Annotated in this window: 36 protein-coding genes and 1 pseudogene (1 of these 37 running past the window's edge); 25 read left to right on the forward strand and 12 right to left on the reverse strand. The window is 70.8% G+C overall.

Going from position 1 to position 57671, the window contains the following annotated elements:
* Positions 1–507 (reverse strand): annotated as a pseudogene (locus tag ABZT47_RS33115) (hypothetical protein); the annotation flags it as partial.
* A gap of 597 nt (positions 508–1104) precedes the next feature.
* Here ABZT47_RS33115 and ABZT47_RS33120 point away from each other — a divergent pair.
* The 4 genes from ABZT47_RS33120 to ABZT47_RS33135 all read left to right on the forward strand — a co-directional run bounded on the left by ABZT47_RS33120 (position 1105) and on the right by ABZT47_RS33135 (position 13147).
* Positions 1105–2214 carry a helix-turn-helix domain-containing protein gene (locus ABZT47_RS33120; protein WP_354851085.1) on the forward strand — a complete coding sequence of 370 codons (1110 nt, stop codon included), beginning with the start codon at positions 1105–1107 and terminating at the stop codon, positions 2212–2214.
* A 464-nt stretch (positions 2215–2678) separates the two neighbouring features.
* Complete coding sequence (locus ABZT47_RS33125) at positions 2679–3578, forward strand: hypothetical protein (protein WP_354851088.1); 900 nt, start codon at positions 2679–2681, stop codon at positions 3576–3578.
* Positions 3579–3596: 18 nt separating this feature from the next.
* Positions 3597–12650 (forward strand): DNRLRE domain-containing protein, encoded by a 9054-nt coding sequence (locus ABZT47_RS33130; protein ID WP_354851091.1) that lies wholly within the window; start codon positions 3597–3599, stop codon positions 12648–12650.
* Positions 12638–13147, forward strand: coding sequence for a hypothetical protein (locus ABZT47_RS33135; protein ID WP_354851094.1), 510 nt, complete (start codon positions 12638–12640; stop codon positions 13145–13147). Before ABZT47_RS33130 ends, ABZT47_RS33135 begins: the two co-directional genes overlap by 13 nt.
* 101 nt (positions 13148–13248) lie before the next feature.
* Here the strand turns inward: ABZT47_RS33135 and ABZT47_RS33140 are convergent, their stop codons facing one another.
* The 3 genes from ABZT47_RS33140 to ABZT47_RS33150 form a co-directional block, all read right to left on the reverse strand.
* On the reverse strand, positions 13249–15570 hold the full coding sequence (locus ABZT47_RS33140; protein ID WP_354851097.1) for an excinuclease ABC subunit UvrA: 2322 nt from the start codon (positions 15568–15570) through the stop codon (positions 13249–13251).
* Between the two features lie 165 nt (positions 15571–15735).
* Positions 15736–16782 carry an ABC transporter permease gene (locus ABZT47_RS33145; protein ID WP_354851099.1) on the reverse strand — a complete coding sequence of 349 codons (1047 nt, stop codon included), beginning with the start codon at positions 16780–16782 and terminating at the stop codon, positions 15736–15738.
* Positions 16779–17729 carry an ABC transporter ATP-binding protein gene (locus ABZT47_RS33150; protein WP_354851102.1) on the reverse strand — a complete coding sequence of 317 codons (951 nt, stop codon included), beginning with the start codon at positions 17727–17729 and terminating at the stop codon, positions 16779–16781. The genes ABZT47_RS33145 and ABZT47_RS33150 overlap by 4 nt, the downstream gene beginning before the upstream one ends.
* 122 nt (positions 17730–17851) lie before the next feature.
* Here ABZT47_RS33150 and ABZT47_RS33155 point away from each other — a divergent pair, with 122 nt between their 5' ends.
* Positions 17852–18592, forward strand: coding sequence for a MerR family transcriptional regulator (locus tag ABZT47_RS33155; protein WP_354851104.1), 741 nt, complete (start codon positions 17852–17854; stop codon positions 18590–18592).
* A 3-nt stretch (positions 18593–18595) separates the two neighbouring features.
* Here the strand turns inward: ABZT47_RS33155 and ABZT47_RS33160 are convergent, their stop codons facing one another.
* Together ABZT47_RS33160 and ABZT47_RS33165 are read right to left on the reverse strand one after the other, a co-directional pair.
* On the reverse strand, positions 18596–20290 hold the full coding sequence (locus ABZT47_RS33160) for an AMP-binding protein (RefSeq protein WP_354851107.1): 1695 nt from the start codon (positions 20288–20290) through the stop codon (positions 18596–18598).
* 94 nt (positions 20291–20384) lie between these two features.
* The gene (locus tag ABZT47_RS33165) at positions 20385–21536 is read right to left on the reverse strand and encodes an acyltransferase (RefSeq protein ID WP_354851109.1); all 1152 of its coding nucleotides are present in this window, start codon (positions 21534–21536) and stop codon (positions 20385–20387) included.
* A 426-nt stretch (positions 21537–21962) separates the two neighbouring features.
* On the opposite strand from ABZT47_RS33165, the gene ABZT47_RS33170 reads away from it, so the two are divergent.
* The gene (locus ABZT47_RS33170; protein WP_354851112.1) at positions 21963–23216 is read left to right on the forward strand and encodes an acyl-CoA dehydrogenase family protein; all 1254 of its coding nucleotides are present in this window, start codon (positions 21963–21965) and stop codon (positions 23214–23216) included.
* A 252-nt stretch (positions 23217–23468) separates the two neighbouring features.
* Here ABZT47_RS33170 and ABZT47_RS33175 read toward each other — a convergent pair whose 3' ends face one another.
* On the reverse strand, positions 23469–24299 hold the full coding sequence (locus ABZT47_RS33175; protein ID WP_354851115.1) for a methyltransferase domain-containing protein: 831 nt from the start codon (positions 24297–24299) through the stop codon (positions 23469–23471).
* Between the two features lie 418 nt (positions 24300–24717).
* Here ABZT47_RS33175 and ABZT47_RS33180 point away from each other — a divergent pair, with 418 nt between their 5' ends.
* The 4 genes from ABZT47_RS33180 to ABZT47_RS33195 all read left to right on the forward strand — a co-directional run bounded on the left by ABZT47_RS33180 (position 24718) and on the right by ABZT47_RS33195 (position 30541).
* Complete coding sequence (locus ABZT47_RS33180) at positions 24718–26268, forward strand: class I SAM-dependent methyltransferase (protein WP_354851117.1); 1551 nt, start codon at positions 24718–24720, stop codon at positions 26266–26268.
* 60 nt (positions 26269–26328) lie between these two features.
* Positions 26329–27714: an FAD-binding oxidoreductase gene (locus tag ABZT47_RS33185; protein WP_354851120.1), complete on the forward strand. Its 1386-nt coding sequence runs from the start codon at positions 26329–26331 to the stop codon at positions 27712–27714.
* Between the two features lie 315 nt (positions 27715–28029).
* A complete protein-coding gene (locus ABZT47_RS33190; protein WP_354851123.1) occupies positions 28030–28239 on the forward strand; it encodes a heavy-metal-associated domain-containing protein in 210 nt (69 codons plus the stop codon).
* Between the two features lie 40 nt (positions 28240–28279).
* Entirely contained in the window at positions 28280–30541 is a 2262-nt protein-coding gene (locus tag ABZT47_RS33195) for a heavy metal translocating P-type ATPase (RefSeq protein ID WP_354851126.1), read from the forward strand.
* A gap of 170 nt (positions 30542–30711) precedes the next feature.
* Here the strand turns inward: ABZT47_RS33195 and ABZT47_RS33200 are convergent, their stop codons facing one another.
* Positions 30712–31866, reverse strand: a complete 1155-nt coding sequence (locus ABZT47_RS33200) for an acyl-CoA dehydrogenase family protein (RefSeq protein WP_354851130.1) — start codon at positions 31864–31866, stop codon at positions 30712–30714.
* 96 nt (positions 31867–31962) lie between these two features.
* Positions 31963–32715: a glucose 1-dehydrogenase gene (locus ABZT47_RS33205; protein WP_354851133.1), complete on the reverse strand. Its 753-nt coding sequence runs from the start codon at positions 32713–32715 to the stop codon at positions 31963–31965.
* A gap of 764 nt (positions 32716–33479) precedes the next feature.
* Here ABZT47_RS33205 and ABZT47_RS33210 point away from each other — a divergent pair.
* The 6 genes from ABZT47_RS33210 to ABZT47_RS33235 all read left to right on the forward strand — a co-directional run bounded on the left by ABZT47_RS33210 (position 33480) and on the right by ABZT47_RS33235 (position 42938).
* The gene (locus ABZT47_RS33210) at positions 33480–34904 is read left to right on the forward strand and encodes an FAD-dependent monooxygenase (RefSeq protein ID WP_354851136.1); all 1425 of its coding nucleotides are present in this window, start codon (positions 33480–33482) and stop codon (positions 34902–34904) included.
* Positions 34905–34991: 87 nt separating this feature from the next.
* On the forward strand, positions 34992–38420 hold the full coding sequence (locus ABZT47_RS33215) for an AMP-binding protein (RefSeq protein ID WP_354851139.1): 3429 nt from the start codon (positions 34992–34994) through the stop codon (positions 38418–38420).
* The gene (gene cmdF / locus ABZT47_RS33220; protein ID WP_354851142.1) at positions 38417–40033 is read left to right on the forward strand and encodes a tyrosine 2,3-aminomutase; all 1617 of its coding nucleotides are present in this window, start codon (positions 38417–38419) and stop codon (positions 40031–40033) included. The genes ABZT47_RS33215 and cmdF overlap by 4 nt, the downstream gene beginning before the upstream one ends.
* Positions 40034–40228: 195 nt before the next feature.
* Positions 40229–41629: a condensation domain-containing protein gene (locus ABZT47_RS33225; protein WP_354851145.1), complete on the forward strand. Its 1401-nt coding sequence runs from the start codon at positions 40229–40231 to the stop codon at positions 41627–41629.
* 75 nt (positions 41630–41704) lie between these two features.
* Positions 41705–41980, forward strand: coding sequence for a phosphopantetheine-binding protein (locus ABZT47_RS33230; protein WP_354851148.1), 276 nt, complete (start codon positions 41705–41707; stop codon positions 41978–41980).
* Positions 41981–42065: 85 nt separating this feature from the next.
* Complete coding sequence (locus ABZT47_RS33235) at positions 42066–42938, forward strand: phytanoyl-CoA dioxygenase family protein (protein WP_354851151.1); 873 nt, start codon at positions 42066–42068, stop codon at positions 42936–42938.
* 99 nt (positions 42939–43037) lie between these two features.
* Here ABZT47_RS33235 and ABZT47_RS33240 read toward each other — a convergent pair whose 3' ends face one another.
* The gene (locus ABZT47_RS33240; protein WP_354851154.1) at positions 43038–43634 is read right to left on the reverse strand and encodes a dihydrofolate reductase family protein; all 597 of its coding nucleotides are present in this window, start codon (positions 43632–43634) and stop codon (positions 43038–43040) included.
* 74 nt (positions 43635–43708) lie between these two features.
* Here ABZT47_RS33240 and ABZT47_RS33245 point away from each other — a divergent pair, with 74 nt between their 5' ends.
* The 3 genes from ABZT47_RS33245 to ABZT47_RS33255 all read left to right on the forward strand — a co-directional run bounded on the left by ABZT47_RS33245 (position 43709) and on the right by ABZT47_RS33255 (position 49004).
* A complete protein-coding gene (locus ABZT47_RS33245; protein ID WP_354851157.1) occupies positions 43709–44200 on the forward strand; it encodes a helix-turn-helix domain-containing protein in 492 nt (163 codons plus the stop codon).
* A 159-nt stretch (positions 44201–44359) separates the two neighbouring features.
* The gene (locus ABZT47_RS33250; protein ID WP_354851160.1) at positions 44360–47227 is read left to right on the forward strand and encodes an AAA family ATPase; all 2868 of its coding nucleotides are present in this window, start codon (positions 44360–44362) and stop codon (positions 47225–47227) included.
* A gap of 91 nt (positions 47228–47318) precedes the next feature.
* The gene (locus ABZT47_RS33255) at positions 47319–49004 is read left to right on the forward strand and encodes a hypothetical protein (RefSeq protein ID WP_354851163.1); all 1686 of its coding nucleotides are present in this window, start codon (positions 47319–47321) and stop codon (positions 49002–49004) included.
* Positions 49005–49076: 72 nt separating this feature from the next.
* Here ABZT47_RS33255 and ABZT47_RS33260 read toward each other — a convergent pair whose 3' ends face one another.
* The gene (locus ABZT47_RS33260) at positions 49077–50690 is read right to left on the reverse strand and encodes a 4-hydroxyphenylacetate 3-hydroxylase N-terminal domain-containing protein (protein ID WP_354851166.1); all 1614 of its coding nucleotides are present in this window, start codon (positions 50688–50690) and stop codon (positions 49077–49079) included.
* 420 nt (positions 50691–51110) lie between these two features.
* Between ABZT47_RS33260 and ABZT47_RS33265 the strand changes: the two genes are divergently transcribed.
* From ABZT47_RS33265 to ABZT47_RS33275, 3 genes are all read left to right on the forward strand, one after another.
* A complete protein-coding gene (locus ABZT47_RS33265; protein WP_354851169.1) occupies positions 51111–52295 on the forward strand; it encodes an acyl-CoA dehydrogenase family protein in 1185 nt (394 codons plus the stop codon).
* Between the two features lie 27 nt (positions 52296–52322).
* The gene (locus tag ABZT47_RS33270) at positions 52323–52754 is read left to right on the forward strand and encodes an SgcJ/EcaC family oxidoreductase (RefSeq protein ID WP_354851172.1); all 432 of its coding nucleotides are present in this window, start codon (positions 52323–52325) and stop codon (positions 52752–52754) included.
* A gap of 412 nt (positions 52755–53166) precedes the next feature.
* Positions 53167–54198, forward strand: a complete 1032-nt coding sequence (locus tag ABZT47_RS33275) for a hypothetical protein (RefSeq protein WP_354851175.1) — start codon at positions 53167–53169, stop codon at positions 54196–54198.
* Here the strand turns inward: ABZT47_RS33275 and ABZT47_RS33280 are convergent.
* Complete coding sequence (locus ABZT47_RS33280) at positions 54195–54764, reverse strand: MarR family winged helix-turn-helix transcriptional regulator (protein WP_354851178.1); 570 nt, start codon at positions 54762–54764, stop codon at positions 54195–54197. The genes ABZT47_RS33275 and ABZT47_RS33280 overlap by 4 nt on opposite strands.
* A 328-nt stretch (positions 54765–55092) precedes the next feature.
* Between ABZT47_RS33280 and ABZT47_RS33285 the strand changes: the two genes are divergently transcribed.
* The 3 genes from ABZT47_RS33285 to ABZT47_RS33295 all read left to right on the forward strand — a co-directional run.
* Positions 55093–55635: a MarR family transcriptional regulator gene (locus ABZT47_RS33285; RefSeq protein ID WP_354851181.1), complete on the forward strand. Its 543-nt coding sequence runs from the start codon at positions 55093–55095 to the stop codon at positions 55633–55635.
* A gap of 109 nt (positions 55636–55744) precedes the next feature.
* Positions 55745–56731, forward strand: a complete 987-nt coding sequence (locus tag ABZT47_RS33290; RefSeq protein ID WP_354851184.1) for a hypothetical protein — start codon at positions 55745–55747, stop codon at positions 56729–56731.
* Between the two features lie 83 nt (positions 56732–56814).
* Positions 56815–57671, forward strand: partial view of an SDR family NAD(P)-dependent oxidoreductase gene (locus tag ABZT47_RS33295; protein ID WP_354851187.1) — the 5' portion only. It continues 193 nt past the right edge of the window; only the first 857 of its 1050 coding nucleotides appear in the window; the start codon lies at positions 56815–56817; the stop codon falls past the right edge of the window.

Consider the following 57671-nt stretch of genomic DNA (forward strand, 5'->3'; position numbering starts at 1 on the left):
CAGCGGCCCGGCCAGCACGAGCAGCACCCCGGCCACCGCCTGCACCGGGCCCTGCGCCACCAGCGCCACCCCGGACGCCACCAGGAGCGGCGGCAGCAGGACCGCCACGCCGCCGATCAGCGGGTCGCCGAGCAGCCAGGCGAGATCACGCCAGGTGGCCGGGTCCTTGAACACCCAGTCGAAGGTTCGCATGAAGTCGGGCACCAAGGACGTCCGGTAAAGTCTGCGGCCCTCGCGGTACCAGCCGTCGCGCTGCGGCATGAGCGGTGGCGGAGCGGCGCGGTAAGGCGGAGCGATCTGCACGTCGGCGAAGGCCAGCGCGAGCCGGCGCGCGTGGGTGGCGCGGCGGCGGACCAGGCGGACGGTGGCCGGGAAGAGGAAGACCAAACCGAGCCCGAAGCACGAGAAGATCAGTAGCACGGCCAGCGCGCCGATCGCCGCGTTCACCACGGTCAGGGCGAGCAGCGTCAGTACGCGCTTGAAACCGATCACCGTCCGGATGGCCACGGGAACAAGTCTGCGATATCCGGGCGCCCGCCTGGTAGTGGCCCTGGCGCCCGATCCAAGGTGGAGATAAGTGCACCCTCGCCAGGGCCGCAGATGCATTCCGCCGCCTCGCCGCGCTTCCTACCGTCGGCTACATGGACATCATCGACAACACCGGCCGTGCAAGGTGTACGGCGAACAGGTGGCGGTCGACGAGCTGTCGTTCTCCCTCCACAAGGGCGGCGTCAGCTCCGCCTCACCCATCCCACTCCCCGCACACAGCCATCACTCTTCGGACCGAACCGGTCCGAAGAATCCGCTGCAAAGCCCTCACCAGCGAAAACGCCAGACCACCATTCGGCCGAGCTGCACCGACACCGCGCCTATGCATCAATCAGCGCGACATCCGCACCAAGTGGCCATCGCCGAGCGTCGCCGGCGATACGGCTCACTGACGAGACGACGAAGGAAACGCACGCGAGCAACGGATGAGTGTCCGCGGGCCGACGCTGGGACGGTGCCCTAAGGCGCGCCCTCCGCTGCGCCCGTCTGGATTCAGGTGTGGAGTCGACGGCGTCCTTGGAGAGCAATGACGACTGGTTCACGGAGGGAGGCCTGATGAACATCACGGAAATGCGTACAGAGCATCTTGCTCCTGAGGACCGATTTCCCTGCTGGAACGAGATGTACTCCCGCATGTACGTGTCTTCACTGCTCAGTTGTGAAAATCCAGCCGAGTTTCGCGCACGGGCACGCGTCGTGGATATCGGGGAGATCCAGATATCCGACCTTGCTATTTCAACCGTCGAGGCTCGGCGCACCACGAAGATGATCCGGCAGTTCGATCCAGAGGTGTATCTCCTTCAGCTGATCACCAGCGGTGACGGACATCTGGCTCATGGCAGCCGGGACGCCATGTTTCAGGCACGCCAGTTCCTGCTCATGGATTCCTCACAGCCCTACCATGGCAGGCGCTCATCGACGACCGGTAGCAGCCGGGCCGTGCTGGTGCAGGTGCCTCGGGCGTCCCTGGGTCTGCGCCCGGTCAGGGGTGACCGGTTGGTCGCGGCGCCGTTCGGCGCCGACGAAGGCATCAGCGCCGTGCTGGCGAACCATCTGCTCGCGGTGATGGAGCACGCCGAGCACTACACCGCCGCCGACTCGGTGGCGCTGGCCGACGTCACGGTGAATCTCATCGCCGCCACCCTCGCCCATCACCTCGACGGCACCGATCCTCTTTCTCCACAAGCGCGGAAACACGCCTTACTGGCGCAGATTCACCGCTTCATCCGCCAGCGGCTCGCCGACCCCGATCTGACCGCCGATCTCATCGCGGCCGCTCACAACATCTCCACCCGCCAGCTCTACAAACTGTTCCAGAGTCAGGGGGAAGGCATGGGGATCGCGGCCTTCATACGTCGTAGCCGGCTGGAGCGCTGCCATCGCGATCTGGCCGACCCCGCACTCCGCCACCACTCCGTGCACACTATCGCCGCCCGTTGGGGCTTGGCCGACAGCGCCCATTTCAGCAAGATCTTTCGCGCCGCCTACGGCCTGTCGCCCCGTGACCACCGCCACCATGCCCAGCACGGCGACGCCATGCACGAAACGACAAGGCCGGATCCAGGGTGGCCCCGAGCACAGCCGCCACCCTTCGAACCGAACCGGTCCGACAAGCCCATACGGCAGCCCTCACCAGCGAAAACGTCTCGACCGTCACTCGGCTGAGCTGCATCGGCACCACATCTACGCCTTGACCGGTGCGGCATCAACGCCAAGCGGTCCTCGCAGAGCGTAGTAGGCGATACGGCTCACTGACGAGACGACGATGGACGCTTGCTCGACCTGTGCACGAATCGACAAGAAGTGTGCAGAAACGTCCAACAATCTCCTGCCGAGAGTCGTTGATGATTGGCGCAGCAGTCATCCACTTGCGGAGACGACGACAGCCGACGCTCGGGCTCATTTGTACTTATTGGACTTTGTGTGCGGCCCGACATGTGCCGCATGCTTCGTGGCTGGAGGGTGCGGCGGTGCCGGTTTCGCATGCACGAACGGAGCGTCAGAGCTCAATTCGCCGCAGGGCATCGCGCCATTTCGGTGCGGCGACCATCGCCTTCCGACGGCGTAGGGTTCTCCTGCGGCTGGCGGGGGCCGTGGTGTGTCTCAGCGTGTTCGTCGCTGGAGTGGGCGTGCCGGACGGGCTGGTGAAGAAGGCCGCCGCGGAGGCGTCGTCATCTACCGCCGAACGGAGCGTGGACGGGCGTCCGATAGCGCCGAAGCCGGTACCCAAGGGCGTCGAAGATCTGCACAAGCCCACTGTGCGTGCCGCTCCCCGATGGCCGAGAGCGGGCAGCGGACGGGTTGGCCTTTCCAAGGGGACGGCCGCGGTCACGGTTGCCGGGTTGCCGGTGTCTGTGGCTCCGGTGGTGTCCGCGGCCACGAAGCCGGCGGACAAGGTCGAAGGCGAAGCCGCTTCGCCCTCTCCGCGGGCCTCCGCATCCTCGCAGAGATCTCCCTCCTCGGTTCAGGTGGAGACGTTCGACAACGCGGTCGCCCGGCGGTTGGGCGGCGTCGGGGTCGCGGTACGGCTGACCCGTGGTGACGGGGGTGCGGCGACGGCGCCCGCGAAGGTCACCGTGGACTATTCGTCGTTCGGGAACGCCTATTCGGGAGGATTCGCGTCGCGGCTCACCGTGCTGAAGGTGCCGGCGTGCCTGCTGGATGCCAAGCCGTCGCAGGAGTGCGTGGAACAGGCTAGAGCGAAGACGCGAACGCTGCCGGTGGTCAATGACGTGGCGCATGGAAAGCTGACCGCGGTCATGGACGCGGCGGCGGCGTCCGCGGGCGGCGCGGCTTCGCCGGACGCGTCGGTGTACACGCTGGCCGGCTCGGCCGCGTCGACAGGCCCGGACGCGGGCGGATCATTCGCGGCCACCGACCTCAAGCCGTCCGGCACCTGGCAGGTGGGGATTTCCGGTGGTGATTTCTCCTACACCTATCCGATCCCGGCCGTTCCGGCGCCAGGAGGGGCGGCGCCGGAACTGGGATTGCAGTACTCGTCGTCGTCGGTGGACTCGTTGACGTCGTAAACCAACAACCAGGCTCCGTTGACGGGCCTGGGCTGGGATCTCGGTGCGGGGTTCATCGAGCGGCAGTTCGAGCCGTGTGGTCTTCCAGGGAGCCGGCTGGAGGGGCACCTGTGCTGGCACTCACCGGATTCCGACCCGGCGGGTTCCGTGCTGACGCTGTCCGTCGGGGGCCGTTCCTCCCAGATCGTGAGGGACGCGTCGTCGGGGACGTACAAGACAGTGGAGGACTTCGGCTGGAAGATCGAGTACGCCGCGTCGGGGAGCGAGAGCGGTCAGCCGTACTGGAAGGTGACCAGCCAGGACGGGACGGTCTACCGTTTCGGCTTCCACCGGGAATCCTCCTGGCAGGTGCCCGTGCTGGGAGACGACACGGGCGAGCCGTGCCATGCGGCGTTCGTGGCGGCGGGGAGCTCGTACCCGAAGACTCCGGCGTTCTGCTCGGCGCCGTGGCGGTGGCAGCTGGACCGGCAGGTCGATCCCAAGGGCAATGTGATCGACTACACCTGGGCCCGGGAGACCAACACCTACTGCCGGGCGGGCGGGACGGTGTGCACCTGGGTACCCGACTACACGTTGGGTTACGACCGGGGCGGATACCTGTCTGAGGTGACGTACGGCTCCAACGCCAACGTGGCGGGGTCGACACCGACCGGGAAGATCGCTTTCACCACGGCGGATCGAGGAACGCCACCGGCAGGGGTCACCGATTGGCAGGACGACACGCCGACCGACCTCTGGTGTGCCAGCAGCTCCAGTTGCGGGCACAACGGCACTCCCACCTTCTTCACCGCCAAGCGGCTGGACGCGATCACCTCACAGTCGTGGAACACCTCGTCCGCGCAGTGGGAGAACGTGACCAGACTCGATCTGGTCTACAAGTGGATCGACACCGACTGCCCGGAGGACGCTCCCTTCGGCTGTTTGGGCAAGCCGGTGTTGTGGCTGGACCGGATCCAGCCGGTGGGTATGGCGGGGAACGGGCCGGACATCGCGGCCCCGCCGGTCGACTTCACGGCCACCTTGCTGGACAACCGGGCCGACTATGTGGAGTTCAGTGACGACCACCCGCGTTTCAGCCTGCCGCGGGTCTCGGCGGTCACCACGGGTCTCGGCGGCGTCACCGAGGTCACCTATGGGCAGGCGAGCCCCTGTGAGGACCAGGGGATGACGGGCTGGGACGTCAGCGCCCAGGACTGCTACGGCTACGAGCTGTACAACTACACGTTCGGTGAGTCGTCGATCTACCGCAACGGCGCCATCTACAACAAGTGGCTGGTCATGAAGACCGTGGAACGGGACCTGGTGACAGGGTCCCCGGACCAGGTGACCCAGTACGAGTATGTGGGGACCCCAGCATGGGCCAAACCGGTGCCGCTGATCCCGGTCCCCAGGCAGTGCACCGGCGATTCCTACCTGTTGGAGGAGTACTACTCCTGGCTGCAGACGTGCAATGAGTGGCCGGGCAACTGGACGGAGTTCCGCGGCTACCAGACCGTCCGGGCCATCAAGGGGACCATCGGTGGAGACCAGTCCCAGGCAAGCGTCACGGCCACCTCTTTCTACCGCGGGTTGTACGAGGACACCGTCGCCGACGGGAGTCCCAAGCACACGACGGTGACCGACTTCGACGGCGCCTCCCACGACGACCTGCGTGTGTTATCCGGTAGAACGCTGCAGGAACAGACGATGCGTATCACCGGCATGTCGACCCCGGTGTACGCCTGCACCTATTCCACGTGGCAGACGGGGGTGACCTACGACTACGGCGACCGCGTCACCTACCAGAACCATCACTGGGAGGCGATCGTCGCCAACGTCTCATACTCCAGCGGTCTGAACTCCAGATACTGGACCGACCTCGGGCCCTGCCCGATGACCGCGTCGGTGCCGAACGCCTTCGGCGAGGAGACCTCGACCCGGTACGAGTACGAGAACGTGGCCACCGGCAGCGGGCCGAGCATCTACGACCCGCACCTGGTCAACCAGACCCGCCAGGTCGCCCGTGAGAAGGCCACCACCGGCTGGCGATACACCGAGACCAAGACGACCTACAACGCCGACGGGCTGCCGACGGCCGTCAACGACTACGGCGAGCGCGGCGACGCCGCCGACAACACCTGCACCGCCACCACCTACGCTCGCAACACCGGCACATGGCTGATCAGCTACAAGGCGTCGGAGGAAAGACACGCCGGCGACGACTGCTCGGCCGGTGCGCTCCTCGGCCGGACGATCTCTCTGTACGACGGGGCGACGAGCCCCGGGGCCAACACGCCCACGCGGGGGAACGTCACCGAGACCCGCACCTACTCCACCGCCGCGGATTACTCGGCCAACAAGTCCACCTATGACGGTTACGGCCGGCCGCTCACCTCGACCGACCCTCTGAGCAAGACGACCACCACCACCTACACGCCGGCGGTGGGCTGGCCCTCGGGCGGAGTGACGGTCACCAACCCGTTGGGCCACACGGTGACCACCTGGTCCTCGCCGTACAACGGACAGCCGGTCGGCATGCGCGACGCCAACGGCAACGACGTCAACATCGACTACGACGCCCTTGGCCGGACCCTGCAGCTGTGGACGCCCGACGCCCCCAAACCCGACGCCGCCCATCCCGATCGAGTCCCCGCCGCCAAGGTCGCCTACACGATCCCCATGAACGGGGAAGGGGTTGTCACCGGCCCTCCGCTTACGGCCACGTCCCGGCTTCAGTCAGGCTCGGGCGCCTCGGCGAAGTGGGTCACCGCCTACTCCTACGAGGACGGGCTGGGCCGCCCCCGGGAAAGCCAGACCGCTTCTCCTGCCGGCGGGCGGATCGTTCAGGTGTCGACCTACGACGCGCGAGGTCTGACCGCCGCGGCGTCCGCACCGGTGTACAACTCCGGCCAGCCCGGTTCGGGCCTGCTGAACCCGGCGCTGGACTCGGTGCTCCAGTGGTCGAGACCGGAGTACGACGCGCTCGGCCGGACCACCGCCCAAGTCGACATGTCCGGACCGAGTGAGCAGCGGCGTACGACGACGAACTACCCGGGGGCCGACAAGTACGAGGTGACGCCGCCGGTCGGCGGCAAGACGGTCTACTACACCGACGCCGCCGACCAGGTCACGAAGATCGAGGAATGGCTCGCCGGTAGCGGAACAGGCCAGCAGGCGGTCGCCGCGGCGGGACCGTCACCGGCTCCCGCGGCTGCTGCCGGCAACCCGGCGCAGCCGCCATCCTCGCTCGCCGCGACCGGATCCTCGGCGGCCGGAGCCGACTCGCCGCTCGTGAAGGCGGCGACCGATGGTGCGCAGGCGTCTCGCGAGGCGGTCGCGTCCGGTAAAGCGGTCGAGGTGGCGTCCATGACCACGGCCGACAGCGCCACGGTGGCCAACGCCAACGGGTCGTTCACCACGACGCTCAGCGCACGCCCGGTCAGGATCAACCAGGACGGCCGCTGGACGGCCATCGACACCACGCTGACCGAAAAAGACGGGACGCTCGTGCCCAAGGCCGGGCCGAAGGTGCGGATCTCCACCGGAGGTGGCGGGCCGTTCGCCGAAATGGCCGACGGCTCCGGCAGGTCCGTGAAGCTGACCTGGCCGACCGGCTTGCCCCGCCCGGTGGTGACCGGGAACGTGGCACGGTACACCGACGCCGCCGGGCCGGGCGCCGACCTGGTCGTCACCGTGCTTCCCAACGGCGTCCGCCACGATGTGGAACTGCGGAAGCGTCCCACCACGCCGGTGGAGTACCGCATCGGCGTGGACGGTCAAGGGTGGAAGCTGGCGCAGGACGCGGACGGGCGACTACGCCTCACCGACGGCTCCGGAACGTCGGTGGCCCCCGTCGCCACTCCTGTGATCTACCCGGCCAAGGTCAAGACCAAGTCCAAGGACCCGGCCAAGCGCCGGAGCGCCGCGCGAACGCCGGGGAAGATCGACACCAAGATCGTGCAGGAGAACGGCCGGCAAGTCCTCGTCCTTCGGCCGGATTCCGCCTATCTCGCGGACCCGAGCGTGACGTACCCGGTCGTCGTGGATCCGACGATCAGCCTCTCAGCCCAGTCCGACACGTGGATCGGCGACTGTTGCGGCGGGGAGACCTCGCAGTACACGGACTCCTACCTGTGGGTCGAAGGCGGCTGGGGGGTGTCACGCTCCTTCCTCAAGTTCGACACCTCTTCGCTGGCCGGTGCGCAGGTGAGCAGCGCGACCCTGCGGCTGTACAAGACCGACATGAGCTCGGACACGCTGCTGAGCGGAAGCGGGCCCAAGGTCCAGCGGATCACGAGCAACTGGGATGAGACGACGCTGGCCTGGGGCAGTCAACCGTCCACTACGACGTCCGGGCAGGTGGCGATCGCGGGCACCGCCATCCACGACGGCGTAGCGGAGACCCTGACTTGGACCGTCACCTCGATGGTCCAGGCATGGGCCTCCGGCACCGCCAACTACGGCGTTTCGGTCCGGGCGAGCAGCGAGGCCAACGACGAGTACGGCATGGCGTTCGAATCGGCGGACACGCCGTGGTCGGGAGCGCATCCGCCGGCACTGGCGGTGACCTACACCATCGCGTCCTCGCCCACGATCAGCGGCCTGTCCATCACGCCGGTGACCGGGACGGCGGTGTCGTCCCTGACCCCGACGCTCCATGCGACGGTCGCGGACGCCGCGGGCGGAAACCTGCGGGCCGACTATGAGCTCGAACACGACCCGGCCTATCCGGCCGAAGGCACCGGCTCGGTCTGGACGGGAAGTTCGTCGACGGTCGCCGCCGGCACGGACGCGACCGCGGCCGTGCCCGCCGGGAGGCTGACCGACGGGTGGCACATCCGCTGGCGGGCCCGTGCCGCCAACACCGGTGCCTCCACGACCTCGGCGTGGTCGGCCTGGCAGACCGCCACGGTGAGCGTGCCGGACCCGGTGGTGGACCAGCTCCAGGTCACTCCGTCCCAGACGCTCGGCGGCACGAAGGTCACCTCCACCCTCACCCCTGCCCTCGCGGCCCGGGCGACCACTCCGGCCGGCGGGGCCTCCCGGGTGGAGTTCGAGGTGGAGCACGACCCGGCCGACACCGCGCACGGCACGGGAAGCATCTGGACCACCGGGGCCGACAACATCGCCTCCGGCAGCCAGGCCACCGTCACCGTGCCCGCCGGCAGGCTCGCCGACGGGTGGAAGGTCCGGTGGCGTGCCCGCGCGGTCGCCACCGGGTCCAACGCTTCGGCGTGGACGGCCTGGCAGGGGTTGACCGCCACCCTCCCGGCCGCGGGAGTGGCCCAGCTTCAGATCACCCCATCCCAGGTGACCGGTGGGAAGACCGTGGTGTCCTCGTTGACGCCGCAGCTCCTGGCCACCGTGACCGACTCCTATGGCGCACCCTTGCGCGCGGAGTTCGAGGTGGAACACGACCCGGCCGACACCGCGCACGGCACCGGCCAGATCTGGACGACGGCGGCCGACAACGTGGCCTCCGGCACCCAGGCGGCCGTCACCGTGCCTGGCGGGAAACTCGTCAACGGCTGGGGCGTGCGCTGGCGCGTCCGCGCGGTCAACACCACCAATCAGGTCTCATCGGCCTGGTCGGACTGGCAACTCGCCGCCATCGATGCCGGAAACGTCGCACCCGACCCGGCCGTCACCGCTCTGCAGGTCACTCCCTCCCAGGTGGTGGCCGGTAGCACGGTCACGCCGTCGCTGACTCCGCACCTGCTCGCCCAGGTCACCGACCCGGCCGGCGGTACGCTGCGGGCCGAGTTCGAGGTGGAGCACGACCCTGCCGACACCGCCCACGGCACCGGCACCATATGGACCGGCGCCGCCGACAACGTCTCCGCCGGAACGCAGGCCTCGGTGGCGGTACCCGATGGTGCGCTGACCGAAGGCTGGACGGTGCGCTGGCGGGCGCGCGCCCTGGCAGGCGGCACGGCCTCGGCCTGGTCGGGCTGGCAGAGCTTCCGCGTGGACCAGCCCGACCCCGTGCTGGGGACCCTCCAGGTCACCCCCTCCCAGGTCGTCGGGGGCACGACCGTGACCTCCACCCTGACCCCGCAACTGCTCGCACAGGTCACCGACCCGGCGGGCGGCAAGGTACGCGCGGAGTTCGAGGTCGAGCACGACCCTGCCGACACCGCCCACGGCACCGGCGGCATCTGGACGACCGCCGTCGACGACGTCACCTCGGGAACCCAGGCGACCGTCACCGTCCCCGGCGGCAAGTTCGGCGACGGCTGGCTGGTCCGCTGGCGCGCCCGCGCCGTCACCCCCGGCGGGACGACCGCCTGGTCGGCCTGGCAGCCGCTGACCGTCACCGACGCCTCCCAGCTCCCGGCGATCGAAAACCTGCGCACCCAGCCGTCCACGGGCGGCACCACCAGCACGCTCACCCCCGCATTGATCGCCAAGGTCAGCGCACCTCAAGGCGGACAACTCGGAGCGGAGTTCCAGGTGGAGCACGACCCGGCCGACACCGCCCACGGCACCGGGAGCATCTGGACCACCTCGATCACCGGCATGGCCTCCGGTAGTGACGCCGCCGTCACCGTTCCCGCCGGCAAGCTCGCCGACGGCTGGAAGATCCGCTGGCGAGCCCGCGCGGTGAGGGGCGGCGTCCCCTCCGACTGGGCCTCCTGGCAGACCGTGACCGTCAGCCCCGCCAAGCATTACGACACGACCTACGAGTACGACCGCGACGGTCGCATGACCAAGCAGACCGACGCCAACGGCAACGTCCGCACCTTCACCTACGACCTCATGGGCCGCCGCACCGCCGCCCACGACCCCGACGCCGGCGACTCCCAGCAGAGTTACAACGCGGCCGGTCGCATGGTGTGGTCGACCAACGGCAAGGGCCAGAAGGTCTCCTACTCCTACGACGACCTCGGCCGCAAGACCGCCTTGTGGTCCGGCGATGTCAACACGGGCAGAAAGCTGGCCGGATGGGTATACGACACCCTCGCCAAGGGGGAGCTGACGTCGGCGACCCGCTACACCGGTAGCGGTGACTACGTCGACGCGGTCACCGGCTACGACGCGATGGGCAGGCCGACCGGATCCACCTTGACGATCCCCTCGTCAGAGGAACTGCTCGCCGGCACATACACGTTCGGCACCACCTACACGCTCTCGGGGGCGGTGGCGACCTACACCATGCCCGCCGCGGGCGGTCTCCCGGCCGAGACGGTCACCTCCACCTACAGCGACCTCGCCCTCCCCAAGGGCATGACCTCCAACCTCGGTGGAGCCTTCACCTACGTCGGCAATACCACTTACTCGAACACCGGCCGTCTTGCCGAACGCACCTATGGTGCGAATGGAAAGATCAAGCGGACGCTGGCGTGGGACGACGCGACAGGGTGGGTGAAGCGGGTCACCACGACGACCAAGTCCGATACCAGCAGTCCGGTGGTCAGCCAGGACGACCAGTATTTCTATGACATCTCCGGAGAGATCACCCGGATCCTGGACGCCGCCTCCGCCGCCGGCGGCAGCTCCGGCCAGTCGGAGTGCTTCGGCTACGACGGGCTGCATCGGCTGTCCCAGGCATGGACCACCACCGCCGGCGCCTGTGGAACAAGTACCGCATCCGCCGACAACCTCGGCATCGATCCCTATGCGCAGACCTACGGCTACGACGGCGTCGGGAACATCACCTCCGTCACCACCGGCGGCCAGACCTCCGCCTACGCCTACCAGCAGCCCGGCCCCTCAGCCGTGCGGCCGAACGCGGTGACCTCCCTCACTCGGCCCGGCGGCGCCGACACCTACGGGTACGACGCCGCCGGCCAGCTCACCTCCCGCACCGTCGGCGGCAAGGCCGGGACGTTCACCTGGAACGAGCTCGGTGAGATGGAAAAGGCGAGCGTCGACGGCCAGGACACCACCATGGTGTACGACGCCGACGGCGAGCGCCTCATCCGTCACGACCCCGGCGGCAAGACCACCCTCTACCTCGGCTCCATGGAGATCGAGGTCGTCGGCAGTGCGATCACCGGCAAGCGCTACTACACCACCCCTGACGGCGCCACGGTCGCCATGAGGACCGGCGGCAACGGCCTTACCTGGCTGATGTCCGGCCTACATGGCTCGACCCAGCTCGCGGTCAACGACACCACCGGGCAGGTCTCCCGGGAGCGTTACCTCCCCTTCGGGCAGCGTCGCGGTACAGACGACCTCCCGTTCACCGACCACGGCTTCCTCGGCAAGATCGAGGACGACTCCACCAGCCTTGACTACCTGTCCGCCCGCTACTACGACCCCACCATCGCCAAGTTCATCTCCACCGACCCACTGCTCGTCCTCAGCAACCCCCAATGGGCCAACCCTTATAGCTACGCCGGCGACAACCCAATCGGCCTGTCAGACCCGAACGGCCTGGAACCGCGCCCGTGGCATGATCCGAACTGGCTCAACAAGTCAGCGAAAGAGCGCAAGCGGATCACCAAGAAGTACATGGCCGGGGAGCGCCGCGCGGCGAGCGAGTTTCACAAGCGTGAGCACGACAAGGCATTGCACGCTCTGGCCACCGACAAGCAAGGCCTTGATGAACAAGTAAAGAGAAACAAGGCGCTGGAGAAAGACAGGGAAGGGGTGCAGCCCGCTGGCATTTTCGGCGAAGGGGAGGACGTCGATACAGCGGTCTTCATTACTGGATTAGCCTTGACCACCGATGGCCTAGGGGACGCTCTCTTGGGTGCCGAAGGCGCTGCGGCAGCGGGCGAAGAAGCCGTGGCCGCTGGTGAGGGTGCCGAAGCCGCAGCGTCGGACGCTGAAGCAGAGGCTGCGGCGGTGAGAGACGCAACGGGCGCCGCAAAGAAGCGCAAGCATGCAACATATATCGGAGGATGGGACGAGGAGGGGAATATATACGTGGGATGCTCATCCAATCCGGTAGGCTGTGCGGAGGATGATGTTGCGCGGCAAGGGGGGACCAACTTCACGAACGCTTATGGATGGCGGCGCAACAAGGAAACCGGCGAGTTGGAGTGGAAGAGAATTCGCACCTGCAAGAAATGTCAGGATAAGTATAAGCGGCATCAGTTCCCACATGACAACACGTACGACCCTGGAGGGAAGTGGAGCGATTGATTCCCAAACATATGCCTGCTGAAGTTGAGTTGAATAGGCATCGCTGGGCGGATCTGCGCGTCTGTGAAGGTCGCGCATCCGCGGTGCCTGAAGCTGCGCGGGGGTTGATGGCGGCGAAATCGGCAGATGAGGCGGAGCAATATTACTGGCAACTCGAAAATAGGGTGGTCGTTCAAGGGCAGCTATATAATTCGGCACCTCCGCTCGTTTCGGTCTTGACTGCCGCCTTGCTTGACGAACTGGAGCGACCTGCCAAGATAGGAATATTGGATCTACTATACCAAATAGTGTCTGGTGAGTCTCATCCCGATGAAGTGGGGGCGGGCAATCCTGATCTTGGGTGGAGATGTCGCCATAAAGCCCGGGAAGGGATATGGGTTTTCTATCGAGAGCTCCTCATTGGAGAGTCGGCTGCCGCTTGGGACGTGCTGGAAGTCATCGATGAAGATGCTGAGCGACTAGCAGCTTTCTCGACGCGACGGAAATTGGGTGCATGATTCGACACGCTTCTTGAGGCTTGGATCGCCCGGCGGCCGGACCTGCGCGCGCCAGCCACCTGACGGGCGTCCCAGCTTGTCCGTGCCTGCGTGCTGGGGCTCTACGGCTCCCGGCCGGTGTAGAGGCGGAGGTGCTCGGCGGTGAGGGTGATGCCTTGGGCCACTAGGTCGGACGGGGGGCCGGAGAAGACTATTTGGCCGCCGGCGTGGCCGGCGCCGGGGCCTAGGTCGATGATCCAGTCGGCGTGGGCCATGACGGCCTGGTGGTGTTCGATGACGATGACGGTGTTGCCGTCGTCGACCAGGCGGTCGAGCAGGCCTAGAAGCTGGTCGACGTCAGCCAAATGCAGGCCGGTGGTGGGCTCGTCCAGGACGTAGGTCGTGCCGTTCTTGGCCATGTGGATGGCGAGCTTGAGCCGCTGGCGCTCGCCGCCGGACAGCGTGGTGAGCGGTTGGCCGAGGCCGAGGTAGCCGAGGCCCACGGCCGCCAGGCGGTCGAGCACCACCCGGGCCTGCCCGGAGGGGAAGAACTCGCGCGCCTCGGCGACCGTCATGGCCAGGACCTCGCTGATGTCCTTGCCGCGCAGGCGGTACGACAGGACCTCGGGGGTGAAGCGCTTGCCCTCGCACCGCTCGCACACCGAGGCGACCTCAGCCATCATCATCAGGTCGGTGTAGATCAGGCCGATGCCCTTGCACGCCGGGCAGGCACCCTCGGAGTTGGCGCTGAACAGTCCCGGCTTGACGCCGTTGGCCTTGGCGAACGCCGTCCTGATCGGGTCGAGCACCCCGGTGTAGGTGGCCGGGTTGCTGCGCCGCGAACCGCGGATCGGCGACTGGTCGGCGACGACCACGCCCTCGCGCCCGGCGACGTACCCGTGGATGAGCGAGCTCTTGCCCGACCCGGCGACCCCGGTGACGACCGTGAGCACGCCGAGCGGGATGTCGACGCTGACATCGCGCAGATTGTGCAGGCTGGCGCCGGTGACCGGCAGCCATCCGGCGGGGGAGCGGACCTTCTCGCGCAGCTCGACCTTGTGGTCGAGGTAGCGGCCGGTGAGCGTGCCGGACGCGCGCAACCCGGCCAGGTCGCCCGCGAAGCACACCTCTCCGCCCGCCGAACCGGCCCCCGGCCCGAGGTCGACCACGTGGTCGGCGATCGCTATGGTCTCGGGCTTGTGCTCGACGACGAGCACGGTGTTGCCCTTGTCGCGCAGCCGCAGCAGCAGGTCGTTCATGCGCTGGATGTCGTGCGGGTGCAGCCCCGCCGTCGGCTCGTCGAAGACGTAGGTGACGTCGGACAGGCTGGAGCTGAGATGGCGCACCATCTTCACCCGCTGCGCCTCGCCGCCGGACAGGGTGGAGGACTCGCGGTCGAGGCTGAGATACCCCAGGCCGATCTCGACCAGGGAGTCGAGGGTCTCGGCCAGGGTGTCGAGCATCGGGCCCACCGACCGGTCGCCGATGGCGCGCACGAACGCCGCCAGGTCGCTGATCTGCATCGACGAGCACTCGGTGATGGTGCGCCCGTCGATGACCGCCGACCGGGCGGCCTGGTTCAGCCGGGCGCCGCCGCAGGCCGGGCACTCCATCAGCTTGACCGCGCGGTCGGCGAACGCGCGCGCCTGCGCCTGCATCGACTCGCGGTCCTTGGCCAGGTACAGCCGCCGGACCTTGGGGATCAGCCCCTCGAAGGTGACGTTGTGCGTGCCCATCTTCACCTTGGTGGCGGGCTGGTGCAGGAAGTCCTCCCACTGGGCCGGGGGGTAGTCCTTCAGCTTGACGGCCGGGTCGAACAGGCCGGACTTCGCCATGAGCTGCCAGTACCAGGTGCCGACCCCGAAACCGGGCACCTTGACCGCGCCGTCGTCCAGCGACAGCTCGACGTCCACCAGCTCGGCGACGTCGATGTCGGACACCTTGCCGAGCCCCTCGCAGTCGGGGCACATGCCCTCGGCGCGGTTGAAGCTGAACGCCGACGGCGGGCCGACGTGCGGGGTGCCCAGGCGGCTGAACAGGACGCGCAGCATGGTGTGGGCGTCGGTGGCCGTGCCCACCGTGGAGCGGGCGTTGCCGCCCATGCGCTCCTGATCGACGATGATCGCCGCGCTCAGGTTGCGCAGCGCGTCGACGTCGGGCCGGGCGCGGCTCGGCATGAAGTTCTGCAGGAACGCCGTGTAGGTCTCGTCGAAGAGCCGCCGCGACTCGGCGGCGATGGTGTCGAAGACGAGCGAGGACTTGCCGGAGCCGGACACGCCGGTGAAGACGGTGAGCCGCCGCTTGGGGATGTCCAGGGAGACGCCCTTGAGGTTGTTCTCGCGGGCGCCGCGCACCTGGATCAGGTCGTGACCGTCCGCCGCGGAGTGGTCGCGCTCGCGGAGCGGTTCATGGCTTCGGACGGGGCCGGCCTGCTGGCTGGACATCAACGGGACCTTCCATGGTCGAGAGAGGGGGAGGAGGGAGGAGGTGACGCCAGGGATAAGGGTCGGAACCGACAGAAGCCGGCCCGAGCCGTCCTCCCCCCTCTCCGGACGAAGAGGGGGGAGCAGCAACATCGTACAACGTACGGTGTGATGGCGGGGGCGTGATCACAGGGGGCGTTGCAGTGCTTTGGCGCGGCGGGCGGCGACCGCCGACCCCGACTCGCGGCGGGCCATCCGGCGCAGCACGGCCGGTGCGAGCGCGAAGCCGAGCAGCGCCCAGGCGCCGAGGACGCCCGCCGTTTCCAGGTGCCGCCAGGATTCGCCCACCTCGGCGGCGGCCAGCGCGTCCGGCAGCAGCGCCGAGCGCAGGCCGAGGCCGAGCCAGTAGACCGGGAAGAGCTGCGCCACCACCTGCAGCCACCCGGGGAGCGCGGTGAGCGGGTAGAACACGCCCGAGACCGCCATCAGTGCCATTAGCGGGAGCGTTATGACGCCCATGGCCTGCGCGCTCTCGAACAGCGAGCCGAGCACCGCGCCGATCGGCAGCACCGCCACCAGCCCGATCGCCAGCACCCAGCTCAGCGTCAGCCAGGACGACACCTCGCCCAGCCGCAGCCCGTCGAACAGGAACGCCGCGGGGACCAGCGGGACGAGCGCGCCCGCCACCGCCATGCCGGCCCGGCTGAGCACCTTGCCGGTCAGGTAGCCGAGCATGCCGTTCGGCGTGGCCTTGGCGCGCAGCAGGGTGCCGTCCTCGCGGTCCATGGTGAGCGTCATGGCCAGGGCCATCATGCCGCTGAACACGACGTTCAAGCCGAGGACGCCGGGGATGGACTGCGAGCCGAGGGAGAAGCCGGTGCCCGGCACCGTGTTGTGCCGCAGCAGGTACATCACGACCAGGGCGATGGCGGGCAGGAACAGCGCGCCCCACACGTCCTGCGCGCTCGTCGCGCTCTGCCGGAACTCGATCCGCGCCCGGTGCAGCCCCGCACGGAACGCCACCACCCGCGCACCGCCCCGGCCCCCGGGCGAGCCGGAATCAACTGGAGGAATGGACGGCGGGAAGGCCGCGGGTTCCGTGGTGCCGGAGGAGTGGGGAGCCGCGGTGCCGGGGGAGCGGGGAGCAGTGCGGTCGGACTCCGGAGGGGAGGCCGCGGGTTCCGGGGTGGTGTGGTCCGGTGGGCGCGGGGAGGAGGGCTCGGGAGTGGTCACGCCGGCACCTCCGCCAGCCGGCCGGGCACCTCGGCGTGCCCGGCGGACTCGAAGTCGCGCACCATCGCCAGGTACACCTCTTCCAGGCGCGTCCTGCGCACCTCAAGGTCGGTGACCGCGTCGCCGTGCCGCTCGAACAGCCCGCGCACGTACCCGGCGGCGTCCTCGACCGACGCCGCGTGCCACTCGCCGTCCAGGTTGTAGCGCACCTCCGCCTTCCCCGAGACGCGCCGTGTCAGCTCGGCCGCGCTGCCGTCGGCGACGATCACGCCGCCCACGAGGATCAGGATGCGGTCGGCGAGCCGCTCGGCCTCGTCCAGGTCGTGCGTCGTGAGCAGGATGGTCGTGTCCTCCAGGTCGGCCAGCCGCCGCACCAGCTCGTGGAAGTCCTGCCGCGCCTGGGGGTCGAAGCCCACGGTGGGCTCGTCCAGGAACAGCAGCTCCGGCCGTCCGACCAGCCCGATCGCCACGTCGAGCCTGCGCCGCTGCCCGCCGGAGAGCCGGGCGACGCTCGCCTCCGCCTGCCCTTCCAGCCCCACCAAGCCGATCAGCTCCTCCGGGTCGTACGGCCTGCGGCGTTCCGCCGTGCTGTAGGGGGTGTAGTAGCGGCCAAGTTGGTCCAGCAGCTCGCGCACCCGCCAGCGGCCGTGGTCGCGCCAGGACTGCAGCACGATGCCGAGCCGCGCGCGCCACGCCTCGTCCCCGTCGTCCGGGTCGGTGCCGAGGACCCGCACCTCGCCCGCGGAGCGCCTGCGGAACCCTTCGAGGATCTCGATGGTCGTGGTCTTCCCGGCGCCGTTCGGCCCGAGCAGAGCCACCACCTCTCCGCGCCGCACCCGCAGATCCACCCCGCGCAGCACGTCGGCGGAGCCGTACCGCATCCTGAGACCACGGGTCTCTATGGCCGGCTCGTCCGGCTTTTCCTTCTCGATGTCGCCCGGATTCATGCCTTCAATTTTCTCATTGAAGTGCCCTCTTGAGAGTTCGTCGTCCATCTGAGCTGACGTACTGGGCATTGCCCCGGATAACCTTCAAGTCCTTGGTGAACCCTGTCCGGGAAGGAAGATCGTTGGGCCGAGAAGGAGAGGCGAAGCTGCGCCCCGTCGACCTGGCGCGGCTGGTGGGCATCTCCGCCCAGCAGGTGCGCAACTACGCCGACACCGGCATCCTGCCCCCGGCGCCGCGCACGCCCGCCGGCTACCGCAGCTTCGGCGAGCGGCACCGCGCGGCCCTGCTCACCTACCGGGCGCTGGCACCGGGGTACGGCTGGGACGCCGCGCGGTCGATCATGCAAGCCCTGCACGCCGGCGACGTCGCCCACGCGCTCGCCCTGGTGGACGCCTCCCACGCCGCCCTGCACAGGCAGCGACTGTCGCTGCGGGCGACGGCGCGAGCGCTGGAGGAGGTCGCCGGACAGGAGCCCGAGCAGGGTCTGGAGGTGTCCGCGCGGTCGCGCCGGGGTCTGCGCGTCGGCGAGGTGGCCGCGCTGCTCGGGGTGCGCGCCTCCGCGCTACGGCTGTGGGAGTCCGCCGGCCTGCTGACCCCGCGCCGCGAGCCCGGCACCCGGTACCGGAGTTACGCCCCGGCAGACGTCCGGGACGCGCGGATGGTCCACATGTTGCGCCAGGGACGCTACCCCCTGTCGCAGATCAAGGGCATCATCGAGGGCCTGCGCCGCACCGGGAGCCGTGACGCCCTCCGCGCGGCCGTCGAGCAGCGCGCCGCGGAACTGACCCGGAGAGCGGCCGGCATGCTCGAAGCCTCCAGCCACCTCCAGCACTACCTGACCGGCCGGTCGCCGGAGTCCTGACCGTCAGGCGTGTTCGGTGGCGAGGAGGTGGCGCAGGCCGAGGAGGTCGATGGCCTGTTCGCGGAGTTCGACCTTGCGGACCTTGCCGCTGATGGTCATGGGGTAGGAGTCCACGGTCTGGACGTAGCGGGGGATCTTGAAGTGGGCGAGTTTGCCCAGGCAGAACGTTCGCAGCGTCTCGGCGGTCAGCGGCTCGGCGTCCGGGCGCATGCGCAGGAACGCCATCAGCTCCTCGCCGTACCGCTCGTCGGGCACGCCGATGACCTGGACGTCCAGGATGTCGGGGTGGGAGTGCAGGAACTCCTCCACCTCGCGCGGGTAGACGTTCTCGCCGCCCCTGATCACCATGTCCTTGATGCGGCCGGTGATGCTGAGGTACCCCTCCTCGTCCATGATCCCGATGTCGCCGGTGTGCATCCAGCCGTCGGGGTCGACGGCCTCGGCGGTCTTGTCCGGCTGCCGCCAGTAGCCGAGCATCACCGAGTAGCCGCGGGTGCACACCTCGCCGGGCGTGCCGCGGGCGACCAGCGCGCCGGTCTCGGGGTCGACGACCTTCACCTCCAGGTGCGGCCCGACGCGGCCGACGGTGGACACGCGGCGTTCCAGCGAGTCGTCCGGGCGGGTCTGGGTGGCCACCGGGGAGGTCTCGGTCATCCCGTAGCAGATGGTCACCTCGGTCATGCCCATGCGCTCGACGACCTGGCGCATGATCTCCACCGGGCACGGCGAGCCGGACATGATGCCGGTGCGCAGCGACGACAGGTCGAAAGACGCGAACCCGGGGTCGGCCAGCTCGGAGATGAACATCGTCGGCACGCCGTACAGCGACGTGCACCGCTCGGCCTGCACGGCCTCCAGCGTGGCGCGGGCGTCGAAGACGGGGGAGGGGATGACGACGCAGGCGCCGTGGCTGATGGCCGCGAGCGTGCCCATGGTCATCCCGAAGCAGTGGTAGAACGGCACCGGCACGCACACCCGGTCGGCGCCGGTGTAGCGGCACAGCTCGCCGACGAAGAAGCCGTTGTTGAGGATGTTGCGGTGCGACAGCGTCGCGCCCTTCGGGAACCCGGTGGTGCCCGAGGTGTACTGGATGTTGATCGGGTCGTCGGGGGCGGTCGCCGCGGCGGCCTCATCCAGTGCCCGCCGGTCGGCACGCCGGCCGGCTTCCATCACCGCCCGCCAGGCGTCGCCGCCGATCAGCAGGACGTCCGACAGCTCGGGGCAGCGCGGCCGCACCTGGCCGATCATGCCGGCGTAGTCGGAGGTCTTGAACCGCTCCGCGGCCACCAGCGCACGCACGCCGGCCTGGTTGAGCACGTACTCGACCTCGTGCGCCCGGTAGGCCGGGTTCAGGTTGACCAGGATCAGGCCGATCTTGGCGGCGGCGAACTGGGTCATCGTCCATTCGGCGCAGTTGGGCGCCCAGATGCCGATGCGGTCGCCCTTGACCAGGCCGAGGTCCAGCAGGCCGAGCGCGAGCGCGTCGACCTCCCCGGCCAGCGCGGCGTAGGTCCACCGGCGGCCGGTGGTGCGGTCGACCAGCGCGTCCCGGCCGCCGTGGGCGGCCACGGCCCGGTCGAAGTTCGCTCCGATGGTCTCCTCGAGCAGTGGTGTGGTGCAGATGCCGGTCGCGAGACTGGGCAGGGACCCCGCGCTCGATGTGCCGGGGATCTCGCTTTCCACGATGGAGGCGGTCACGGATCTCACTCCTTCGGTTCGCGCGGCCGGAACGGCGCCGATCGGACGCGTGCGGCGCGGCCGTCCTCGCGGGACGGCCGCGCCGCGGCGGACCTCAGCGGGCCGCCGGGGGAGCCGGGTCGACCGGCACCTGTTCGGGCAGGTCGGGGGAGGAGGCGGGCGGCATCGGCAGCGGCACCCCCGGGCCGGTCCTGCCGTTGCGCGAGGAGGCGAAGCGCCGCATGATCGGCCGTTCCACCAGCGAGTACAGCGCCCACGACAGGCCCAGCGTGATGCCGGCCAGCACGGCCATCATCCCGAAGGCCGCCGGTGTGCTCCAGCCCTGCATGTTGCCGAACCACTGGCGGACGTAGATCAGCACCAGGAAGTGCCACATGTAGAAGGCGTAGGACACCTCGCCGAGCCACACCATGACCTTGCTGCCGAGCCAGTTCGTCCGCCGCTCGGCGTCGCCGACGGCGCCGGCCGCGATGATCAGGCCGAGTGGGACGACGGAGACGGCCACGACGTCGAAGCCGATCGGGAACTGCGGTGCGACGGCGTACAGGACGATGCCCAGGGCGAGCGCCCCGCCGAGGCCCACCGGCAGCCGCCTGCCGGTCATGACGATCCTCGCCAGGATCATGCCGAACACGAACTCCAGCATCCGGACCGGCGGGAACTGCATGACGAACCACATCTCCAGCTCGGTCATGCCGAAGCCGGGGATGGGAGGCTGGGCCGGAAGCAGCTTGGCCACCAGCGGGACGGCGAAGATGGCCAGCACGGCCAGGCCCGCGTACCCCCACAGCCGCTCGGGCCTGATGCGCCCGATGTAGCGGGCCAGCAGCGGGAAGCACAGGTAGAACAGCGCCTCACACGACAGCGACCACGCGGGGGAGTTGAACGCCGTCCTGACGCTCAGGTTGGGCACGTAGGACTGCAGCAGCAGCGCGTGCAGCAGCGCCGTCCCGCCGTCGATGGCCTGCTTGCCCACCCAGCTCACCAGCACCAGCGCGGCGGCCAGCGTGATGATGTAGTTGGGGTAGATCTTCAGGAAGCGGCGGCGCAGGAACGTCGCCGTGGTGTCGGAGGACCGGGCGGCGTAGGTCAGGACGAAGCCGCTGAGGATGAAGAAGTAGGAGACCGCCGCCCAGCCGCCCTGGATGACCACCGACATGTACGTTCCGGCGAACGCCGCGGAGGCGAACAGGCTGGCGCCGATGGCATGGGTGAGGAAGACCATCCCCGCGGAGATGAACCGCATTCCCGTCAGCGACGGAAGGCGGGACGGCAGGGCTACGGGACGGGAACCGACGGATTGCGATAACTCCACCATTAGACGCACCTTCTCAAGTTCTGGCCGGCTCAGGTTCGATCAGCGGGCGGCCCGGCGTGCCCTTTCGCGCGGTCGATCGGGGAGCCACCGTTCATCGATCGGCAGGACTTGACCATTGCATCCCCGCGTACGGCGCCGCATTTTCCAAATTGCGCTCTTGGCGCGCGGCGGCGCGGTTCCCGGCGCGTACGGGAAACGGGTCCGCGCAGGTCAGCGGCCCCGTTCCCGTGCCGGCCCGGCGGGGAGCGTGCGCACACCGCATTCCAGGAGATGCCCGCGCGGCGGGCGGCGGTGAACGCTGGGCTGCACGGCACGATTCCCCGTCAGCCATTCGAGATGAAGGACTGCGCGCCAATGGCAGTGGCCACGAATGTTACCGAGCACGGAGTCGTCCTCCCGTCCGAGACCGCCCTCACGCCGGCCGAGATGGTCGCGCGGGCCGAGGCCATCGCGGCCACGCTCGTCGACCGCCAGGCCGAGACCGAGGAGCGCACCTTCTACGCGCAGGACACCCACGAGGAGTTCCTCCGGGCCGGCTTCTACCGCATCCTCGTCCCGCGGCGCTACGGCGGCCTGGAGTACGGCATCGACACCTTCATGCGGGTGACGATGGCCCTGACCAGGGGATGCCCGTCCACCGGCTGGATGTACTGCCTGGGCCACGCCCACGCCCTGGTCGTCGCGTCACTGTTCGAGGAGCGCGCGCAGTCGGAGATCTTCGCGGGCGGTGACTTCATCTGCCCGGCCACGGTCGCGCCGAGCGGCACGGCCGAGCGCACCCCCGGCGGCGACTGGGTGCTCAACGGCACCTGGGGCTACAACTCGGGCGCGCCGTACGCGACGCACTTCATCGGCCACACCCTGGTGTCCCCCGGTGAGGGCCTGCCGCCGGCGCCCATGATGTTCATCGCCGAGCGCAGCCAGTGGCGCCGCCTGTCCGACTGGGGCAAGCAGCTCGGGCTCAAGGGGAGCGGCTCGCACAGCATCACCATGGAGAACGGCGTCGTCCCCGGCCACTTCACGCTGGACACCCACGTCAGCCAGGTGGACGTGTCCAAGGGCACCCCGGGGCGCACGCTGCACGGCAACCCCGAGTACGGCGGCGGCCAGCTCAGCTTCATGGTCATCGAGGACGCCATCCTCGCCGTCGGCATGGCGCTCGGCGCGCTCGACGCCTTCGAGGACCTGATGCGCAGCCGCGTCGCCCTGTTCCCGCCGAACCTGCCCCGCACCCAGGACCCCGACTACCAGTTCTGGTACGGCCAGGCCGCCGGGATGATCGCCACCGGCGAGGCGGCCGTGCTGAACGCCGTCCAGCAGTGGCGGGAGATCTGCGCGCTCGGCCCCGCGGCGGTCACCAAGGAGGTGGAGATGCGCATCGCCGCCATCTGCCACCAGGTGGTGGACCTGTGCTGGCACGCTGTCGAGAACTACCTGTTCCCGACCGCCGGTTCCAGCGCCGTGCGGCACGGTGAGCGCATCGAGCGGGTGTGGCGGGACATGTCCATGTTCCACAGCCACGCCGGCTTCGCCGTCTTCCTGTCCACCATCGCCAAGCGCGAGCTGGCCAAGGCCCGATTCGGCGTGGAGGACCACGCCCACGCCTGACCCACGCACGGGTCCCCGCGACCCTGCCGGCCGTGCCCACCGACGACGCTGCGCACGGCCGGCAGAGAACGTCCATCCGCCCCGCACCGCCGGCGGAGAACCTCCATCCGCCGCGCACCGCCGGCGGAGAACACCCCGAGAGCACGTCCAAGAGCGCACAGCGGCGAAGACCCGCGTCCCCCGGCCTGCCGGTGGGGGACGCGGGTCTTCGCCGTGGGAGGACCGCCCGCCGCACGACGGGCGGCCGCCGTGCTAGCGGTTCGGCTTGCGGGCCGCGACGATGACGTACCCGATCTGGTCCTTGCGCGGGGCGAAGAAGCCCAGGTGGCGGCGGGAGAACTCGGCCAGGGCCTCCTCGCCGAACTTGGCGGCGATCGAGTCCCGGTGGTCCATGGCGGCCTTGATGTACTTGCTCTTCTTGCCGAACACGCGCGGGCCGCACTGGGTGTACTCCTCGACCTCGAAGCCGGCCCGGCGCGCGTGCTCGATCCACTGCGCCAGCGTGGGCAGTTCGCGCAGCTTCAGCGTGCTCATGAACCGGCGCACCCGCGCGGGCTCGGAGTCGGACTCCAGGCTGAAGTCGGAGAAGGAGATGCGGCCGCCGGGGCGAAGCACCCGGAACAGCTCCGACAGCACCCGCCCGAGGTCGGGGGCGTTCTGCAGCGACTCCAGCGCCAGGACGGCGTCGAAGGACCCGTCGGGGTAGGCCAGCTGGGTGTAGTCGCCGTACTCGAAGGTCACCCGGTCGGTCACCCCGTTGGTGACGGCGCGCTCGTTGGCCTTGTCGATCTCGAAGGAGCTGACGGTGATGCCGGTGACGCGGGCGCCGTAGTTCCTGGCCAGGAAGACCGCCGTCTCGCCCGGCCCGCACCCGGCGTCCAGGACGCGCTCGCCCGGGCGCAGCCCGAGGGTCTCGGCCACCTTGCGGCTGATGCGGTGGACGGCGTCCTTCAGCGGCGCGTCGTCGTCGTTGTCGTACCAGTACCACATGTGCAACTGGCCGTCACGCAGCTCGTCGCCGATGGGGGAGCGCTCGTCGTAATGGGTGCCGATGGCGGCCGAGTCGATCAGTTCCCTGGTCATTGATCCCTCATTCCAGACGATGGGCGGCCGGTGGCGGGGCACGCAGAAGGGCCGGGGCGGCCGGCGGCCCGAAGGGATGCCGTCCCGCGGCCGAGGGCGAATGCGGACGCGTTTTCCCAAGGCTCATGGTGACCGCGCGGAGCCCTTTCACGCATCTCCGCGGTTGCTGCCTACGGGCGGCATCAGGGCAGCTCGGAAGGGGGGTCGGCGGTAAGCACGCTCGGAGAAGACTCCCCGCCGGGCCGGTGCGAAGATTTTCGTGGACGCAATTCTCGCCGGACCGGTACCGAGCCGTCCTGGCCGTGGAAATCGGCCACCCGGCGGTGCGCATCGAAAAGTGCACATTGGGCGCGGCCGGCGTACGCCGGCGATTCCAGCCGTGCGGCCGCCCATTCTCCCTTCGTGAAAGGACGCGCACATGAGTGTTGCCACCACGGGGCCCGCTGTCGCCGAACTGCTGACCGATTTCACCACCGCGGAGCCGGCGAGCCTGGAGGCGGACTTCCACCGGCTGGTCTCGGCGCTGTGGCACCGTGGGGAGGCGGGTGACCGCGCCCTGACGGCCGTTCCCGCGCTCGTGGCCGCGCTGGAGGAGGCCGGCGACGACCGCAAGGGCCACCTGGCCGTCCTTCTCGGGCTGCTCGCCGAGGCCGAGTACCCGGCCATCGACGGCCCGCTCACCGCGGCCGTCCGCGAGGGCCTGGACCGCTACCTGGACCTGCTGGCCCGCACCGGCAAGGACCGGCCGCTGACGCTCGCCCTGCTGTACCTGGTGTCGCACTTCCCCGGCGACCGCGAGCGCATCCTCGCCGCCGTCGCGCCTCTGGAGCTGAGCCCCCCCGACCAGAGCCGGCTCGTGCGCGGCCTGGCCTCGCTCGACTACGACGACCCCGACATCGGCCGCATGTGGCCCTCCCCGTCGGTGTGGGACCTCAGCGCGGAGGACCTGGAGTTCCACCGGCAGCAGCTTCGCGCGCTCACCACGGCGCAGATCACCACGAACTGGGAGAACGACACCCGGATGCTGTGGGCCTACTCGGGCGCCATGGCGTACTGGGCCGTCCGTCACGGCATGCCGGTCGACCTCCCGCCGGCTCCCGGGACCGGTGAGGCGCCGGCCCCCGCCGCCGAGCTCGGCATCGAGACCTTCACCCAGTACGCGGACGTGCTGCGCTGCACCGCCTGCTCCGGCTCCGTCGAGTTCGACGGCGAAATCGTCCGCTGCCCGGCGTGCGCGGTCCGCTACCCGATCGCCCTGGGCATCCTGGACCTGTCCGACGGCATCAGCGAGGCCACGGCGGACCTGCCGCACGAGGCGACCGCCAACCTGCTGGCCAAGCTCGCCGAGATGCCGAGCCTCGGGGTGTACTACGAGAAGGTGCTGCGCCCGGCCTACCTGCGCATCGCGGGGGCCAACTGGGGCGGCGCGGTGACCCCGCAGGTCGAGGACGACTACATCACCCGGCAGATCCGCCCGGTGGACGGCCCGGTGCTGGACCTGGCGTGCGGCGCCGGGCGGTGGACCACCGTGGTCGCCGCGGCCGTCGGCCAGGAGCGCCTGGTCGGCGTCGACATGGGACTGCCGATGCTCACCGTGATGCGCGGCAAGCTTCCCCAGGTGCCCGCGGTGCGGGGAAGCGCGCTGAACATCCCGTTCGCGGACGCCACCTTCGGCGCGGTGAACTGCTGGAACGCCCTGCAGGCGTTCCCCGACGACGCGGCGGACGCCATCGCGGAGGTCGGACGGGTGCTCAGGCCGGGCGGCACGTTCACGCTGATGACCTTCCTGTTCGACACCGACCCGATCGCCCGCCACTTCCAGGAGTCGCACTACTTCCCCAGCCGCCCCGAGGGCCAGTTGCTGTTCACCATGGAGGAGCTGGAGCGGTGGCTGGCCGACGCCGGCATGTCCATCGCCGACTCCTCGGGCCCCGGCAGCTTCGCCTTCATCACGGCCGTCCGCGGCTGACCGTTCCCGCCGGCCGCCCGCGGCCGGTTCTTCCCACGACTGAGCTGGAGGCAGGCGGCGATGACCACGGTGAGCGAGCGGGACACGGGCGTCTCCCTGCCCGGCGAGGCGTCCTACGAGGCCGCGACCCGGGTGTTCAACCTGGTCGCCCCCGCGCGGCCCGCCGCGGCGGTGACCGTGCGCACCCTCGACGACGTCCGGGCCGCGCTGCGCTTCGCGGCGTCGGAGCGGATGCCGGTGCGGGTGCACACCACCGGGCACGCCTCGGCCACGGCACGCCCGATGGACGGCGCCCTGCTCATCCGGACCCGGATGGAGGGCGCCGTCGAGATCGACGCCGCGCGCCGGGTGGCCCGCATCCCCGCGGGGACGCTCTGGGGCGCGGTCGTCGAGGCGGCCTCCGCGCACGGCCTCACCCCGCCGCACGGCTCCTCGCCCGACGTGGGCGTCGTCGGCTACCTGCTGCGCGGCGGCATGAGCTTCTACAGCCGCAAGGTCGGTCTGGCGGTCAACAGCGTCCGCGCCGTCGAGCTCGTCACCGCCGACGGCGAGCGGCGCCGCGTGGACGACACCACCGACCCGGAGCTGTTCTGGGCGCTGCGCGGCGCGGGCGGCGGCTTCGGCGTCGTGACCGCCGTCGAGGTGGACCTGTTCCCGGTCGCCAAGGTGATCACCGGCGCCGCGTTCTGGCCGGCCGAGCACGCCTCCGCCCTGCTGCGCGCCTGGCGCCGGTGGACCGAGGACGCGCCGTGGGAGGTCGCCACCTCGGCGCGGGTGATGAACCTGCCGGCCCTGCCCGACGTCCCGCCGGTCCTGGCCGCCGGGCCGGTGCTGTGCGTGGACGGCGTGGTGCTCGCCGAGTCGGACGGCGACCTGGCCGTGGCCCGCGAGCAGGCGGAGGACCTGCTGGGCCCGCTGCGCGCCGTGGCCGCCCCCGTGCTCGACACCTGGGAGCTCACCGACCCGGCCGGCGTGCTGCAGGCGCACATGGACCCCTCCGACCCGGTCCCGATCGTCGGGGACCACATGCTGCTCGGCGAGATCGGCGACGAGGGCGCGGAGGAGCTGCTGCGGGTGCTCGGCCCGGGCTCCGGGTCGCCGCTGGTCGTCGCGGGCCTGCGTCAGCTCGGCGGCGCGTACGCGGTGCCCCCCGCGGCGGGCGGGGCGCTCGGCCACTTCGACGCCCGGTACGCCTACTCTGGCGCGGGGGTGCCCGACGGCGGGCTCACCCGTGAGGCGATCCTGGAGCACTGCGCCACCGTGCGGGCCGCCCTCGCCCCCTGGGACACCGGCCGCACCGCGCCCACGTTCGTCGAGCGGCTCGACCAGCCGCAGGGCCACCTGAGCGGCGACCAGGTGGCCACCGCCGACCGGGTCCGCCTCCGCGTCGACCCCGAGGGCCTGTTCCGCCACGACGCCCTCCCGGCGACCACCGCCCTGATCTGACGGTCGCCCTGATCTGACGGTCGCCCTGATCGGATGGCCGTCATGATCGGATGGCCGTCCGGGTCCGACGGCCGTGCAGGTCGTGGCGTCGGACCGGCTGGGGCTCGCGTTCACCGACGCCGGCCGTGGGCGGCGGTGACCTGCCGGTATCGTCGGTAACAGGCTCACCTGCGAGTGTCTCCATCCCGGCCCGGCCGTCCGCCGCGAGAGGCGGTCCCGGGCGTGTCACCGCGGCCCCGCGGGAAATACGGTACAGGGGTATGGTGTTGTCGTAGAGGAGAGCGAATCGGCTCATCGACGACAGGAGTGATCACGTTGACCACCACCACCTACACCGTCAAGGGCATGACCTGCGGCCACTGCGTCAGCTCGGTGAAGGAAGAGGTCGGCGAGGTGCCGGGCGTCACCGGCGTCGAGGTCGACCTGCCCACCGGCCTGGTCACGGTGCGAAGTGAGGAGCCCCTGGACGACGCCGCGGTCGCCGCCGCCGTCGAGGAGGCCGGCTACGCGGTCGTCAGCGGCTGAGGGGTCGACACCGGGCCCCGCCCGGACGAGGGGGAGAGCGATGGCTTCGATCACCGACCACGACCGGCCGGACGCCGGCGGCTCGGTCGAGCTCTCGATCGGCGGCATGACGTGCGCGTCGTGCGCCAACCGCATCGAGCGCAAGCTGAACAAGCTGGACGGCGTGACCGCGACGGTCAACTACGCCACCGAGAAGGCCAAGGTCACCTTCCCCGAGGGGCTGGAGGCGGCGGCCCTGATCGCCGAGGTCGAGAAGGCCGGGTACACCGCCGCGCTGCCCGCCCCGCCCAAGGAGGCGCGGCAGGCCGCCGAGACCGAGGAGCAGGCGGAGGCCGCGGAGCTGGCGCCGTTGCGTCAGCGGCTGGTCACGGCCGTGGTGCTGTCGGTCCCGGTCGTGGCGATGGCGATGATCCCGCCGCTGCAGTTCACCTACTGGCAGTGGATCTCGCTGACCCTCGCCGCCCCGGTCGTGGTGTACGCCGGGTGGCCGTTCCACAAGGCGGCCTGGACGAACCTGCGCCACGGCGCGGCGACCATGGACACGCTGGTCTCGCTCGGGACCCTCGCCGCCCTCGGCTGGTCGCTGTGGGCGCTGTTGTTCGGCACCGCCGGCATGCCGGGGATGCGGCACCCGTTCGAACTGACCATCCAGCGCACCGACGGCTCGGGGAACATCTACCTGGAGGCCGCGGCGGGGGTGACGGCTTTCATCCTGGCCGGGCGCTACTTCGAGGCGCGCTCCAAGCGGCGGGCGGGAGCCGCCCTGCGCGCGCTGATGGAGCTGGGGGCCAAGGACGTGGCCCTGCTGCGCGACGGCGCCGAGGTGCGGGTGCCCGCCGACCGGCTCACCCCCGGCGACCGGTTCGTGGTGCGGCCGGGAGAGAAGATCGCCACCGACGGCGTGGTGGAGGAGGGCTCCTCGGCGGTGGACGCCTCCATGCTGACCGGCGAGTCGGTGCCGGTGGAGGTGCGTCCAGGCGACGCGGTCACCGGGGCGACCGTCAACGCCGGAGGCCGCCTGGTGGTCAGGGCCACCCGGGTCGGCGCCGACACCCGGCTCGCGCGCATGGCGCAGCTCGTGGAGCAGGCCCAGACCGGCAAGGCCGAGGTCCAGCGGCTGGCCGACCGCATCTCGGGCGTCTTCGTGCCCATCGTGATCGTGCTGGCGCTGGGCACGCTGGGATTCTGGCTGGGCTCCGGGGCCGGCGCGGGCGCCGCGTTCACCGCCGCCGTCGCCGTGCTGATCATCGCCTGCCCGTGCGCCCTCGGGCTGGCCACTCCCACCGCGCTGCTGGTCGGCACCGGGCGCGGCGCCCAGCTCGGCATCCTGATCAAGGGTCCGGAGGTGCTGGAGTCCACCCGGGCGGTCGACACCGTGGTGCTGGACAAGACCGGCACCGTCACCGAGGGCCGGATGACCCTCACCGAGGTGCACGTCGCCGACGGCGAGGACGAGGCCGAGGTGCTGCGCCTGGCGGGGTCGCTGGAGCACGCCTCCGAGCACCCGATCGCCCAGGCCGTCGCCCGCGGCGCGGCCGAGCGGGCCGGCGGGCTCCTCACCCCGGAGGACTTCGCCAACGTCGAGGGGCTCGGCGTACAGGGGCTCGTGGACGGGCACGCGGTGCTGGTCGGCCGTCCCCGGCTGCTGGCCGAGTGGTCCCAGCACCTGCCCGCGGGCCTCGAACGGGCCGCGCGCGACGCCGAGACCGCCGGACGCACCGCGGTCGCCGTCGGCTGGGACGGGCGGGCCCGCGCGGTGCTGGTGGTGGCCGACGTGGTCAAGCCGACCAGCAAGGAGGCGATCGAGCGGCTTCGCGGCCTCGGGCTGACCCCGGTGCTGCTGACCGGCGACAACCAGGCGGTGGCCCGCTCGGTCGCGGGCGAGGTGGGCATCGAGGAGGTCATCGCCGAGGTGCTGCCCGCCGACAAGATGGAAGTGGTCAAGCGCCTGCAGTCCGAGGGCCGCACGGTCGCCATGGTCGGCGACGGCGTCAACGACGCCGCCGCGCTCGCCCAGGCCGACCTGGGCCTCGCCATGGGCACCGGCACCGACGCCGCCATCGAGGCCTCCGACCTGACGCTGGTCCGCGGCGACCTGCGGGTGGCGGCCGACGCCATCCGGCTGTCGCGGCGCACTCTGCGCGTCATCAAGGGCAACCTGTTCTGGGCCTTCGCCTACAACGTGGCCGCCCTGCCCCTGGCCGCGGCCGGCCTGCTCAACCCGATGATCGCCGGAGGGGCCATGGCCTTCTCGTCGGTCTTCGTCGTCTCCAACAGCCTGCGCCTGCGCGGGTTCCGGTGATCCGTCCCTGACCGTCCGCCCGCCCCGAGACGGCGGCGGCCCGCTCGCCCTGCGGCACGTGCCCGCCGGATCGTCCCGCACACGCGCGAGAAGGCGTCCCCCTGGTGAGGGGGACGCCTTCCGGCCGCCGGAGGGGGTGCCCCTCGCGGAGCGCGAGGGGGGCGCCGGCGTCAGGAGAGGCCGAGCTCGCGGGCGATCAGCATGCGCTGGACCTCGCTCGTCCCCTCGCCGATCTCCAGGATCTTGGCGTCGCGGTAGAACCGCGCGACGGGGAAGTCGTTCATGAAGCCGTAGCCGCCGAAGATCTGCGTCGCCTCGCGGGAGTTGTCCATGGCGGCGTTGGAGGCCACCAGCTTGGCGATCGACGCCTCCTTCTTGAACGGCTCGCCGCGCAGCAGCTTGGAGGCGGCCTGGTAGTAGGCCAGCCGGGCGGTGTGCGTGCGCGCCTCCATGTCGGCGATCTTGAACTGGATCGCCTGGTACTCGCCGATCTTGCGCCCGAACGCCTCGCGCTCGCGGACGTACCGGACGCACTCGTCCACGCACCCCTGCGCGAGCCCGACGCTGACCGCCGACAGGGCCAGCCTGCTCTCGTCCAGGATCGACAGGAACTGCGCGTACCCGCGGCCGCGCTCGCCGAGCAGGTTGTCCGCCGGCACCCGGCAGTCGGCGAAGGCCAGCTCGTGGGTGTCGGAGGCGCACCAGCCGACCTTGGAGTACTTCGGCGCCACGGTGAAGCCGGGAGTCCCGGAGGGCACGATGATCGCCGAGATCTCCTTGCGGCCGCCCTCCCGGGTGCCGGTGACCGCCGTGACGGTGACCAGCCGGGTGATGGAGGTGCCGGAGTTGGTGATGAACGACTTGCTGCCGTCGATCACCCAGTGGTCGCCGTCCAGCGTGGCCCGCGTGCGCGTCGCGCCGGCGTCGGTGCCGCCGCCCGGCTCGGTCAGCCCGAACGCGGCCAGCGCCTCGCCCGCGCACAGGGAGGGCAGCCAGCGCTCCTTCTGCTCGCGCGTGCCGAAGCGGTACAGCGGCATCGCGCCCAGCGACACCCCGGCCGACAGGGCGACGGCCACCGAGGAGTCGACGCGCGCCAGTTCCTCCAGCGCCACGCACAGGGCGAGGTAGTCGCCGCCGCCTCCGCCGTACTCCTCGGAGAAGGGCAGGCCGAACAGCCCCATCCGCGCCATCGTGGCGACCAGCGGGTAGGGGAACTCCTCGCGCTCGTAGTACCCCCCGATGACCGGGGCGACCTCCTCGTGGGCGAACTCCTCGACCGTCTTGCGCAAAGCTTCGTACTCGTCGTCCAACCGGAAGTCGATCACTGGTCTCCTCGCATGGTGGCACGGCGGCCAGGGTGGCGAAGGGCCAGGAGAGGGCCGCCGGGGCGGGGGGAGCCGAGGCGGCCCTCTCCGGCCCGGTCAGAGGGGGACGGAGGTGGTCAGGCCGCCGTCGACGACGATCTCCTGACCGGTGATGTAGGAGGCCCGCGAGGACAGCAGGAAGACCGCGGCGTCGGCGACGTCGGCCGCGGAGCCGAGCCGGCCGAGCGCCACGTGGCTGCGGCACTCCTCCTGCGCCTCCGGGGTGGTGGAGATCGCCTCGAACATCTCCGTCACGATGTAGCCGGGGCTCACGGCGTTCACCCGGATGCCGCGCACGCCGAGGTCGGGCGCGAGCGTGCGGGCGAGGTTGATCACCGCCGCCTTGGTGGCCGCGTAGACCGAGGTGAAGGCCAGACCGCGGTGGGTCAGCCAGGACCCGTTGATCACGATGGAGCCGCCGTCCCGCAGCAGGGGCAGCGACTTCTGGATGGTGAAGTAGACGCCCTTGAAGTTGACGCCGACCAGGCCGTCGAAGTCCTCCTCGGTGACGTCGGCGCTGCGGGAGAACCCGGCGACGCCGGCGTTGGCGAACACGCCGTCCAGGCCGCCGAAGCGCTCGCCGATCCGCGCCGCCAGGCGGTCGAGGTCGGCGGTGCGCGAGACGTCGGCGGGGACGGCCAGGACGCGGTCGCCCGCGTCGAGGTCCTTGACCGCGGACTCCAGCCGGTCCTCGCTGCGTCCGGCGAGCACGACATCGGCGCCCGCGTCGAGGAGCCGCTGCGCGGTGGCGAGGCCCATGCCGCTGCCGCCGCCGGTGATCAATACCGTCTTACCTGTGAACTCGGCCATGCGGTCAGGGTCACATCCGCGCCTCTTCCGGCACATCTCCAGAAATGCTTTTCACCGATTTCCTGCGGTTATCCGCTACTTCCAGGAGGGGTTCCCGGCGGGCGCCGCGCGGCTTCCGGGCAATGGTGCGATGAATTGAGGGCGGTTACGGCCCGGCGCGCCGAATTACCGGTGACCCGCCTTTCCCATCAGGAACTCCGGCACCGGTGCGCGGCGCAGCACAGCATTTCGGGAGATGCGACGCCGCGCGATGGGGCGTGACGATGTAGCGGTGCTGACCGGCGGATGGACCGTTTCCCCGCCGCAGGGTCAAGGAAGGAGCCTGCCGTGCCTCGTACCCGTGGCTAGCATCGCCATCGGCATGCCGTCACGAGCCGGGCGGATTCCCCTCCGTCACGGGCCGGGCGGAATCAGCGCCGGGCCGTACGCCCATTCCCGGCCTGCGGATCGGCCCCGGAATCCCGCGGCCTGGGCGACACCATAACGTTCTTCGACTCCCATCTCCGGCCGTCGCCGGCCCCATCACGCGCCGTAAAGGCGCGGTGGATTTCGTGGCGTGAATTCCGCGGCCACGGCCGGCGGTTCGAGCGGCCGGAATGCCGGGACCTCGCGCCACCGGCAGCTCCCGCGGCCGCAGGCCGTGCGGGCGGCCGGCGCGGAACGCGGTCGGCGTGGGTGGTCACCAGGCAGAAAAGGGCCGGTACGTCACCGGCCGGCCGACAGCCGTAACGACGATGCCGGATCAAATACGGAAATTCGAGGAGATGACCACGATGGGCAACGACGCCAATACCCGCGCGGTGGTGCTCGGCGGCAGCCTTGGGGGACTGTTCGCGGCACGAGTGCTCGCCGACGCCTACGACGAGGTCGTCGTAGTCGACCGCGACCTGCTGGTCGATGTGAAGGAGCCCCGGCGCGGGTGCCCGCAAGGACGCCACATCAGCGGCCTGCTGACCCGCGGCCAGCGCGCGATCGAGAGCATGTACCCGGGCATCACCGAGGAGCTGTTCGCCGACGGCGTGCCCAAGGGCGACCTGGCCGGCACCGTGCGCTGGTACGTCCGCGGGAAGCGGCTCAAGCAGCAGGCCGCCGACATGCTCTGCGTGGGCGCGAGCCGTCCGATGCTGGAGTTCCACGTCCGCCGGCGGACGCAGGCGCTGGGCAACGTCACGTTCCTCGAGCGGCACGACATCCTCGGCCTGGAGGCCACCCCCGACCGTCGCAAGATCGTCGGCGTGCGGGTGCAGAACCTCGACGGCGGCACGGGCGTCGAGGTCGTCGAGGCCGACCTGGTCGTCGACGCCAGCGGCCGCGGCTCCCGCACTCCGATCTGGCTGGAGGACCTCGGGTACCCCCGGGTCAAGGAGGACCGCAAGAAGATCGGCTTGGGCTACGTCACCCAGCACTACAAGCTGAACAACGACCCCTACAAGGGCGACCTGTCCATCAACGGCGTGGCCTACCCCGCCTCCCCCCGCGGCATCCTGTTCGCCAAGACCGACGGTGACCGGGCCGAGATGACCACCTACGGCATCCTCGGCGACCACCCGCCCACCGACCAGGAAGGGCTGTTCGAGTTCATCCGCTCGCTCGGCATCCCGGAGATCTACGACGCGATCGTCCAGGCCGAGCCGCTGGAAGACCCCGTGCGGTTCAGCTTCCCGACGACCCTGCGCCGCCGCTACGAGGACATGGACCGCTTCCCCGACGGCCTGCTCGTCGTCGGCGACGCCGTCACGACCTTCAACCCGGTGTACGCGGGCGGGATGACCGTCGCCGCGCTGTCGGCGCTCACCATCCGCGAGCACCTGCACAGCGGCGCCACCCCGCAGCCGCTGGACTACTTCCGCGACCTCGCCCGCAACGTCATCGACCCGCCGTGGCAGATGACCCACAACGTCGACCTCGGCTTCCCCGGCGTGGAGGGCGAGCGCCCGCTGAGCCTGAAGCTGGAGCAGGCGTTCATGGCGCTGGTGCAGACCGCCGCCTCCCGCGACAGCCGGGTCACCGCCGGGTACATGCGGGTCGCCGGCCAGGTGGAGCACCCCAAGACGCTCATGAAGCCGAAGTTCCTGCTCCGCGTGGTGCTGGCCGCGCTCGGCCTGTCGAAGACGCCCGGGCCGCTGGTCACCACCCGGGAGATCGCGAAGGTTCCGGGAGCCGGCAAGCGCAAGGTCACGACCTCCTGAAAGCACGGCGTCCCGCCCCCGGGACGACGCGATGGGACCGGCCGCCGGCGATCCGCGTACGGCGGCCGAACCTCGAAGGGAACACGAGTGACTGAGGCATCTCCCGCCCGCGGCCCGGGCGCCCGGCGGGCGGTGACGTCCCGGGCGCAGGACGGGGCGTGGTTCCTCGACCGGCTGGTCCCCGGCTCGCCCGCGCACCACGTGCACCGGGCCTACCGGGTGACCGGCGACCTCGACCTCGTGGCGCTGGAGGCGGCCTGGCGCGAGGTGGCGGCCCGGCACGACATCCTCAGGACGACCCTGGTGGACGAGGCCGGACGCCCCGCGCAGCACATCGCCGCCCGGCCCGCACCGGCCCTCACCCTCACCACCGTCGACCTGACCGCCTCCCTCCTCGGCTCGACCGGCTCCATCCCGGCTCCGCGAAGTGCCGTTTCCGTCCTTACGGGGGGCGCGGTCGCGACCGGGAGGGGCGCCGTGCTTCCGGTCGCCGCCGAGGCGGCGGCGCTGCGGTGGTGCGCCGGGCAGGTCGCCGCTCCGTTCGACCTCGCCGCCGGGCCCCTGGCCCGGCTCGCGGCCGCCCGGCTGGCGCCGGGAGAGTACGCCCTGGTCATGGTGCTGCACCGGGCGGTGGCCGACGACCGTTCCCTGACCCTGCTGGCCGAGGAGGTCTCGGCCTGCTACGCCGGCGCGGCGGCCGGCCGCCCGCCGGGTGCGGCGCCGCCCCCGCCCGGCCTCCAGTACGCCGACTTCGCCCGCAGGCAGCGCGAGCGCGAGTCCACCCCCGAGTTCGCCCGCCTGCGCGACGCCTGGATCTCCGCCCTCCGCGCTCCGGAGTCGCCTCTGGCGGGCCCGCCGCTGCCGGTGGACCGGCCGCGTCCCGCCGGGCCGTCCCCCGAGGGCGACTCCATCCGTTTCGACTGGGGCCCCGAGCTCGCCCGCGACCTGGCCGCGCTCGCCCGCGCCGAGGGGACGACGCCGTTCGCCGTGCTGCTCGCGGCGTCGCAGTGCCTGTTCGGCCGGTACGGGCGCGAGGACCGGCCCGTGCTCGCCGTCACGGCCGACGCGCGCCCGCCCGGCTACGAGCGGGTCGCCGGTCCCTGCACCGACCTCCAAGTGCTGCGCGGCGACCTGTCCGGAGCCCCGTCCTTCCGCGAGGTGCTCCGCAGGGCGGCGCGGCTGGCCATGAAGGCGCACGAGCACCGTGAGGTGCCCTTCGACGAACTGGTCCGGGCGCTCAACCCGGAGCGGGACCCCTACCGCGTCCCTCTGGCCGACGTCATGCTCGTCTGGCGCGACCTGCCGGAGCCGGAGCTCGCGCCGGCCGGAACGGCCGTCCGGTCCGTCGCGGTCGGCGGCGGCGCGGCCCGTAGCGACCTGGCCCTGGTCGTGGACCGCGCCTCGCCCTCGGTCCGCGGCTGCCTTGAGTACCGCGAGAGCCTGTTCGAGCGGGCGTCCGCTCGCATGCTGCTCGGCCAGCTCCGCACGTTGCTGACCGCCGCGCTGCGCGAGCCGGACCTGCCCGCCGGCGCGCTGCCGCTGGAGGACCCCGCGCGGCTGGCCGCCGCGGTGCGCGACGCAGACCGCATCGCCGACGCGCCGCCCGCCCGCCCGGTCAACGACCTGTTCCACCGGCGGGCGCGGAGCCGGCCGGAGGCGGCGGCGGTGGCCTGGGACGGCGCCGAGGTCTCCTACCGGGAGATCGAGGAGCTGGCCGCGCCGCTCACCGCCGCGCTCCGGGCGGGCGGCGGTGTGGACGGGCTGCCGGTGGCGGTGCGGGTCCCGCAGGGCCCCCGCCAGGTGGCGGCGCTGCTCGGCGTACTGGACGCGGGCGCGTACCTGGTGTGCCTGGGAACCGGCGACACCGGCGAACGCGGCAAGGCGGTCCTCGCCGACCTCGCCCCGGCCCGCCTGGTGCTGGACGGCGAGGCGGCCGACGGCGAACTGGCGGGCTGGTACCGGCGGGAGCTGGGCGGGCAGGTCGTCGACATGGCCGCCCTGCCGGCGACGGCCGCTCCTTCCACCGCCCACGAGACTTCGACCGCCCACGAGGCTTCCACCGCCACTTCCACGGCCCACGAGCGGCGGGCCTACGTCGCCTACACCTCGGGCTCGACCGGCAGGCCGAAGGGCATCCCGCAGTCGCACGCGGCACTGGCGCGGTTCGTCACCTGGTTCGCGGCGGAGTTCCGCATCGGCCCCGGCGCGCGCGTCGCGCAGTGGGCCGCGCCCGGGTACGACGCGAGCCTGGTCGAGATCTTCGCGACGCTCGCGGCCGGCGCGACGCTGTGCCCCGTTCCCGACCGCACCCGGGCCAATCCCGACCGGATGGCCGGCTGGCTCGCCGCCGAACGCCTCACCCACTTCCAGACCGTCCCGAGCTTCGCCCGCCAGCTCCTCACCGCGGTCGCCGACCAGGGCGTGCAGGGGCTCCTCGGCGGGCTCGGCCACCTGCTGCTGGCGGGAGAGCCGCTGGCGGGAGAGGTGGTCGACCAGGTGCGCGCCACGCTCCCGTGGGTGCGGACGGTCAATCTGTACGGTCCGACCGAGACGATCCTGGCGACCTGGCACGAGGTCACCGGCCCGGTGCGCGGCGTCGCGCCGATCGGCCGGTCGATCCCCGGACGGCAGGTCCTGGTGCTGGACGACCAGGACCGGCCGTGCCCCGCGGGCGTCACCGGCCAGATCGTGATCCGCGGCCCGCACATCACCCCGGGGTACGTCGGCGCCGCGGCCGGTGAGCGGGCGCCGTTCCTGCCGCTCGCCGGCTTCGATCCGGCCTGCCGCGGCTACCGGACCGGCGACCTCGGCCGCCGCCGGTGGGACGGGTCCCTGGAGTTCGGCGGGCGCGGCGACTTCCAGGTGAAGTTCAACGGCGTCCGCATGGAGCTGACCGACATCGAGGCCGCGCTGGCCGCGCATCCGTCGGTCGCGGAGTGCGCGGTCGTCGCGGTCGCCGACCGCACCGGCCTGGTGACCCGCCTGATCGGCTACGTCGTCCCCCGGCCGACCGCGCCGGACCTCGGCGGGCCGGCTTCGGAGCGGCGGGAGGCGCCGGACGCCGGCGGTCCCCCGCAGGAAGGGCGGGCCGGGCCGGAGGTCTGGCGGGCGGCGCTGCGGCTCCGGTTCGGCAAGGCGATGCCGCCGGTGTCGTTCAAGACCCTCGACGCGCTGCCGCGCAACGTCGGCGGCAAGGTGGACCGGAACGCGCTGCCGCGCCCGGCCCCCTCCGCCGCGCGTCCCGGCGGGCCGCCACGCGGTCCCGTCGAGGCCGAGGTGGCCGCCGTCTGGTCGGAGTTGCTCGGCGGCCGGCGCGTCGAGGCGGACACGACCTTCTTCGCGGCAGGCGGGCATTCCCTGCTGATCCCGCGGCTGCTCGATCGGATTCGCGGGCGTTTCGGAACGGCGATCTCGGTCGCGCGATTCCTCGCCGATCCGACGCCTGCCGGTCTGGCCGCCCTCGTCGAGGCGCGAGCCGTACCGAAACAAGCTGTTATCCAAACCATGATGGGGTGAGCAACGTGACTCTGGTGGAAACCGAAGTGTCCGTCGATTTCGACGGCGAGAGCCTGGAAATCGCCGACGTCCGCCGGGTGGCCGAGGACTGGGCGTCCGTCACCATCGCCCCCGCGGCGCTGGCCAGGGCCGCGACCAGCCGCCGGATGTTCGAGGACACCATCCGGCAGGGAATTCCCGTCTACGGTGTGACCACCGGTTACGGCGAGATGATCTACATGCTGGTCGACACCTCCAAGGAGGTGGAGCTGCAGACCAACCTGGTGCGCAGCCACAGCGCCGGCGTGGGGCCGCTGTTCGCCGAGGACGAGGCCAGGGCCATCCTGTCCGCGCGGCTGAACGCCCTGGCCCGCGGGTACTCGGCCGTGCGGCCGGAGCTGCTCGAGCGCCTGGCGCTGTACCTCAACCTCGGCATCACCCCGGCCATCCCGGAGATCGGCTCGCTCGGCGCGAGCGGCGACCTGGCGACCCTGGCGCACATCGCGACCACGCTGATCGGCGAGGGCTACGTGCTGCGCGAGGGCAAGCGGGTCGAGACCGGGACGGTGCTGCGCGAGCACGGCATCGAGCCGCTGCAGCTCCGCTTCAAAGAAGGCCTGTCGATGATCAACGGCACCTCCGGCATGACCGGGCTGGGGTCGCTGGTCGTCGGCCGCGCCATCGAGCAGGTGCGCCAGGCCGAGATCGTCACGGCGCTCGTGGTGGAGACGCTGCGCGGCTCGACCAGCCCCTTCCAGGCCGAGGGCCACGACCTCGCCCGTCCGCATCAGGGCCAGATGGACAACGCCGCCAACATGCGGGCGCTGATCAAGGGCAGCGGCCTCACCCTGGAGCACGCCGAGCTGCGCCGTCAGGCCCAGGAGCAGCGCGCGGGCAAGGGCGTGGACCGCACCGAGGTCTACATCCAGAAGGCGTACACACTGCGGGCGATCCCGCAGGTCGTCGGCGCGGTCCGCGACAGCCTGTACTACGCCGCCGAGAAGCTGCGCATCGAGCTGAACTCCTCCAACGACAACCCCCTGTTCTTCGAGGGCGTGGAGGAGATCTTCCACGGCGCCAACTTCCACGGCCAGCCCATCGCGTTCGCGATGGACTACGTCACCATCGCCCTCACCCAGCTCGGCGTGTTCTCCGAGCGGCGGACCAACCGGATGCTGAACCGCTACCTCAGCGACGGCCTGCCGGAGTTCCTGGTCAAGGGCGACCCGGGACTGAACAGCGGCTTCGCCGGAGCGCAGTACCCGGCGACGGCGCTGGTGGCCGAGAACAGGACCATCGGCCCGGCCAGCACCCAGAGCGTCCCGTCCAACGGCGACAACCAGGACGTCGTCAGCATGGGCCTCATCGCGGCGCGCAACGCCCGCAGGGTGCTGTCCAACAACAACCGCATCCTGGCCGTGGAGTTCCTCGCCGCGGCGCAGGCCGTGGACGTGTCGGGCAGGTACGAGCAGCTCAGCCCGGCGGGCAAGGCCACCTACGGGCTGGTGCGCTCGCTGGTGCCGACCCTGGACGCCGACCGGTTCATGTCCGACGACATCGAGCTGATCGCCGCCGCGATCTCCCGCGGGGAGTTCCTGGCGGCCGCCTCCAGCGCCAACGTCGAACTGCGCTGAGCCGCGAGGAACACAGCAATACAGAAGAACAGTGACAGGGCCCGGGGTGGATAGAGTTCATGGATATGGCCGTGCGACCATTCTCCTCCCCGGGCCGGACCGCCCGATGAATTCCTCTGCGCATTTCCGGAATTCCACGCGGGCTCCCGGCGCCGGCGTCGGCCCGCGCAGACCCGAAGGAGGACCTGGAGCATCATGACGATTTCTGCGCCACCGCAGGCGCCGGCCGGCACGGCGGAACGAATTCCGCTCTCCTTCAACCAGGAATTCCTCTGCAATTTCGACGTGGGCGACGAGGAGGGGCCGTTCGGTCCCAAGTACAACATCGTCTGCGGCTGGCGCCTCACCGGCGCCGTCGACGTCGAGACGCTGCAGGACGCCCTGGACGACGTGGTGACGCGCCACGAGTCGCTGCGCACGATCATCGTCCGGTCGGCCGAGACCCGCTACCAGGAGGTCCTGCCGCCGTCCCCGGCCGCGCTGCTGGTGCGCGACTTCACCGGCGTCGCCCCCGGCGACCGCGAGCTGCGCGCCGAACAGCTGCTCATCGAGCTGGAGGCGGGCGCGTACGGCATCGGCGAGCTGCCTCTGCTGCGCGCCGTCATCGGCCGGTTCGCCGACGACGACGCGGTGCTCGTGCTGATCGCCCACCACACCGCCGCCGACGAGTGGTCCATGCGCCTGATCATGCGCGACCTCGTCGGCTGCTACGCCTCGCGCTCCGGCCACCAGGTCGAGCTGCCCGAGGTGTGCCAGTACGGGGAGTACGCGCGCTGGGAGCAGGAGAGCGCCGCCGGGGCCGCGTCCGCGGACAAGCGCGCGTTCTGGCGCGAGCGGCTGCGCGGCGCCCGCATCCTGGCCACGCCCACCGACCACCCGCGCTCGGCCGGGCTGCCCAAGGCAACCGCCTGGCACCGCTTCTGGATCCCCGCCGAGCTGACCTCCGGGGTGTTCGAGATCGGCCGCGGCATGCGCAGCTCGCCGTTCATGGTCCTGCTCGCCGCCTACGCCACGCTGCTGCGCAAGGAGACGGGCGTCACCGACATCGTCGTGCCGACCTTCACCTCCGGCCGCGCCCAGCCGCGCTTCATGGACACCGTCGGGTCCTTCTTCAACTTCGTCCCGCTCCGCATCGACCTGGACGGGTGTGACACCTTCCGCCAGGTCGTCGAGCGCACCCGGGCCACCTGCATCTCCGCCTACACCCACGACATCCCGTTCGCGCAGGTGCTGGAGGAGGCGCCGGAGCTGATGCTCCCCTCGATCGCCGACGACCGCGCCGTGTGCGCCTTCCAGGTCTTCCGGTCGCCGCTGGCCGGCCAGGAGGAGTCGGCCGGAGGTCTCGCCTACTCCGAGATCCGCCGGCGGCTGCTGTCCCAGCCCGTGGGCGGGGACATCCCCGACGGCGCGATGTGGCACCTGGAGATCGACTCCACGGGCGACATCGTCGGAACCCTCGGGTTCAACAGCAACCTGTTCGACAAGAGCACCATCACGCGCATGGCGTCGGAGTTCCACCAGGTGGTCGCGGACGCGGTCACCGCCCCCGACGCCCCGCTGCGGTGGGGCCCGCCACCGGGGGCCGTGACCGCCTGAGATCCGACCAACCAGCAAGCAGAGCCCGTCGAGCGATCGAGAAGCCTTGCCAGGCAAGCAGCGAGAGGACATCCAATGAGCACTGAGGGCACGGGGAAGTACACCGTCGAGGAGATCGAGAAGAAGGTCGAGGACATCTGGAGGTCGGTTCTCCAGGTGCCCGAGGGCCACGAGCGGGAGACCTTCTTCGAGCTGAACGGCGAGTCCATGGCCGCCAACCGGCTCGTGTCGCGCGTCGAGGGGGAGCTCGGCATCTTCATCGAGGTCGGCGACATCTTCGAGGAGGACCCCGACCTGGCCGGTTTCGTCCGCAGCGTCGTCACGAAGGCCGGCGACCCCTCGCGGGTGTGACGTCAGTGGGCCGGTCATCGGCGGCGCCCGCGCGCGACCCGCGCGCGGGCGCGAGGACAACTCTCATCATGAAAGGTGGTCTGCGATGGCGGGCCTGACCCGGGTGCGACCCGACGCCGACCTCGGTGAGGTCGTCGAGATCCTGGAGCGCGACGGCGCGGTCATCGTCGAGGACTTCGTCGACGACGGCACGCTCGCCGCGCTGTGGGACGATTTCGGACCGGCCCTCGACGCGTGCGAGTACAGCCAGGACTGGTACAACGGCAAGCGGACCCGCCGCGTGTCGTCGTTGTTCGCGCGCACCGCGCACCTCACCCCCGTGGTGACCCAGCCCCTGTACCTCGGGGCCGCGCGGGCGATCATGCAGAAGCCGGTGCCGATGTGGGTCGGAAAGTCGCGGGTCGAGATGACCCCGACGATCCAGATCAGCGGCACCCAGCTCATCCAGCTGCACGCCGGGCAGGGCAAGCAGCCCCTGCACCGGGACGACGCGCTGCACCTGCGCCGCCACCCCGGGCCGACCAGCCGGGTGCAGCTCATGCTGGCCATGAGCGAGTTCACCGCGGCCAACGGCGGCACCATGGTGATCCCCGGCAGCCACCACTGGGACGACGAGCGCGCCCCTGAGGCCTCCGAGGCGCTCCCCACCGAGATGCCGGCCGGCTCGGGCCTGATCTGGCTGGGCGGCGTCTACCACGGCGGCGGCCGCAACGACACCGAGACCCCGCGCACCGGCATGACGATCGCGCTGGACCTGGGCAACCTGCGCCAGGAGGAGAACCAGTACCTCGCCGTGCCCAAGGAGTCCGTGCTGGCCTACCCGGAGGAGGTCCGGCGCCTGCTCGGCTACGACCGCTGCCCGCCCGGCCTCGGCTGGTACGAGATGGATGACCCCTATCTCGCCCTGGAGAGCGACGCCCGCCCCGGCGTCCCCCTCACCCCCGGCGTCCGCGTCTGACCGCCCCCGGCGTCCAGCACTCCTAAGACCGGCGAAGGCCCCGCCTCCGCCGGTCTTCCCATGCCCGCCGGCCCGCGCGTGCTCCTGAGGTGCCCTCTCTCAACGTGGGCCGGCCGCGAGCGTGTCGCGAATCGCGTAGCGGTGCATCGTGACGCCCCGCTCGAACGAGCGCTGCTCGAGCAGGTCGAGCTCGATCGGCACGTCGTATTCGTCGAACAGGGGCCTGCCGAAGCCGAGGATCGCGGGATGGGTGAACAGCAGCAGCTCGTCGAGCAGCCTGGCGCGGAGCAGCTGGGTGGCGAGCGTCGCGCCGCCCACACCGATGGTGCCGTCGGTCTCGGCACGCAGGGCGGCGAGCTGCTCGATCGCGTCGTCTCCGCCGAAGACCCGGGTGTTGTGGCCGGCGCCGCGGCGGGTGCGCGAGACGAGCACCTTGGGCATGTCCGTCCAGATCTCGCCGTACTCACGCATGTAGTCCGGCAGCGACGCGTCATGACGCGCCTGCGGCCATGATTGCTCCATCGTCTCGTAGATGACCCGGCCCTGCACCATCGACGCGAGCTTCCGCGCCCGCGCGTTGAACTCCCGGTGCAGCTCCTCGCCGATGCGCAGCCATTCGCCCGCGCCGTCGTCCCCCGGAACCTGCTCGATCCGCAGGTCGAGGGACACGTTCATCCAATATGTGAAGCGACCCATCGTCTCCCCTTCCGCAATAGTGATTGCAATCTGCAACTACTATAGGGGGGCAAACCACCTGTCAAGGAGGAGTCGTGGAACCACGGTCCGAGTGCCCGATCAACGCCGCCGTCGAGGTGCTCGGAGATCGCTGGTCGTTGATCGTTCTGCGCGACGTCATCTTCGGCGACCGCCGGTACTTCCGCGCGCTGCTCACCGGGTCGATCGAGGGCATCGCCTCCAACATCCTCGCCGACCGCCTCAAGCGGCTCATCGACGCGGGGATCCTCACCCGCGGCACCGCGGTCCGCGGACAGCGCGCGCGCTTCAGCCTCACCGAGGCCGGCATCCAGACGCTGCCGATCATCTACGCCCTCGGCAACTGGGGCCTCGACTGGACCAGCGGCGGCGCCGAGCTCCGAAGCCGGCAGCAGCTCATGCGGGACGGAGGCCCGGCGTTCGTCGAGGAACTCATGGACGAGCTCCGCGTCCGCCACCTCGGCGCCCCGCCGAAGCCGCACGACGGCCCGGGCGCGTTCGAACGACTCGGCGCCGCCCACGCCGCCGAGCAGCAACAAGCCGATTGAACAGCTGGCGACTTCACGGACTGACGCGGGTCAACGTGTGGTCCGGCGTCCACCGGCGCCCGACCACCGGGCCGTGACCGTATTCCCAACCGACGATCACCCCGGCTAGGCTGGGCGTCGCTGCTATCTGCACTCACCGGACTGGATGTTCAGGGCGGGATGGCCAACGGAGCGACATACGGCAGGCCGATCGGTCGCGACGCTGAGCTCGGCCTCCTCGCGAGCGCCGTGTCCGGAGCCGCCGACGGAGCGCTACGGGCCGTGGCGGTGCGTGGCGACCCGGGAATGGGCAAGACGCGGCTGCTCGCCGAACTGGCCGACATGGCCCGGGCCCGTGGGTTCGCCGTCCATCACGGCCAGGCGACCGAGTTCGAGCGTGACGTGCCGTTCGGTGTCTACATCGCCGCGTTCGAACCCCAGCCGGGTGATCCGCGCCGGGACGCGCAGGGTGCGCTGACCGAGTTGCTGCTGGACGCCACAGGACCGTCCGAGGCGCGGCGCGCGGGGCTCGACCGCTACCGGCTCTTCCAGCGCGCGCGCCGGCTCATCGAGGACCAGGGGGCCGCCGGCCCGGTCGCCATCGTGCTCGACGACCTGCACTGGGCCGACCGGTCCTCCGTGGAGCTGACCGAGTATCTGCTGCGCCGTCCGCCGCGGGCGCCGTTGCTGCTGGCCACCGCCTACCGCACGGCGCAGGCGCCTGCGGGCATCGGGCGGGCCCTGGCCCAGCTCGGCGACGCGACCGTCCACATCAGCCTGGCCCCGCTGGGCGAGGCCGACGTGGCGGCGCTGTTACCGGGGGCCGACCGCGGCCGGCGGCGACTGCTGTACCGCACGACCCGCGGAAACCCGCTTTACCTCCAGGTGCTCGCCGACGCCGGGGTGGAGACGCTCACCGCGCTCGCGGAGGCCGGGGACGCGGCGACCGGCGCACCCGAGCGGGCACTGCTGGACGTGCTCAGCACCGAACTGACCGCCCTGACGCCCGATGTCCGGCAGGTGGCCTGCGCGGCGGCGGTGGCCGGTGAACCGATCTCCCTGGACCTGGTCGCCTCCATCACCGAACTGCCTGAGGCCGCCTTCGACCAGGCCATCGACCACCTGGTCGGCGTGGGCACGGTGGTGGAGGCCGACGCCTGTCTCCGCTTCCGCCACCCGCTGGTCCGGGCCGCGGCGTACTGGATGGCCGGCGCGGCCTGGCGCTCGCGCGCGCACGAGCGAGCGGCGGAGCATCTGCGCACCAACGGCGGCCCGCTGCAGCTGCTGGCCCACCACACCGCGCGATCGGCCAGACACGGCGACGTGCAGGCGGTGCGGACGCTGGAGGCGGCGGCCAGGGCGGCTCTGGACGCCGCTCCGTCCACCGCCGTCCGGCTGTTGCGCACGGCGATCCGGTTGCTGCCGGATGAGGCGGACCTGGCCTTGTGGCGGGTCCAGCTGCAATGGGCACTGGGCCGCGCCTTGGGAGTGACCGGCGAACTGGCGGCCAGCAGGCAGATCCTGCAGGAGGTGATACGGGCGCCGGGGCCGCTGCGTATCGCCGCGGTGAGCTTCTCCTCGATGGTCTATCGCCTGCTCGGCGACTTCGACGAGGCCAAGGCACTGCTCACCACCGAGCTGACCCGGCCGCACGCGCCCGACCGGTCGACCAGCCTGGCCCAGGTCGGGCTGGCCGCGGTCGAGTTGATGGGCCGTGAGCCGGCGAAGGCCCGGCGCACGGCCGCCGAGGCGATCCGGTCCCTGAAGGACGCGGACGACAAGGCGCTGGAAGCGGCCGCAGGCACCATCCAGGCGCTGGCCGGCCTGCGCGAGGGCCGCGTGGCACACAGCCGCGGCGAGACCGACCGGGCGGCGTGGCTGACCGACGCCATGACCGACGACGTGCTCGCCCCGCACCTGGAGTTCGTCGCGCCGCTGGCGTGGGTCGAGCTCCACCTGGGGCGCTACGACGACGCCTTGCGGCATCTGCGCCGCGGGCTGGACATCGCCTACCGTGCCGGGCGTAGCCACAGCGTGCCGTACCTGCTCATCGTCGTGTCCGCGCTGCACGAGCGGCAGGGCCGGCTGCCCGAGGCGGTGACCGCCGCCGAGGAGGCCCGCGAGGCGTCCCGGCTGATCCACAGCCGGGAGACCCTGGCCATGTCCAGCATCCTGCTCCTGCGTCCGCTGTTGTGGCGGGACGGACCGCGGGCCGCCCTGGAACACGCCGAACGGATCTCCGGGACCCGGCCCCGGTCGGGCTGGTGGTCAGGGCTGGCGACCCTCGACCTCGCCCTCGTCCACGCCGAGGCCGGGCGGCCCGACCGGGCCATGGCCGCGTTGACCGGGCAGGAGCCGGCCGACGAACCGACCACGACGTACTGCCTGGCTCTCCAGGCGGTGACCACGGCCGCCGCCGGCGGCGCCGGGTCCGAGGCCGACTCGCTCGCGGAAAGCGCCCTTCTCCGGGCGACGCGGTCCGGTCTGCCGCATCAGCTGGGGTTCGCGCACCGGGCGCGGGCGAAGGTGCTCATGCTCGCCGGGCGGTCGAAGGAGGCGGCCGTGCACGCGGCACGGGGCGCCGACCAGTTCGCCGCCGCCGGAGCCCCGGTCGAGGAGGGGCTCACGCGGCAACTCGCCGCCGAGCTGTACGCCGCCCTGGGCGCGGCCGGGAAGGTCCAGCACGAGATAGGCCGGGCCAAATCCCTGTACGCCGCCGCCGGGGCGACCTGGCTGTCGGCCTCGCTGGCGCGCGACGAACGCAGGCTGGCCGCCCGGGCGCCCCGGGGGCGGCGCCGGCCGGCCGGTCCGCTGTCCACGCTCACCACCCGGGAGCGGCAGATCGCCGACCTCGCGGTGGACGGACTGACCAACCAGCAGATCGCGGAGCGGCTGTACCTGAGCCCCAAGACGGTGGAGGCCCACCTCTCGCGCACCTTCGCCAAGCTCGGCGTCCAGTCGCGCGTCACGCTCACCCAGCACCTGACGGCGGACGCCCGGTTCAGGGCCGAACGAGCCGCCGCCGGCCCGGACGCCGGGCCGATGTAGGGGGGTGCGGTAGGGAACCGCCCGATGCTAGCGACGGCCGCCGTGAAGCATGCTGCTGCGGCAAGCCACGCGATCATCGAGCGAGGTTCACATGTCACCCTCCCGTGTCCCGAGACGTACCCGGGTGTACGTCGTACTGGCGACGTTGTCCGCCGCCCTGGGGCTGCTCCTGCCGGCCACTGTGGCCAGCGCCGATCCGATACCGCTGCCGACCCGAGGTCCGTTGCCGACGCTCTCGCCGCTGCCGTCCGGCGTTCCGTTCCCGACACGCCCGCCGCTGCCGGTCCCACTACCGTGCCCGCCGACCTGTGTCGATCTGGGGCCGGATCCGTACGACGCGGTCGTCTACGGCGACAGCTACACCAGCGGTGAGGGCGCGAGCCACGACCACACGTACGTGACGAAGTCCGACGGCAGCGAGGACTGGACCCACAAGTCCGGTCTCGCCCCCTTCGCTGTGGCCTGGACGGCCCTGGAGATGAACCGCTACCCCTTGTACAGGCCGACCCTCACCTCGGACACGATGCGAACGACGTTCGGGCGCGACCGGCTCTTCTTCAACGCCTCGTCCGGCGCGTGGATCAAACACCTCAACGAGCCGCAGATGGAGAAGGGCGGAACGGTCGTCCGTAATCCGCCACAGGCCCAGGACGTCCCGACCATGGCGAAGATCGCCTATTTCGGGCTGGGCGGCAACGACGCCGGTTTCGCCGACCTGGTCAGCACCGCGGCCGAGGCGTACCTGAACCCGGCCACCGGCCGTTTCGGAGTGTTCACCTGGCAGACCGACCAGGAGCAGGCGGTCGCCCTCGAGGTGAGCCGGCTGCAGTCGCGGATCACCCCCCTGCCGGACAAGATCGCCCAGGGACTGGAGACCGTCCGGGAGACCCACCCGGTGGCGGAGATCGTCGTGGCGCTCTACCCGCTTCCGGTCAAGGAGTCGGGCAACACCGGCATGGAGGAGATCACCGGCCACACCATGGACCTGATGTATCCCTTCGCGGCCAAGGTGAACCAGGCCATCCGGGACGGGGTGGCGCAGTTCCAGGCGAGCCATCCGAACACCCAGGTCCACATCTTCGACCCGAACACGGCCGGGCCGAACGGCACCAGCGTGGTCGCGGGACATGAGCTCGGCCGGCCGGACTCCTACTTCCAGGGCCTCGTGCGCCGCCCGGACGTGCTGTGGAGCGGCAAGATCTTCAAGTCGTTCCAGGAGAGCTTCCACCCGAACGAGCTCGGTTCGGTGGCCATCGGCAAGGCGCTCGCGACCTTCCTGGCGGCCAGGATGCCGGCACTCTTCCCGCAGGGGCCGAACTTCGACCGCGTGACCATCAACCCGCAGCCGCTGGCCGACGCGACGCCGGATGAGATCCAGTCGGTCGGGCAATGGGCGTACACCAACTCCTCGCAGGTCTGCGAGGAGACCGACATCGACAGCGTGTGCCGCGCCATCACCCCGACCGGCATCGTCCTGTCGACCGACCTCTGGTTCGACCCCCGCAAGGTCCTCCCGTACCCCCTGCCCGGCGAGCCGGTTCCGGGCGGCTCTGACACCGGTTCACCCGGCGGCGGTGGCGGCGGCGGGTCGACCTGGATCCCGGCCGAGTACATTCCCAAGGACCCGTGCGACATCTTCCGGCCGGTCCGCTATCAGTTCTACACGGGGGTGCAGGTCAGGGGCGGACCGGTGCAGACCGCGACGGCCATCGACACCCTCATCTTCGCTCCCAAGAAGCCCAAGTGCGTCCCCGGCGTGGGACTGATCTTCGAGTAATCGCGGCCACGTGCCACCGCCCCGGCGGAAACCCGCCGGGGTGGTGGTCTCAGTGGTGAATGGGGTGGGCGGTCAGGGGTTGAGGGTGTTGCCGTTGCCTATGCGGCGGAGGTGGTCGAAGGAGGACAGGTCGGGGACCGTCCAGCCGTCGAGGTCGTACTCGCTGAGGCACTGGTCGACAAAGGCCTTGTAGCCGTCCACCTCGCCGCCCACCATTTGGGCGTTCAGCAGTTCGACGCGGGTGTTCTCGTGGTTGCCGGCGTAGTTGCGCTCGTACAGCTCGTGCCGGCCGCCGAACTCGGTGCCGATGGCGTCCCAGAGCAGCTTCATGACCTTGATGCGCTCGACCGCGTCGCTGCCGTCCGACCCGCGGACGTACTTGTCCAGGTAGGGCCGGATGTCGGGGTTCTTGAAGTCCTCGGAGCTGGAGTTGACGTAGATCAGCCCGCTGGCGATGTCCTGCTGGATGATCTCCTTGATCCGCGGGTAGCCGGTCTGCATGAACCAGCGGTAGGCCAGCCCGTACGCCGGGTTGGGCAGCAGGGCGCCGTCCTTCCACTCCACCGGGTTGCGCGCCGCGGCGTCGGAGAAGGCCCAGAACAGGTTGCGCCAGGCCAGGACCTCGCCGATGCGGGTCTGCACGCCGCGGAAGTCCTTGGTGCCCGTCATCTCGGTGGCCTTGATGAGCAGCCCGGCGATGAACTCCAGCTTCACGGCCAGCCGGGTGCAGCCGTGGAAGGTGAAGCGCTCGAAGAAGCCCGAGCGGCCGGTGAACAGCAGCGCCTTGCCCAGGTTGCCGTAGACGAAGACGTTCTCCCAGGGGATGAGCACCTTGTCCAGGACGAGGATGGTGTCGTTCTCGTCCAGCCGCGAGGAGAGCGGGTAGTCGAACGGCGTGCCCATCACCGTGGCGGCGGTGGAGTAGGACGGCCGGCAGATGAGCTTCATGCCCTTCGCGCCCATGGGGATGGTGGCGACGAGCGCGAACTTCTTGTCCTTGATGGGCAGCCCGTAGTGGGCGATGAAGTTGTAGTGGGTGAGCGCCGAGCCGGTGGCCACGACCTTGGCCCCGCTGACCACGAGCCCCGCGTCGGTCTCCTTCTCGACGTGCACGAAGACGTCGGCGACCTCGTCCGGCGGGCGGTTGCGGTCGACCGGCGGGTGGACGATCGCGTGGTTCCAGTACAGGACCTTCTCCTGCGACTCCTTGTACCAGCGCCGGGCGTTGTCGGAGAACGGCTCGTAGAAGTCGGCGTTGGCGCCGAGCGTGCCGAGGAAGGCCGCCTTGTAGTCGGGGCTGCGCCCCATCCAGCCGTAGCTCATGCGCGCCCACTCGGCGATGGCCTGCTGGTCGGCGACCAGGTCCTCGACGCTGTGCGGCGTGGTGAAGAACCGGTGGGTGTAGCCGTCGCTGCCGGTGTCGGTCGGCTTGGTCAGCACGGCCTGCTTGTCGGGGTCGTGCAGCGCGTCGTACAGCCGCGCCGTCATCCTGATGGGGTTGTGGAACGCCGGGTGCGCGGTGACGTCCTTCACCCGCTCGCCGTACAGGTAGATCTCCCGGTCGTCGCGCAGGCTCTCGATGTACTCCTCGCCGGTCAACGGGCGCGTCTTGGGCCGCTCCGCGGCCACGCCGGCCTCGGGGGCGGCCGTGTCGGCGGCTGCCGGACTTCTTTCCTCTACGTGCACCTCAACTCCTCGATGAATCGGTAGCCGTCGAGCCGGCCGTCCAGGGGAGGTGCCTGGAGGAAGCACGCCCCGAATGGACACGCCCGAAGAAAAGTCCGCTGTCGCACGCGTGCCGGCGGTCGGGCCGGGGCCGTGCTCGCCGGTGACACGTTCCGCTCGGCGCCGATGACGGGCGGGTACACCGGAAGCCTGTCGCGGAGCTTAATATTCACATCCGCCATTCCCGCGGCACATCTCTCACATTGCGGTCTCCGGCCTGCGGAATAGGGCTTTCGCATTCCAGAAGATGCGTGGCCGGAAGGCCGGTGCGACCGTCGGATGGTGAGCATCGGCGGCCGGCGATCCGGCCACGTGCGAATTCCGGGCCTTCCGGCGCGCCTGCCGGCGCCGCCTTTTCTCGCCGGTCTTTTCTAGGAGGATATGGTGCTGACGACCGAGGTTCCGACGCGGGACCAGCTCGTCCAACGCGCGTCCGAACTCGTGCCGCTCCTTCGCGGGCACGCGGCCTGGAACGAGGACAACCGCCGCGTCCACGAGGAGTCCATCCAGGCCCTGGCGGACGCCGGCGTCTTCAAGATGCGGGTCCCCGTCCGCTACGGCGGCTACGAGTCCGACACCCGTACGCTGATCGACGTCGCCACCGAACTCGGCAGGGCCGACGGCTCCACCTCCTGGGTCGCGTCGGTGTACTGGATCCCGACGTGGATGGCCAGCATGTTCCCCGAGCCCGTCCTGGACGAGGTGTTCGCCACCCCGGACGTGCGCATCTGCGGGACGCTGAGCCCGACCGGCATGGCGGCGAAGGTCGACGGCGGCGTCATCGTCAACGGCAAGTGGGGCTTCATCAGCGGCGCCCTGCACGCCCACTACCAGGTCATCGTCGCGATCCAGATCGGCGGGGAGGGCGAGCCCATGCCGGTCGCCATCGTCGTGCCGATGTCGGACCTGACGATCGTCGACGACTGGCACACCTCGGGCCTCAAAGGCACCGGCAGCGTCACCACGATCGCCCAGGACCTGTTCATCCCCGACGCCCGCGTGCTGCCGCTGCCGCTGGTGCTGCAGGGCCAGGCCGCCTCGCCGGCCGTCCAGGGCCGCCCGATCTACAGCTCGCCGCTGCTCCCGGTCGCCTCGGCGTCCTCGGTCGGCACCCTGATCGGGCTCGCCAAGGCGGCCAAGGACACCTTCCTCGAGCGGCTGCCCGGACGCAAGATCACCTACACCGGGTACGACAGCCAGGCCGAGGCGCCGCTGACCCACCTGCAGGTGGCCGAGGCCGTCAACAAGATCGACCAGGCGGAGTTCCACGCCCACCGGCTGTCGGGACTGGTCGACTCCAAGGGCGCCCAGGGCGCGGAGTGGACGATCGAGGAGCGGGCGCGGGCCCGCGGCGACATGGGCGCGGTGGTCAAGCTGGCCAAGGAGGCGGTGGACATCTTCGCCTCCGCGAGCGGCGGCTCGTCCATCTACAGCATCGTGCCGATCCAGCGCATCGCCCGCGACACCCACGCCGCGAACCTGCACGCCCTGATGCACCCGAACACCAACGCCGAGCTGTACGGGCGGATCCTCTGCGGTCTCGAGCCCAACACGCTCTACATCTGACGGCAGAGACGACCAAAGGATCTCGACATGGCCCCCACCAGCACCGCCACCGCCGCCCCCGCCGTGACCGACAAGGACAAGGCCGCCGTCGTCTCGGTCCCGAGCCGCATCGTCGCGGCGTGGGCGAGCCACAACGCCAAGGCCTTCGCCGAGGTGTTCACCCCCGACGGCACCATGATCCTTCCCGGGGCGTTCAGCAAGGGCACCGCGGACATCGAGGCGTACATGACCGCCGCCTTCGCCGGCCCGTACAAGGGCACCCAGGTCACCGGCCTTCCCATCGACATGCGGTTCCTGAACGCCGACACCGCCCTGGTGATCACCCAGGGCGGCGTGCTCGCCGCGGGTGAGAACAAGGTGCACCCCGACCGCGCCGTCCGCGCCACCTGGGTCGTCGCCCGGCACGAGGGGCAGTGGAAGCTCGCCGCCTACCAGAACAGCCCCCTCGAGTCCGCCTGAGGCGGACACGGGGAGCCGCCGGGCCGTGCCCGGCGCGCGCGGTGCGACCGCGGGCGCCGGCCGGCCCCTTCGGCGTTCCCCTCCGCCCACGGCGCGAGCCCGTGGTCTTCCCGGGCCCTCTTCTCCGACGGCCTCCCGGGCGGCTTTCCGCGCGGGCGCCGGGCGGCTCTTCTTCCACGTTGCTTGATACGCGGCAGCGCGTTGACGTGCGCTTCGCCGGCCATGTTCCATGGGAGTCGTGTCAGCACCTTGTGCGCGGTCCGCGGCACGAGCCGGGGTGCTTGATGCCGGGAAAGCCCGGCGTCGCGGCTCGGCCAGTGGCACGACCTCTCCGCCGGCGGCGTCCGGCCGTGGGCCGAGGGGCCCCAATGGGGTCTTCGGCGGTCCGCAGATCCGTCGCGAGGAGTTGACGATGGCGCCCACATCTGACAGTGCGCGATCGGCGATCTCGGCGTCACCGCCGGTGCGCGCTGAGGAGACCGCCGAGTGCCTGGGCGGGGAGGTGCACCTGGCCTACGCCCACCGTCCCGAGTCCGGCGTGCTGGCCGTCGCCGCGCACTTCTCGGCCGAGACCGCGCGCGGGAGGGCGCGGGTGCGGGCCGCGGCTTTGGACGCGCTGCACCGGCTTCCGGACGGCGTGGCCGTGCCCTGCCCGCCGGACGACCACAGGGAGCTGTGCCTGTCGGACTTCATGCCGGACCCGCCCTCCGGCCGCCACTCGCGCGTCGCGGGCATCGGCCTGCTCAGCCATGAACGGTACGTGCTCCCGGCCGAGGTCGTGTGGATGGGCGAGCGGGACTGCCGGGTGGAGCCCACGGCGGTGGGCGTCATCGGCGAGGAGGGCGTCTCCGGCGCGATCGCCGACCTGCTGGCGCACGACATGGTCACCCGCTGGTGGGCGAGCCCGCGCATGCCGCTGCTGCGCGTCTCCCAGCACCTGGCGACGATGATCCCCGGGGAGGCGGCCGAGGCCGCGGCCGCGCTGGGGCTGCGGGTGTCGGCGTTCGCGCTGCCCGGCCCGGACTTCCAGATCGCCGTCGTCGGCGTGAGCGGGGAGGGCACGTCGATCGCCACGGCCGCCGCGCGCACGATCGGCGAGGCGGTCGCCGAGGCGTTCCTGCGGGCGCTTGCCGCGCGGGCCCAGCCGTGGGACAGCCTGTCCATCGCCGACTCGCTGCGCCGGCTGACCGTCTGGCACCGCGAGGTGGACTACCTGGCCTACCTGGAGTGGTCGGCGCTGGACGCCGACGGCTCGGTGATGGACAGGCCGATGCCGGGGGACGGGGAGTCGGGCTGGGCCGACATCGCCTGCCGCCGGTTCGGGCACGAGCCGATCGTGGTCACGCTCGGCGACACCGGCGAGGCGGTGAAGGTGGTGTGCCCCGGCGCGGCCTGCTATCGCACGGTGCCCCCGGGCACCACCTTGCCCTGCCCGGTGCCCTAGCCGCCGCCCATCACCCTGCCCATGCCTTGGCCGCGAGGCGCCACCTTGCCCTGCCCGGTGCCCTGGCCGTCGGACGCCGATTCGCTTCGCGTGCCGGGGGAGAGGCCGCCGCGGTCGTGGACCAGGCGCCACAGGAACTGGCCGAACATCTCGCGCTCGCCGGGTGTGAACGGGGCCAGGAAGGTGTCAAGGGCGTTCAGCATGGCCGGGCCGAGCTTGTAGCGCAGCAGCGCCTGCCCCTCGCCGGTCAGGCCGATGGCGTACTTGCGCCGGTCATCGGGGTTGCGCGCGCGCTGGACCAGGCCCAGGCGCTCCAGGCCGTCCACGACGCTGACCATGGTGGTGCGGTCGATGCCGTGGGTGCGGGCGAGCTGCTGCTGGGACTGCGGCCCCACGGAGTCGATGGCGGTGAGCACGATGACGTCCTTGGCGCGCAGCCCGAACGGCTCCACCGCAGCTTCCAGCAACTCGGCGAACAGCTCGCCGGCCTTGGCGAGCAGGATGCCGGTGTCCCCGGAGGAGAATTCCGGCAGGGGGACGTCGGAGTTCGGGGAATCAACGCTCACAGACGTGCCTTCCGTGGTCACCTGTCACGAAAAGTGCGGCATGCCGCATATTAAGCACGGCTCCGTCTGGCACGAGTGTCACACGCTGCGATGGGCAGCGCAACCGACGGTCAGAAATCCAATCGTCAGCAAAGCTGATTGACAGTGACGCTGATCGTCTGCGACCATACTTGTTAGCGTGAAGGATGCGGGAGGGCCACGGCCAGGATTCCACCTCATTGGTTGCGAGGGAGGTCCTCATGTCCGGACGGCGACCCGTACCCGACGTCGGCACCACGTGGGATGCGATATGTGACATCTGGGACGAGGTCCGGGAAATCGTATTGACGTGGGAACACGTGAGGGCGGCCGAGGAGCCGGCTGGCTGATCGCCCGCCGCTGGAGGGTTGAGGCCATGGGCGGGAACGCGCACGAGTCCGCGCCGACGGCGCGGGTCCTGGCCGAGTCCACCGGCTGGCTGCTCAACGACGTGGCGCGCGAGGTCACGCTGCGGCTGGAGGAGGCCCTGAAGGGCGACGACCTCCGCTGGCGCGACTACGGGGTGCTCGTCGTGCTGGAGTCGGCCGGACCCATGTCGCAGCAGGAGATCGGCCGGCGGCTCGCCGTCGACCGCTCGACGATGGTGCACATCATCGACCTGCTGGAGCAGCGCGGGCTGGTGGCGCGCGGGCGCGACCGGGTCGACCGGCGCGCCTACGCCATCGAGCTGACCGGCGCCGGCCGCGCGCTTCTGGTGGACGTCCTGCACCCGCTGACCGCCGAGGTCCACGAGCGGGTGCTGGGCCCCCTGACACCCGAGGAGCGGTCCGTCCTGACCCGTATTCTCGGCCGCGTCGCCCGAGGCGCCGATGAGAGCAATTTGCGAGAATAACGGACCATCTACACCTCTGATAGTTTGTAATTGCACATATCTGTGGAGCCGGGCAAGGGTCGTAGGTCCTGATCCCCCCTGGACGAGGTACATGGCCAGGAGGCGAGCCATGGACATTTCCGTCATCGGTGTTCCCGCGGAAGCATTGGAGATCTACCGGTACTTTCTGCGGCACCGTGGCGAGGGCATCGGTTCGATCAGGCAGGCCCTCGACCTCGATCCCGACACCATCGAGGCCGCCGTCGACACCCTTGACCGGCTGTCCCTGCTCGACCTGACCGACCACCACCGCGTCATGGCCACCGAGCCGCGCATCGGCATCGAGCGCCTTGTCGAGCAGCGCCTCAACGAGCTCAACTCCGAGATCCGCCGCGTACTCGGCGCGCGGGACGCCATCGCCTCCCTCGTGGAGGACCAGCAGCACGGCGAGAACGCCGGCTCCATGCTGGACATCGAACGCGTCGAGGGCCTGGACCGCGTGCGCCAGCGACTCGACGACCTGGGGTTCTTCTCCTACAAGGAGACCCTGTGCCTGCACCCGGGCGGACCGCTGTCCCGGGGCGCCATCGAGACGGCGCTGCCGCTGGACACCCGCTCGCTGCGCCGCGGGCTCGCGGTGAAGGCCGTCTACCACCCCAAGGCGCTGGACGACCAGGACATGGTGGCCTACCTGCGCGAGCTGGTGAGCCTGGGCGGCCAGGTCCACATCACCGAAGACCCCTTCGACCGCATGCTGATCTTCGACCGCAGCGTCGCCGTGGTTCCCATCCACCCCAAAGAGAGTGCCCGCGGCGCGCTGCTGGTGAAGGAACCCGGACTGGTGTCGCAGCTGGTGACCTATTTCGACGGCGTCTGGGACGCCGCCACCGACTTCCGGGAGTTCACCGAGCCGAGCACCGAGGGCCCTCGCCTTTCCGAGCTGGAACGGAAAGTCCTCACGGTCATGGCGACCGCCGACAAGGACGAGATTGCGGCGCGGGAAATCGACGTCTCCGTCCGCACATATCGCCGTTATGTCGCCGATCTCATGGCACGGCTCGGCGCGGTCAATCGTTTCCAGGCCGCATTGCGCGCCAAAGAGGAAGGCTGGATCTGACGGCGCCGGCGCCCCCGCACACTCGGAGATGACAGGGGACACTTACACCCTTTTGACTGGTGTGGATCAGAGGAGATGGTCTGATGCTGGTTTGCGTTACCGGAGGCACGGGATTCGTCGGCGCCCATTCGGTCGCCGCGCTGGTCCGCGGCGGCCACCGCGTCCGCATGCTGGTCCGCGACCCCGCCAAGACCGCCCCCGCCCTGGCCCCCTTCGACCTCGGCCCCACCGACGTCGAGACCGTCACCGGCGACGTCACCGACGAGGACTCCGTGGCTCGGGCGGTGCGCGGCGCGGACGCCGTGCTGCACGCCGCGTCGGTGTACTCCTTCGACAGCAGGGACCACGCGCGGATGCGGCAGGTCAACGAGCGCGGCACGCATGTCGTGCTGGACGCCGCGCGACGTGCGGGCTCGGGCCTGACCGTCCACGTGTCCAGCGTCGTCGCGCTGTTCCCCGCTCCCGGCCGCGTCGTGGACGAGGCGTCTCCCGTCGGCCACCCCCGCGAGACCTACATGGCGGGCAAGGCGGCGGCCGAGAGGATCGCCCGCCGGCACCAGGCCGAGGGCGCGCCGGTCGTCATCACCTACCCGCCCGCGCTGCTCGGGCCGCACGACCCCAAGATGGGCGACCAGGTGTCGCGCCTGCGGGCGGTCCTGCGCGGGCTGACGCCCCTGTGGCCGCTCGGCGGGTTCCCGGTGGGCGACGTCCGCGACACCGCGGCGCTACACGCCGCCCTGGTCACCGCCCCCGGCCGGGCGCTGACGGCGGCCCGGCACTTCGGCCCGGGGGAGTACCTGACCACGCGGCGGTACATGGAGGTGCTGCGCGAGGTCACCGGGCGCGCGCTGCCGGCGGCGTTCCTGCCCGCCCGGGCGATGCTGCCGGTGGGCGCGCTCGCCGGCCTGCTCCAGCGGGTGTGGCCGTGGCACATCCCCGC

Origin of the sequence: Sphaerisporangium sp. NPDC005289 (assembly GCF_040607455.1) — a bacterium.
GTDB lineage: Bacteria > Actinomycetota > Actinomycetes > Streptosporangiales > Streptosporangiaceae > Sphaerisporangium > Sphaerisporangium rhizosphaerae.

What these genes read in the sequence shown, in the direction of transcription:
- ABZT47_RS33250 (WP_354851160.1), top strand. Translation starts at nt 44,360, where the DNA reads ATGGCCAACGGAGCGACATACGGCAGGCCGATCGGTCGCGACGCTGAG.
- ABZT47_RS33150 (WP_354851102.1), bottom strand. Translation starts at nt 17,729, where the DNA reads ATGAATCCGGGCGACATCGAGAAGGAAAAGCCGGACGAGCCGGCCATA.
- ABZT47_RS33265 (WP_354851169.1), top strand. Translation starts at nt 51,111, where the DNA reads ATGGTGCTGACGACCGAGGTTCCGACGCGGGACCAGCTCGTCCAACGC.
- ABZT47_RS33235 (WP_354851151.1), top strand. Translation starts at nt 42,066, where the DNA reads ATGGCGGGCCTGACCCGGGTGCGACCCGACGCCGACCTCGGTGAGGTC.
- ABZT47_RS33120 (WP_354851085.1), top strand. Translation starts at nt 1,105, where the DNA reads ATGAACATCACGGAAATGCGTACAGAGCATCTTGCTCCTGAGGACCGA.
- ABZT47_RS33240 (WP_354851154.1), bottom strand. Translation starts at nt 43,634, where the DNA reads ATGGGTCGCTTCACATATTGGATGAACGTGTCCCTCGACCTGCGGATC.
- ABZT47_RS33230 (WP_354851148.1), top strand. Translation starts at nt 41,705, where the DNA reads ATGAGCACTGAGGGCACGGGGAAGTACACCGTCGAGGAGATCGAGAAG.
- ABZT47_RS33290 (WP_354851184.1), top strand. Translation starts at nt 55,745, where the DNA reads ATGGACATTTCCGTCATCGGTGTTCCCGCGGAAGCATTGGAGATCTAC.
- ABZT47_RS33165 (WP_354851109.1), bottom strand. Translation starts at nt 21,536, where the DNA reads ATGCGGTTCATCTCCGCGGGGATGGTCTTCCTCACCCATGCCATCGGC.
- ABZT47_RS33140 (WP_354851097.1), bottom strand. Translation starts at nt 15,570, where the DNA reads ATGTCCAGCCAGCAGGCCGGCCCCGTCCGAAGCCATGAACCGCTCCGC.
- ABZT47_RS33185 (WP_354851120.1), top strand. Translation starts at nt 26,329, where the DNA reads ATGACCACGGTGAGCGAGCGGGACACGGGCGTCTCCCTGCCCGGCGAG.
- ABZT47_RS33170 (WP_354851112.1), top strand. Translation starts at nt 21,963, where the DNA reads ATGGCAGTGGCCACGAATGTTACCGAGCACGGAGTCGTCCTCCCGTCC.
- ABZT47_RS33175 (WP_354851115.1), bottom strand. Translation starts at nt 24,299, where the DNA reads ATGACCAGGGAACTGATCGACTCGGCCGCCATCGGCACCCATTACGAC.
- ABZT47_RS33180 (WP_354851117.1), top strand. Translation starts at nt 24,718, where the DNA reads ATGAGTGTTGCCACCACGGGGCCCGCTGTCGCCGAACTGCTGACCGAT.
- ABZT47_RS33270 (WP_354851172.1), top strand. Translation starts at nt 52,323, where the DNA reads ATGGCCCCCACCAGCACCGCCACCGCCGCCCCCGCCGTGACCGACAAG.
- ABZT47_RS33275 (WP_354851175.1), top strand. Translation starts at nt 53,167, where the DNA reads ATGGCGCCCACATCTGACAGTGCGCGATCGGCGATCTCGGCGTCACCG.
- ABZT47_RS33195 (WP_354851126.1), top strand. Translation starts at nt 28,280, where the DNA reads ATGGCTTCGATCACCGACCACGACCGGCCGGACGCCGGCGGCTCGGTC.
- ABZT47_RS33205 (WP_354851133.1), bottom strand. Translation starts at nt 32,715, where the DNA reads ATGGCCGAGTTCACAGGTAAGACGGTATTGATCACCGGCGGCGGCAGC.
- ABZT47_RS33225 (WP_354851145.1), top strand. Translation starts at nt 40,229, where the DNA reads ATGACGATTTCTGCGCCACCGCAGGCGCCGGCCGGCACGGCGGAACGA.
- ABZT47_RS33210 (WP_354851136.1), top strand. Translation starts at nt 33,480, where the DNA reads ATGACCACGATGGGCAACGACGCCAATACCCGCGCGGTGGTGCTCGGC.
- ABZT47_RS33255 (WP_354851163.1), top strand. Translation starts at nt 47,319, where the DNA reads ATGTCACCCTCCCGTGTCCCGAGACGTACCCGGGTGTACGTCGTACTG.